Source organism: Synechococcus sp. LTW-G, assembly GCF_054459035.1.
The window spans coordinates 104,934-156,334 of record NZ_JBTKYW010000004.1; the positions used below are offsets into that span (position 1 = coordinate 104,934).

Sequence of the window (51,401 nt, forward strand, 5' to 3'; positions counted from 1 at the left end):
TCAGCCGTGGCTTCGCTGTAGCCCATCGATTCGAGGATCCCGGCCATGCGCTCGGAATCCGCCTTGTTCATTTGGCAGCCGAAGGTGGTGATCCAGTAGCTGCCGCGTCCCGTCGTGGACTGGGGAGCGCTCAGTTGTGTCGCCGTCATGCCACCAGTTTCCGGTATGGGCGGCGCGGGGGTGCGATCCGTGCCAGCTTGAAGGGGCAGCTGTCCTTCGATGCGCCTCCGTCTGAGCCGTTTTCGCCTCAGCAAAGCGGTGCCCTTGGCCATCAGCCGCGGCACGACCGCCGCTGTCGAGCACCTGCTGCTGGAACTGGACCATGACGGCATCACGGGCCGGGGCGAGACCGGTGGCTTTGATACGGGCCACCGGCACTACGAGACCGGCGCGGTTGCCGCGGAACTCGAGGCCCTGGCTCCCCAGTTGGACTCCCTGGAGCCCCAGCCCCTGCAGGCCCTGGAGCACCTTTTCAAGGACCTCAGCCCCCCGGCCCGCTGTGGCTTGGATTTGGCCCTACACGACTGGTGGGGGCAGCGTCTGGGGCAACCGTTGCATCGGCTTTGGGGCCTGGATCCGGCGGCCTGCGTCGCCACCAGCGTCACCCTGGGATTGGGCGCCTTGGAGTCGGTTTTGGCGCGGCTGGAGCGTTGGCGGCAGCAGCTGCCCGCCACGCGGGTGAAGTTGAAGTTGGGATCCCCCGATGGCCTGGACCACGACCGTCAGTTGGTGGCGGGGGTGCGCTCGGCCCTGCGTCCAGGCGATGAACTGCAGATCGATGCCAATGGCGGTTGGACGCTGGATGGCGCTCGCCAGATGATTCCCTGGTTGGCCGATCAAGGCGTGGTGCTGGTCGAGCAACCCTTGCCGCCTCTGCTCGATCTGGAAGCCGACCGGGCGGGTTTTGCCGCGCTGCATGGCCTGGCGCCCATTCCCCTGGTGGCCGACGAGAGCTGTTGGGATCTGGGTGATCTCCTGCGTCTGGCCCCCCATGTCGATGGCATCAATATCAAGTTGGTGAAGTGCGGCGGCCTCAGCGAGGGATGGCTGATGGCCCGCACGGCCCATCGCTTGGGGTTGAAGGTGATGCTCGGTTGCTACTCCGATGGCGGATTGCTCAACAGCGGTGCAGCCCAGCTGCTGCCCCTGGTGCATTGGCCGGATCTCGATAGCCACCTCAACTTGGTGGATGACCCCTTCTCGGGGCCCGAGCGCCATGGGGACCGGCTGCTTCCGGCGGCCCGGCCCGGCCTGGGTGTCCAGGAGGTGGGCTGATGCTTTCTGCTGAGCGTCCTGTGGTGCTGCTGCAGCACGGCGGGCTGGACAACCTCTCGGGCAAGACCGGCCTGGCGATGTTGCGCTACCGCTCTGGCCCAATCGTGGCAGTGGTGGACCCGGCCCACGCCGGTGAGTCTCTCGAAGCGGTGACCGGGATTCAGCGCCCCGTCCCGGTGTTGGCGAATCTGGAGGCGGCGCTGCCCTATGGACCCGAGGTGGCGGTGGTGGGCTTGGCGCCCTCCGGCGGCCGCCTACCGCTGGAGATGCGGGCTGATGTTGTGCAGGCCCTGCGGGCGGGATTGAGCCTCGCCAGTGGTTTGCACAGCCGCCTGGCGGATGACCCGGAGTTCGCGGCGATTCCCTTGGCGGCAGGCCAGTGGATCTGGGACCTACGCCATGAGCCGGCGGATTTGGAGGTGGCCACCGCCCGGTGCGCTGCCCTGCCGGGCCGGCGGGTGCTGGCGGTCGGCTCCGACATGGCCGTGGGCAAGATGAGCGCCTGCTTGGAGTTGCAGCGCTGCGGCCAGCAGCAGGGCCATGACGTGCGCTTTGTCGGCACTGGTCAGGCGGGGATTTTGATCAGTGGCCAGGGCGTGGCCTTGGATGCGGTGCGCGTCGACTACGCCGCCGGCGCGGTGGAAGCGGCGGTGCTGAAGGCGGCCGATGGAGCCACGGCTGAGACCTTGGTGCTGGTGGAGGGGCAGGGCTCCCTCTGTCATCCCGGCTCGACGGCGACTTTGCCCTTGATTCGGGGCAGTCAGCCGACGGCCCTCTTGCTGGTGCACCGGGCGGGGCAGACCCATGTGCGCACGCGGCCGGGGGCGGCTTTGGTGGCGATACCGCCTGTGCCTGAGGTGATTGCGGCCAACGAGGCCCTGGCCGCCCTGGCGCGCCCCGATGGCGCGCGTCCCAAGGTGCGGGCGATCTGCCTCAACACCGCCCTGCTGACGGAGGAGCAGGCCGAGCAGGAACGCTCGGCTTTGCAGGCGCAGACGGGTCTTCCCGTCTGGGATCCCGTTCGCCATGGAGCCTCTTCTTTGTTGGCAGCCTTGCTGGAGGCTGCGATTTGCTCCAAATAGGGCGAATCCCCTGATCCTCAGAGAGAATCAGGGGATTCTGGAAGGGGCGAGCGAGGGGACTTGAACCCCCGAATGCCGGGACCACAACCCGGTGCCTTAACCACTTGGCTACGCCCGCCAGGGCGCGCCGATCCTACCAATGCAACGGCTCTCGATCGATGACTGCCTCCACGGGTGATGGTCGCTGGACTTGGGTGGCGGCAGCCGGTGTCGGCCTCCTGGCGTTGGCCGTGACCAACCCCGGGACAGAGGACTTCGAGGCCTTTGCCGGCGATCAGTTGGTGCGGGCCGCCTCCAGGGAGCTCTGCGCCCCTGGATCCCTACCGCTCCTGGCACGATTGGTGATTCAGGACTGCCCCCAGCTGGTGGCCAGTCAGCGCAAGGTGCTGGGTCAGTTGGCGGCCGCCTCCAGCCGCCGCTACAACGCCGGTCTGTTCAGCGTCTACACCACTGAACTGGGTGGTCAGACCCTATTGCCCGGCTTCACGATCCCCCGCTACCGGGCCGTGACCCTGGCTGGCGCGGGTCAGCTGCTGGTGATTCAGAGTTCAGAACAAGCGGCGCAGGGTTTGGCGCAGCGTTGATCGCCTTGGAGATGGAGTCAGGCATCGAGCAGCGGCTGCAGTGTTTGGTGCCGCGGGCCCTGCTTGATCCCGAGCGCAGGGACTTGCCCTGCGGCGATGCCCAGGGATTGCTCCCGGTTGAGTTGGCGTGGCAGGGCACTCAGCTCCGCTCGATCCAACCCTGCCGGCAGAGCGGGTTGCCGTTGGCGCTGACCCCCTTGGTGGATCCCCATGTCCATCTCGACAAGGCCTTCAGCTGGCCAGGTTTTCCTAACTACAGCGGCCGGATGCAGGCGGCCCTGGAGCTGAACCTTGTAGAGGGACAAGAGCGCAGTGCCCAGCAGGTGCTGGAGCGGGGTGAGCGGGCCCTGGATCAAGCCTGGCGCTACGGCCTGCGGGGCCTGCGCAGCCATATCGACAGCGGTGGCCCCTGTTCGCGCCCCAGCTGGGATGCGCTGCTGCAGTTGCAGCAGCGCTGGCAGGAGCGGGTCCAGTTGCAGCTGGTGGCCTTGGCTCCCCTGGCCCACTGGGGCTCGAGTGAGGGCTTGGCGTTAGCCAAGCGGGTGGCGGCTGCGGGTGGTCTCCTGGGTGGGGTTTTGGGACCTCCCTTCCCCAGCAGTGGCTGCGATGGGGCGGAACTGGACCAGCTGCTGCGCTTGGCCGGCAGGTTGGGGTGTGGCATTGATCTGCACATCGATGAGTCCTCCGAGGCCCCCGCCGCCGGAGTGCAACTGCTGGTGCAGAGGCTCGAGCGCTTCCACCCTGGGGTGCCGATCACCTGCAGTCACGCCAGCAGCATGGGGCTCTTGAGTGCAGCCCAGGCCCGGCCCTTGGCCCGGCGGTTGCAGCGCTTGGGAGTGGCGGTTGTGGCCTTGCCCACCACCAATTTCTGGTTGTTGGGGCGCGAGCAGAGCGTGAGTTCCGGCTTCCGTCCCCTGGCCCCCCTGCGGCTATTGCAGCAGGAGGGGGTCGCGGTGGCCCTGGGGGCCGACAACGTCCAAGACCCCTGGTACCCCGGTGGGGACTTTGATCCGTTGGATTTGCTGCGGCTGAGCTTCCGCGCCACCCACACCCCCCCTTGGGAACGTCAGGGACTGATGCCGTTCACGACGACCCCCGCCCGCCTGCTCGGCCTGGATTGGGACGGGGTGCTGAGGGTGGGCGGACCCGCGGATCTGCTGTTGACCAGTTCCGGGAGTTGGTCGGAACTGCTGGCCCATTCCCCCCAGCGCCGTGTTCTTCGGCAGGGCCGTTGGCTGCCGCCGCCGGATCAGGCCCATCCCGATCCTCGGCTTGCCAATTTGGGCTGATGCAGAGCACCCCCGATCTCCCAGGCTCCCTGCCCCAGGGGCTCCCAGATCCCGCCAGCGCCGCTCAGCTGGAGGCCTTGGCGGCGGATCTGCGGGCGGCTGGATTGCCGCTGCTGCGCAGTGCCGGTGAGCTGGAGAGCCTGGCGGCCGATGGGTTCGTCTATTCGCCGGTGCTGCAACCGCTGCTCTGTGGTCTGCGCGCCCAAATCGGGGTGCGGGTGCAGGCCCCCGAGGAGGTGCAGCAGGTGGCCGCAGCCTGCTGCCGCCACGGCGTCAGCCTGACGGTGCGGGGTGCGGCGACGGGGAACTATGGCCAGTGCATCCCCTTGGCCGGTGGCCTGCTGCTGGAGACCAGCGGCCTGAACCGCCTGCGGCAGGTGGATCCCAGTTCCGGGGTGTTTACGGCGGAACCCGGGATTGTCTTGGCGGAGCTGGATCGCCAGTTGCTCGCCCATGGGCGGGAGCAACGGCTGTTGCCGAGCACCGTGCGCACCGCCAGTCTCGGCGGCTATGTGGCGGGGGGATCCGGCGGAATTGGTTCGCTGCGCTGGGGATTTTTGCGGGATCCCGGGCACCTGCTTGGGGTGGAGATGGTGACGCTTGAGGCGCAGCCACGGCTGCTGCAGCTCGATGCAAGCGCCGCCCGTCCCCTGAACCACGCCTATGGCACCAATGGAATCTTCACGGCCTTGACCATGGCGTCGGCGCCGGCGGTGGCCTGGCGACAGTGGGTGCTCGATTTTGAGGATTGGTCTGCTGCCCTGGCGGCGGCCCAGCAGCTCTCTGGCTCGGCCTTGGAACTCAAAGCCCTGTGTGTGCTGGAGGCCGCCGTGGCCGCACGCTTGCCCTGGCCCCAGGGCTGCCCGGACGGCAGCGGCGGCGCCCATCGTCTGTTGCTCCTGGCGGCACCGGATGCCACGGCCGTCCTGGAGTCGTGGATCAAGGAGTTGGGGGGACGGTTGAGTTGGAGCGCTCCCCAAGGGCAGAGCCGCGGCGTTCCCTTGCGAGAGCTCACCTGGAACCACACGACCCTGCATGTGCGCAGTCAGGATTCAGGTTGGACCTATCTGCAGTTGCTCTTGCCGCAGCCGGAGGCGCCCGCACTGGAGGCCCTGCGGGAGCGCTGGGGCGAGGATCTGCTGTGGCACCTGGAGGCGGTTCGCAGCCAAGGCCGTCAGCGTTTCGCCTGTCTTCCCCTGGTGCGTTGGCGGGGAGCGCAAGCCCTGCAGGAGTTGATCGACCAGGCCCGTGATCTGGGCTGCATGCTGTTCAACCCCCACGTCATCAGCGTGGAGGACGGAGGCCTCGGGGTGGTGGATGCGGATCAGGTGGATGCCAAGCGGGCCTATGACCCAGCTGGGTTGATGAACCCAGGCAAGTTGCGCGGCTGGACCTAGCAGCCCAGGCTGGCGCGGGTGTTGGCGCCCGTTGTCGGGTTGGTGCCTGAGGCGCTGATGCAGAAGTTGCGCTGATCGGCGCGATCGAGCAGGGCGTCGGTGAAGTCGGCGTTCTCCACCTGTGCACCCGTGAAGGTGCTGCCGGAGGCGATGACCCCAACCAGGACGGCATTGCGCAGGTCCGTGCCGCTCATGTCGGTGCGATCCAGCAGCACATCCGAGAGGTCGGCGCCGTTGAAGTTGGCGTCGGGGAAGGCCCCTTGGGTCAAGATCGCGCCATGGAGATCGGCGCCGCTGAAGTTGGCGGCCTTACCCACGGCGCCGGCGAAGGAGGTGTTGGCCAGTTGTTGGCCGGAGAAGTCCTTGCCGCTCTGGTTGGTGAGGGTGTAGTCGACGGTGTCCTGGAACAGGGCTCGATCCTGGAGGCCGACTCCGGCTGAGGTGTCGAGGGCCAGGGTCAGGCCTGGTGCACCCAGCAGGATCACCACGGCCCACAGCCAGCTGAAAAGACGGGTGACGGTCATGGCGGTGGTGGGGCCGGGACTTCAGTCTGTCGGGTCAAGCAGCGGCAGGAGGGCCGCCACCAGATACAGGGAGCCGCAGGCGACCGGCAGGCGCTCCGATTGCACCAGCCACTCCAGGTTCTCGCTCAGGTCGCTGGGCCCGTCCTCGATTCCCGGGACCTGCTGATGCAGTTCAGCGGCACTCCAGCTGCTGTGCTCCGGCAGGGGCACGACCCGGACCCGATCACCGGGTTCCAGCAAATGGCGCAGCAGATCGGGTGCGTCCTTGTGCCGTTGCATCCCGATCAACCAGCGCCGCTGACCGGGCTGGAGTTCCCGGCGTAGGGCGGCCGCGGCAGGCGGGTTGTGGGCTCCATCGATCAGCAGTGGCTGGCCGCGGAACTGGCGCTGCTCAAGCCGGCCGGGCCAGCGGGCCTGCAGCAGGCCGCGGCGGATGGCCTCATCTGTGACCTCGAACCCCTTCTCCCTGAGGGCCTCCGCGGCGGCGATCGCCACGGCGGCATTGCTGCGTTGCAGCGCGCCGCTGAGCCCCAAGCGGGGTCCCCCATCGGCTTCGCTGGCGACAGGTTCTCTCCAGCGCAGTTCGCAGGCGCGTGCCTCGGCCTGCGCCTGCAGTACGGCCTGGACCTCTGGGGCCTGGGGGCCGCTGACGGCGATGGCCGAAGGCGCCATGACCGCCGCCTTCTCCTGGGCGATCGCCTCGAGGGTGGGGCCGAGGTGTTCGACGTGATCCAGTCCGATGGCTGCGAAGGCCAAAACGTCCCGCTGGGGGTGGACTGTGGTCGCATCGAGTCGCCCCCCGAGCCCCACCTCGAGGACGGCCAGCTCCACCTCCGCGTCAGCAAAGGCCACAAAGGCCGCCACGGTGATCAGTTCAAAGGGGGTTAGGTCATGGCGCAGGGCCAGCGGTTGCAGCCGTTGCAGCAGTGTTTTGAGAGCCTCTTCGCCAATGGGGCCCTCGGGCAGGCGGATGCGCTCACACCAACTCAGCAGGTGGGGGGAGGTGTAGAGCCCGCAGCGCACCCCAGCGGCGCTGACGATCCGCTCGATCATCGTGGCGATGGACCCCTTGCCATTGGTCCCGGCCACCTGAACGGCTTTGAAGCGCCTTTCGGGATGGTCGAGTTCAGCGAGAGCCGCCTGAATGCGGTTCAGCCCGAGGTCCACACCCCGGCGGCTGAAGGGAGCAATTAGCTCGCTGAAGGGGTCGGGGATGGACACGCCAGCAGGGCTTTCTCGAGTCGTTTGACCGCCAAGCGCAGGTGCCGCGGTTGGATCGTCAGGGGGGGAACAAAACGCACCACATCGGTGCCGGCTGGAACCAGCAGCAGACCCTGGTCCATCGCGGCCTTGACGACGTCAATCGCCTTGGGACCGCCTGCCTGCAGGACCAGGCCCTGCAGCAGTCCCCAGCCGCGCACGCCCTTGACCAGTTGGGGATGCCGTTGGACCAGCTCCAACAGGAGGTTCTGCAGCAACGCACCCATCTGCTCGGCATGGGCCGGCAGGTTTCGGCGCTGCAGTTCGGAGGCCACCGTCAGGCCGGCGCGGCAGGCCATGGGGTTGCCGCCGAAGGTGCTGGCGTGCTCGCCCGGTTTGAGCTGATCTGCTGAGGCTTTGACGCAGAGGGCGCCGATGGGGAAGCCACCGCCGAGGCCCTTGGCCAGGGTGAAGGCATCCGGTTCAACCCCCAGTTTTTGGTAGCCCCAGAGGCGGCCCGTGCGCCCCACACCCACCTGGACCTCGTCAAAGATCAGCAGGATCTTGTACTGATCGCAGAGATCACGAACCCGCTGGAAGAAGGCCACATCTCCGGGGTTCACTCCCCCTTCACCCTGAAGCGGCTCCAGCAGGACCGCAGCGACGCGGGGGCCTGCGGCTTCGCAGCGATGCAACAACGCCTCAAAGGCGGAGATGTCGTTGTAGGGGAAGTAGCGGAAGCCCTGGACCATGGGCTCGAAGCCCTGGTGGTACTTCGGTTGACCGGTCGCGGTGACCGCCGCCAGGGTGCGGCCGTGGAAGCTGGCGTGGGCCGTGAGGATCAGCGGACCCCGCTCGTGGCTTGTGTCGATGCCCCGCACCTGATGGCCGTGCTTGCGGGCGAGCTTGATGGCCGCTTCGTTGGCTTCGGCGCCGGAATTGCAGAAAAAGACGCTCTCTGCGCAGCTGTTATCTCGAATCCAGCCCGCCAGTTGCTCCTGCTCGGGGATCCGATACAGGTTGGAGACGTGCTGCAGTTTGCGCAGCTGGCGCTCCAGGGCCTTGCGCATCACGCGGCTGCTGTGACCGAGGGTGCAGACGGCGATGCCGGCGACCGCATCGAGGTAGCGGCGGCCCTGCTTGTCCCAGACCCAGACACCGCGTCCCCGGACGAGCTCCAGGGGGAAACGGCCGTAGGTGTTCATCACCGCCGTCTCAGACGGCGATGTGGTCGGTGGGGGAGAAATAGGAGCGGTGGGACTTGAACCCACATGCCCGAAGGCGCTCGATTTTGAGTCGAGTCCGTCTACCAATTCCGGCACGCTCCCGCGTTGGTGACTTTAGGGGTCAGCCGAGTCGGCGGATCGAGGCGCCAACCGCGTTCAGCTTGCCCTCGAAATCGGCATAGCCGCGGTCGAGGTACTCCAGGCCCTGGACGGAGGTGATGCCCTCAGCGGCCAGGCCGGCGAGGACCATCGCGGCGGAAGCGCGCAGGTCGGAGCCCTGCACCGGTGCTCCGCTGAGCCGAGGGACCCCTTCGATGAAAGCGGTGTTGCCTTGGGTGCGAATCGCGGCTCCCATGCGCTGGAGCTCGGCGACGTGCTGCAGCCGGTTCTCGAAGATGTTTTCCGTGACGACGCTGTTGCCGTTGGCGGTGGCCAAGAGGCTCATGAACGGTGCCTGCAGGTCCGTGGGGAAACCCGGGAAGGGCTGGGTGCGCAGGTCTACCCCCTGAATGGCGTCAGCACTGATGGTCACGTTGGTGCCATCAATCTCCAATTTGCAGCCCACCTCTTCGAGCTTGGTCAGCACGGCGCCCAGGTGATCGGTGACCACCGGTGCCACGGTGAGGCAGGAGCGGGTGATGGCGGCGGCCAGCAGGAAGGTTCCTGCTTCGATGCGATCAGGGATCACGGCGTAGTCCGCGCCGTGCAGACGCTCGACACCAACAATGGTGATCGTGGGGGTGCCGGCGCCGCGCACCTTGGCGCCCATGGCCAGGAGGAGTCCTGCGAGGTCCACCACCTCGGGTTCAAGGGCCGCGTTTTCAATGACGGTCTCGCCCTCGGCCAGGGCTGCGGCCATCATCAAGGTCTCGGTGGCACCAACGCTGGGGCAGTCCAGGTGAATCCGTCCGCCGGTAAGGCGGTGGCTGCGGCCCGGGACGACGGCGGAGACCACGCCGTGCTCAATCGTGACCTGGGCGCCGAGGGCTTTGAGTCCTTTGACGTGCTCCACCACGGGGCGGGTGCCGATCTGGCAGCCGCCTGGCAGGGGCACCCGAGCGATGCCGGTGCGGGCGAGCAGGGGGCCGATGCAGAAGAAGCTGGCCCGGAGGCTGTTGACCAGCTCGTAGGGCGGAGCGGACTGGTTCAGTCCAGACCCATCCATTTCAAGGGTGTCGCCGTGGTGAGAGGTGGCGACACCCAGTGAGACCAAGATCTCGGCCATCCCACCGATGTCGGTGAGGGGAGGCACGTTGCGCAGGCGCAGCTGCTCGGTGGTGAGCAGGCTGGCGGCCATCAAGACCAGGGCCGAATTCTTGGCGCCACTGACACGGAGCTCGCCTGCAAGTCGGCGACCACCAGCGATTTCCAGTTGCGGCGTGAGAATCTGTTGAGACGGGACGAGAGTCGCGGTCATGGCTAAAGGCGTCCCGCCTGAGGGGCCCTATCCTGACAACAACGAATGAGACCGGCAAGACGGCCGGCATTCGAACTGGCTCGAAGCCATTGCTGGCCTGGTTTGTGGCCGATCTCGTCCCTCCCTAGGCCGGGTCCCTTGATGGGGTACATTTCGCTGGTCGCGCCGAGCGACGCCCCACACCTTGCGGATGTGGCGGAATTGGTAGACGCGCTAGTTTCAGGTACTAGTGGCAGCAATGTCGTGGGAGTTCAAGTCTCCCCATCCGCACTGAAGGCTCCTCCCCTCGGGGAGGAGCTTTTTTATTGCTGATCCAGGCGGCTGTTGCCAGCTTTGGGTCGGTGCCCACTCAGCGCTTCCTTCTGTTTTTGAGTCGATGCTCGTCCTGAAGATCTCCAATGCCCCGGAAGTGATGGCCTCGAAGATGGGGCGCTTCCTTGAGGCCCTCACGCCCGATGCCTTCGACCAGAAGACGATTGAAGACGTCCTGATCAAGGAGCTGATCAAAAATCTGCAGGCGGAGGGTCTCAAGGGCGAGGTGGCAGCGGTGCGGGGCCTGGACCTCGACGACAAAAGCCTCGTTGTGGGCGATGGCCTGCACGTGAGGCGCCACGAAACCTTCTGATGGAGCTGATCACCAGCCGCCGCAATCCCCTGGTTGGCCGGTTGCGTGCTCTGCACCAGTCCAAGGGACGCCGCGAACAGGGCCTGCTCCTGCTTGAGGGAACCCACCAGCTCCAGGAGCTGCTGCGGTTGGGGCTCTCGCCCGAGCAGCTCCTGGCGACCCCGGCTTGGCTGGAGCGCCATGGGTCCCTTTTGGGGGGCCTGAAGGAGCGTCTCCAGCCCGTCGGGGAAACCGTTCTGGCCGCTGTCGCCACGACTGAAACCCCTGATGGGGTGGTGGCGACGTTCAAGCGGGAGGCCTTGCCGAAGGCGCAAGGAATCGGAGCCTTTGTGCTGGCTTTGGATCAACTGCAGGATCCCGGCAACCTCGGCACCTTGATGCGCACGGCCCTGGCGGCAGGGGTCAACGATCTCTGGCTCGGGGGCGGCGCTGACCCCTGCCAGCCGAAGGTGCTGCGGGCTTCAGCGGGGGCGGCCCTGGCCTTGCCGCACTGGCGTGATCCCGGTCGAACGGGACTGGTCGCGCGCCTGGCTGAGGCGGCCGCCGCGGGACACCAGCTGGTGGCCACGTTGGTGGATCCAGATCGGGCCATCCCCTACTGGGAGCTGGATTGGACCCGCCCGACGGTGCTGCTTCTGGGCAATGAAGGGGCTGGCCTGCATCCTGAGCTCGCGGCCCTGGCCAGCCATCGCGTCACCATTCCCCACAGCCCGGCCGTGGAGTCCCTCAACGTCGGTGTGGCGGCGGCTCCCCTGCTGCTTGAGCGATGGCGGCAGCAACACAACTTGGGATTGGGGGGCTGACAGGGGAGAATGCCCCCCAATTGGGCAGGCCTCAGGTGAGCGACGGCAGTTTCGACTTTGACGTCATCGTGATTGGCGCGGGCTACGGCGGCTTCGATGCTGCGAAGCACGCCGCTGAACACGGGCTGCGCACCGCGATCATCGAGAGCCGCGACATGGGCGGCACCTGCGTCAACCGCGGTTGTGTTCCCTCCAAGGCACTGCTCGCCGCCAGTGGTCGGGTGCGCGAGCTGGCCGATGCCGAGCATCTCAAGGGCTTTGGCATCCATGCCGCTCCCGTGCGCTTTGAGCGTCAGAAGATCGCCGATCATGCCAACCAGCTGGTGGCAACGATCCGCACCAATCTCACCAAAACCCTTGAGCGTGCCGGGGTCACGATCATCCGTGGCACGGGCCGCTTGGAAGGCCCCCAGAAGGTCGGCGTGCGCGAGATCAACGGCGTTGATCGGGTGCTGAGCGGCCGTGACGTGATCATCGCCACCGGCTCAGATCCCTTTGTTCCACCGGGCATCGAAACCGATGGCCGCACGGTCTTCACCAGTGATGAGGCCGTGAACCTCGAGTGGCTGCCCCGCTGGCTGGCCATCGTCGGCAGCGGCTACATCGGCCTGGAGTTCGCTGACGTCTACACGGCCCTGGGCTGTGAGGTGACGATGATCGAAGCCCTGGATCGGGTGATGCCCACCTTCGATCCCGACATCGCCAAGATCGCCGCCCGCAACCTGATCGATCGCCGCGATATCGATGCGCGCTCCGGCGTGTTGGCCAAGTCGATCAAGCCCGGTGCTCCGGTGCAGATCGAGCTGGTGGACATGCAAACCCGCGAGCCCGTCGAGACCCTCGAGGTGGATGCGGTCCTGGTGGCCACCGGCCGCGTTCCCACCAGCAAGGAGCTGAACCTCGAGGCCTGTGGCATCGAGACCAACCGCGGCTTCATCCCCGTGGACGATCAGCTGCGGGTTCTGGTGAACGGTGCTCCCCTGCCCCATCTCTGGGCGGTGGGCGATGTGACCGGAAAGATGATGCTGGCCCACACCGCAGCGGCCCAAGGCACGGTGGCCGTCGACAACATCCTGGGTCACCCCCGCACGATCGATTACCGCTCGATCCCTGCGGCGACCTTCACCCACCCCGAGATCAGCTCGGTGGGTCTGAGCGAAGCCGACGCCAAGGAGTTGGCGGCCAAGGAGGGCTTTGAACTGGGCTCGGTTCGCAGTTACTTCAAGGCCAACTCCAAGGCCCTGGCCGAGCTGGAGAGCGATGGTTTGATGAAGCTCCTGTTCAACAAGGCCACCGGTGAGGTGCTGGGCGCCCACATCTATGGACTGCATGCGGCTGATCTGATTCAGGAGATCGCCAACGCCGTGGCCCGCCGCCAGAGCGTGAAGCAACTGGCCAATGAAGTGCACACCCACCCGACCTTGAGTGAGGTGGTGGAAGTGGCGTACAAGCAGGCCGCCATGGCCGTCGCCGCCTGAGGAGTCGAGCATGGAGATCCGTCGCAGGCCCCCGAACCCCAAGGTGAAGGTGGCCCACCTGGAGTACGCCGTTCCCCACGAGGAGGGCGAGCCCCGCAACATCCTCGAGAAGATCGTCTGGGAGAAGGACCGCGAAGTGGCGGCGGCCCGTGAGCGCGTCAGCCTGGAGCAACTCAAAAAACAGGTCGCTGATCTGCCAGCACCCCGCGATTTTCTGGCGGCCCTGAAGGCCTCATGCCGCAAGCCCGCGGTGATCGCTGAGGTCAAGAAAGCCAGCCCCAGCAAGGGTGTGATCCGCGAGAACTTCGATCCCGAGGCGATTGCCAAGGGCTATGCCGCTGGGGGCGCCAGCTGCCTGTCGGTGTTGACCGATAAGCCGTTCTTCCAGGGGGGCTTTGAGGTGCTGGTGCAGGTGCGTCAGGTGGTGGCCCTGCCGCTGCTCTGCAAGGACTTCATCCTCACGCCCTATCAGCTCTATCAAGCCCGGGCGGCCGGGGCCGATGCGGCGCTACTGATCGCGGCGATCCTCACCGATCAGGACTTCGGTTACCTGCTCAAGGTGGCCAAGAGCCTGGGGCTGACGACCTTGGTTGAGGTGCATGACCAGGCTGAACTCGAGCGGGTGCTGGCCCTCGATGGTGTTGAGCTGATCGGCATCAACAACCGCGACCTCGCCACGTTCCATACCGATCTGGCGACGACCGAGCAGTTGATGGAGCGCTACGGCGAGCAACTGCGTGCCAAGGGCTGCCTGTTGGTTAGCGAATCGGGTCTCTTTAGCCGCGAGGATCTCGACCGCGTCCAGAGCGCCGGAGCGGATGCCGTTTTGGTGGGTGAATCGCTGATGCGCCAGGACGACGTCACTCAAGCCCTGGAGACCTTGATCGGGGGCTGAGGCCTGCTCCTAACAGGTCGACACAAAAAAAGCCCCCGCCGAAGCGGGGGCTGACCTGTTGAAGGTGTCTGATCGGAATCAGACCTTGCGGGAGTAGTACTCCACCACCAGCAGTTCGTTGATTTCCAGAGCGACCCACTCGCGCTCGCACTTGCTGATCACCTTGGCGACCTGCTTGTTCTTGTCGAGTTCGAGGTGGGGCGGGATGTTGGCCAGGCCCGGGAATTCCAGGTTGGCTTCAGCCAGCTTCTTGCTCTGCTTGCGCTCGCGGATGGCGACCACATCACCGGCTTTGCACTGGTAGCTAGCGATGTCCACGACGCGGCCGTTCACGGTCACGTGGCCATGGTTCACCAGCTGACGGGCACCGGGGACGGTGGGGCCGAAGCCGAGGCGGAAGCAAACATTGTCGAGACGGTTCTCGAGCAGCTTCAGCAGGTTGGTTCCGGTGGAACCCTCCTGGGCGCGCGCTTTCTTCACGTAGCGCACGAGCTGACGCTCGGAGATGCCGTAGTTGAAGCGAAGCTTCTGCTTCTCTTCCAGACGGATGGCGTATTCGGAGCGCTTGCGACGGGCTTGGCCGTGCTGACCGGGGGGATAAGACCGCTTGGCGGACTTACGGGTGAGACCAGGAAGGTCTCCCAAGCGCCGCGTAATCCTCAGGCGAGGGCCGCGGTAGCGAGACATAGGTGCGGATGTTCAGGTTGATCCAGACATGGCTTGCCTGAGAGCATGGAGCTGTGGTCCAGGGACCCCACTCCGCTGCAAGGCTTTACGCCACGCCAGTTGTCGATCCTATCGCTCGGCCCGAAGCACCAATGAACAGCCTGCTTCAACGCCTGCTGCTGGCCCTGATCGGCTTCTATCGCCTGGCGATCTCGCCGCTGCTGGGCCCTCCCCGCTGCCGTTTCATCCCCAGTTGCAGCGCCTATGGCCTGGAGGCGATCGAGCGCCATGGCCCCTGGCGCGGCAGTTGGCTGACGATCAAGCGCCTGCTGCGCTGTCACCCCTGGACGCCCTGTGGGTGCGACCCGGTGCCCGATTGATGACAGCTCTGGTGCTGGTGACCCGTGTGGGCTGCTGCCTCTGCGAGGGGCTTGAGGAGAAGTTGCGTGCTGCTGGGGTGTCCTTCGAGGCGGTGGATGTCGATCTCGACCCCCAATTGCTGGCGCGCTTTGACCTGGAGGTGCCGGTGCTGCTGGATCGAAGTACTGGCGCAGAAAGGGTTTTGCCCCGCGTTTCACCGCGGCTGGGTGCGCCTCAGTTGGCCCTGTGGCTTGCCCAACAGGGGGTTCATTAGCCAGCCCGCTGGCGGTGTCTTGATTGAGGCTCACGGGACTGGTCTCAGGGGCGACGTTTTCAGCGCAGAACCGACTTAAAACAGCGGTATCGCGCGCCCATCCATGGCCCAACGGCTCCACTCACTGCTGCGAGAGGTCGGGCTGGCTGTCCCACCTGGGCTGGGCAATGTAGACGTGCAGGGGGTGAGCTGCGATTCGCGTCGTGTGGGCCCTGGGACTGTCTTTGTGGGGCTGCCCGGCGCCACGGTGGATGGGGGAACGTTTTGGCCTGAGGCACTTCAGTTTGGAGCGGCCCTGGCGGTGATTGGGCGCTCAGCAGCGGAGGCCAGGCCCCCGGCCGATGGTGACGCGGTGTTGGTGGTCTCCGATCCCGTCTCCCGTTGGGCCGGCCTGCTGGCGGCGGAGTTCTGGCAGCAGCCCAGTCAACGCACGGCTTTGATCGGGGTCACGGGGACCAACGGCAAGACCACCACGACCTATCTGCTGGAGCACCTGGCCAGCGCTTGTGGTTACCCAGCCGCCCTGTTTGGCACCTTGATCAACCGCTGGCCCGGCCACAGCATCACGGCGCAGCACACCACGGCTTTCGCTGATGAGCTGCAGGCGCAGTTGGCCCTGGCGGCCGACTCCGGAGCACGGATTGCGGCCATGGAGGTGAGCTCCCATGCCCTGGATCAACAGCGGATCAGTGGCTGCCGGTTTGCCGGGGCGATCTTCACGAACCTGACCCAGGACCACCTCGACTACCACCCCTCGATGGAGGCCTACTTCGAGGCCAAGGCCAAGTTGTTTGCAGCTCCCTTGCTGGCCCCTGAGGCCCGGGCCGTGGTCAATGTCGACGACCCCTGGGGCAAGCAATTGGCAGAGCGCCTGGGGGATCGCTGCTGGCGGGCCTCCTTGGAGCCGGACTCTGACGCCGATCTACGGATGGAGGCGCTGCAGATGGGTTCGCAGGGGGTCAGCGGAACGCTGATTACCCCGCTGGGTCGCGGAGCGTTCAGCTCGCCGTTGCTGGGCAAGTTCAACCTGATGAACCTGCTGGAGGCCGTTGGTGTCTTGCTGCAGCAGGGACTCCCCCTGGGGGCGATGTTGGAGGCCCTGGGCAGCTTCAAGGGCGTTCCCGGCCGGATGGAGCGTGTTCAGGTGGCCCGCGCGGACTGCGGCGACGCCGCTGCTCCGGCGGTGCTGGTGGATTACGCCCACACCCCCGACGGTTTGGAGAGTGCCCTGAAGGCCTGCCGCCCCTTTGTGGAAGGGCAGCTGATCTGTGTCTTTGGTTGCGGGGGGGATCGCGACCGAACCAAGCGTCCCCAGATGGCGGCGATCGCTGCCCGCTTGGCCGATCAGGTCTTGGTGACCTCCGATAACCCCCGCACCGAAGACCCCGAGCAAATCCTCAAGGATGTGCTGGCCGGGATCCCTGAGGGGACCCCAGTCCAAGTGGATGTGGATCGGGCCCAGTCCATCGCTGCGGCCATCGCCATGGCTGGTCCCAAGGACCTGGTCTTGATCGCCGGCAAGGGCCACGAGGACTATCAAATCCTGGGGACCAAGAAGGTCCATTTCGACGACCGCGAGGAGGCCGAGAAGGCGCTGCGCAGTCGACCCTGTTAGGGAAGCAGCTCACTCACGGCTGCGCTAAGGGCCTCGATTTCGGTGGGGATGGTGCAGAGATGGGTGCAGGCCCTGAGGCAATCCGGTGAATCCAGCCGCCGGATCCAGAGCCCCGCTTGACCCAAGGCCTCAACCGCCTGCGCGGTCTCAACCCCCTCCAGCCGAAAGCTGACCAGACCTGCTGGCGGGGGTTCGCTCAAGAGGGTGCGGCAGCCCGGGAGCGCCTGCAGGTTTTGCCAGAGCTGGTGACTGCCCTGGCGAATCCTCTCGAGGCGTTCCGTCTCGCTTCCCTCTGCACTGAGCAACTCCAGGGATTGCCGCAGTCCACTGAAGAGGGGCACACAGGAGGTGGCAACCTCAAAACGTCGACCATCGCGGTGCCAACTGCTGCCGGCACTGCTCTCCTGCTCGAGGCTGCGCCAGCCGATCAAGGTGGGCTGCCCTTGATCCAGGAGCCGCTCGGAGAGGGCGACTCCTCCCAGGCCCTCGGGGCCGCAGCACCACTTGTGACCGGTGAAGGCGTAGATGTCGGCTGCCTGCGCCGCTTCGGCGACGGGAAGGCTGCCCATGGACTGGGCTGCGTCCACCAGGAGCCAGGGGTGTTGGGGGTGCGCCTGCAGGTGTTGGGCCACCGCAGCGATGGGCATCACGGAGCCGGTGTTCCAGAGCAGGTGGGAGAGAACCAGGAGTCGGGTTCTGGGCTTCAGGCAGGTCTGGAGCTGCTCCAGAACGGCTCCCTCAAGGGCCCGCTGGGCGGTGGTCTGGCAGAGCTCCAGCACCGGCAGGGTGGCCAGGGTCAGGTTGTGGCGGCGGGCCAGTTCTTGGCAGGCCGCGACCACGCCTGGGTGCTCGCAGTCACTGATCAGCAGCTCATCGCCCTCCTCCCAGGGCAAGCCCCAGAGGGGTAAGACACATCCACTGGTGACGTTCTCGGTGAGGGCAATGCGATGGGGGCCGACCCCACACCAGCTCGCCAGGCTTCGGCGCAGGCGGCTGGTTTCCTGCTCGATGAAGGGCCAGACATCAGTTGTGAAGGGCCCAAGCTCCTGAATGGTGCGCCAACTGGCTGTGATGGCCTCCAGCGATGGGGTTGGCAGAGGCCCCTGACCGCCGTAGTTGAAGTAGGTCTTATTGGCGAGGGCCGGGCAGAGGTCGCGAAACATTCGGTGTTCTCTTCAGTAGCCCAAGCTGCGGAGTCCGGGCCGTGGAGAGCCCATCCCGGATGCCGGCAGCCCACCGCCGCCGCTGGGTGTCGGACGCGGTTTTTGACTGGTCATCCAGACCAAGAGGCCAATGCCCACGATCAAGAGGATGAAACGGAAGGCCCGTCCGCTGGCTGTCATTCCATCACCCTAGGCAGCCTGATCCCACTCCACGCCAGCGGTCTGTTGTCTGCGATGGAGGCGGAGGAGCCGGAAGCGTTCGCGGCTGCTGAACACCTGGTAGACGCGCTGCCCCTGCGTTCCCGGTGCGGGCTGGCAGTCCACCTCAGAGGGGAGAACCTTGGAGCGCAGCAGATCGCCGTTGTTGAACTGGTACCAGTAACTGCCCATGGCCCCGTTCCCGTTAGGGACGATCCAAGCCAAAGCCGCGGCAATGTCAAGGCCGATGGTTTCATCAGTATTTCTTCCCCTGGTCGAGTCCTGACTTCTGCTGGATAAGGGGGAGGAGCTGACCCCGTTCGATGAAACCCTCCGGTCTTCTGGGACTGACGCTTGGCGTTCTGGTGGCGTGTTTCTTTGTGCCGTCGTTCGCTCAAGTGTTGGTGTTGACCCTGCTCTGTTACCTGGCCTATGCCCGTTTCAGCCGGGTTTAAGCGGGCAGCTTCAACACCGCGATATTCATCCCCACTCCGGCGCTGATACCGATCAGGTTGGAGAGGCCCAGCACACCGCTGAGGACGGCCCAGGTAGCCCAGAAGGTCCAGGTGGCGGCCAGGCAGAAAAACAACAGCGAGATCAACAGCGCTGGGATCCGCAGGGGATGCCCCACCGTCAGAAAACGAGCCAGGAACTCCGAGACCTTCCGGTAGATCTTGAACATGCGGCGGTTGGCCTGGTCTTTTGGGTTTTAACGGTTGCTGTGGGGGCTTGCTAGCGCCTTAGCCACGGCAAGAGCAGGAAATCCATCAGTGCAAAGGTCAGCAGGCAGGGCAGGAAGCCGCGTTCGACGATGTGGCAGATGGGTCTGGTCGCATCAACCTGGCAAATCCACAACTTCCCGAGCCAAAAGAGCGCAATCTTGATGGCGAAGTTGCGCCAGGAGCGAGCCGTTGGAGGTTGCATGGCGACCTAGGTGGGAGGCGTGATGCCCTGGGTGACGAAGTACACCGAGACGTACAAGCCAGCGAATACCAGTAAGAGTCCAATGACCACCAATCTCCCGTCCATGGCCGACCGTCCCCTGAGGGTTTGAACACTACTGGTGACAATCCCTTGTGGGCCGCCAACGTGCGAGCTCTAATGGCACATCGGCATGCATTTGATGGACTTTGAGCCCACAACCGATGGTCTCGGTTACAAGGTTTGTCTGACCAAAGATGGCCATACGGCCTGCGCCTTTGTCAGCAGTGCGCATTTGATTGAAGACAAGCGCCGCCAGCTCGAGGCCTCGATCAAGGCCGATGCTGAGCGCAGCGCCCGCTAGGAGGATTTGCCTTCTTCGATCAGGTCCTTGAGCCAATGGGCCGCCACGGCCCTGGAGATCGAACGGCTGATCAGTAGGTCGCAGATCAATTCCCAGAGCGGTTCACGGCCGGTCTGGGCGTAGTCCTTGGCAAAGGCCAGGCGTTCCTGGGTGCTCCGGCAGGAACGCAGGGCATCGATCAGGCTTTCCCGCTGACTGGTTGAAAGCGTGTCTGCGGGCATGGCCTTGCTCTCGGGTCTAGAGGACCTGGCCCACCAGGACGGCTGCCAGGGCTGAGAACACCGTAATGCTGAGGGCGGTCAGGGGATTCTGTCCCTGGGCGACCGCGTAGCTGGTGATCACGCCGGCCCCAAGACCAGCAACCATCAGTTGTGTAGCCAGGGCGGGGCGTTGATCCATTGCCGCTTGGGTGCGTTCCGTGCAGCTTGGGCCTGTCTTCAAAAAGGGCGAGAGCGAACCGCGGACTTCTTTACCTGCAGTTGATCTTCTTTACCCGCCGCAATGTGTTGAAGCTGGGCGGGCCCTGCCGCTGCTGGCCCACTGTTGCAGTTGCTCCAATTGTTCACGGGCCGTGCGCGAGAGGGGTACGAGTTGTGCCGCGGCGCTGGTGAGGTCTGCCTCTGCGAATTCCCGGGATTCGCTGAAGGCCTGGTGCATCGCTTCAATCACCACCTGCTCGAGTTCAGCCCCAGAGAAACCCTGAGTGCGATCAACCACCACATCCAATGGAATGTGGTGTTGGGGACGTCGTCGGCGGAGTTGCAAATCGAGGATCGTTCGACGCTCTTGGGCATCGGGAAGATCCAAGAGGAAAATTTCATCGAACCGTCCCTTGCGCAGCAGCTCGGCGGGTAGCTTCTCCACCCCATTCGCCGTCGCCACCACGAAGACCGCCGTCGTTTTCTCCGCCATCCAGGTCAACAAACTCGCCAGTACCCGTTGGCTGGTGCCGCCATCGCTGCGGCCATCGGCACTGCCAAAGCCCTTGTCGATCTCATCAATCCAGAGCACGCACGGGGCCATGGCCTCGGCCCGTTGAATCATGTCCCTAGTGCGCGCTTCTGAGGCTCCCACCAGCCCGGCAAACAGCCGGCCGACATCCAAGCGGAGTAGCGGCATGCTCCAGCTGTGGGCAATGGCCTTGGCCGTCAGTGACTTGCCGGTGCCTTGGGGACCCACCAGTAGGACCCCGCGGGGAAGCGGCAGCCCGTAGCGGCGGGCCTCATCGCTGAAGGCCATGTGCCGTTGCTCGAGCCAGCGCTTCAGGGCATCCAACCCGCCGATATCAGCCGGTGTGGCTTCCGTTGGGCAGTACTCCAGCAGTTCGCTGCGGGCGATGGCCTGGCGCTTTTCTTCGAGCACCTCATCGAGGTCCGCGCTGCCGAGTTGTCCCCGACTGGCCAGGCCGCGGGCGGCCACCTGGCGGATCCGCTGCTCACTGAGCCCGCTGCAGCTGTGGGTGAGGAGCTCCAGAAGATCGGCGCCGATGGCCTGGCCGCTGGCCTGGGCAATGTTTCCCAGCAGGGCCTGGATCTCCTGTTGGTTGGGCAGAGGAAGGTCCAGCAGGGTGATGCATTCCTCGAGCTCCCGAGGCAGCTGCCATTCCGCCGCGGTGATCACCAGGGTTTGCGGCCGTTGGCGCAGGCTTGAGGCCAGGTTGCGCAGCTTGCGGCAGATGCTGCTGTCGTCGGCGTAGCGGTGAAAGTCGTGCAGCACCAGCAGGGCTGGCTGCTCAGCGGGGAGGGCGCTGAGGCTTTCCAGGGCTGCCAACGGATTGCGCGCGGCTTCACCGTCCCGGCCGGGCCAGCCCTTGAGGCCACTGATGAAATCCCAGCGGGCCAGCGCTCGCTGGTCGAGGCGCTTGGCGGCATCGCCCAAGAGGTTCGCGATCCTCTCCTCCTCCTGGCTCCGGATCCAGAGGATCGGCGTCCGGGCCCGGATCAAGAGATCAAGGTGATCCGCCCAGGCCTGGCTCATGGCTGCAGGTTCTTCAGGGCAGCCCAGCGGGGATCGATGGGTCCATCGTCCGGTTCCGTCTTCAGGTTGGGGCCAGGACACTCCGCGCCGCAGCGATTCACGACCGGCAGCTGGAGGTTGAGTTGCTCAAACACCCAGTGCTCTGGATCGAAATCCGCCTGGGGGTCCATGCTTTCGGTCAGTTCATCGGGATCGAGTTCCAGCACCTCGCTGCCGGCTTCCAGCACGGTCTCCAGATCCATCCCCTGCTCACGGGCCTGCTCCCCCAGCCAAAGCACTTCGCGGGTTTGGAAGCTCAGGGGGTGGTTGAACTGCTGCAGGCAGCGGTCACAGCAGAGGGTGACGATGGTGTTGGCCTCGCCGTCCAGTTCGAGGACATTGCCGCGATGCACGGCAAGCAGTTGGCCGCGCACCGGGGTCAGGCTGTCGAGTTCGCCGAGCCGCTGGTCGATGATCCAGTGTTTGCCCTGCTCCAGCAGCTTGAGCTCCTGGAGCGGAACGGGAGTGAGGGGGTCACCGGTCTGGAGACGGTCGCCCATGCCCTATTTCTTGCCCTTCGGTTCGAACGGCATGCGGCTGCTACCCGTGACCGTGGCGGTCACCGTTTTGGCTTCGGCAGCCAATTGCTGATCGAGGATCGACTGCAGGTTGTCAGGCAGCGCCTCGCGGGTCAGCAGGAAGGTCTGAACCGCCTGGAAGACGTTGGCGATCACCATGTAGAGCAGAACCCCGGCGGGCAGAGGGAAGAACAGGAACATCCCGGTGATCATTACGGGGGTGATCTTGTTGGCCGTGGCCTGTTGGGGATTGGCGGGCATGCCCATCCCCGAGAGGATCTGACTCAGGAAGAGGGTGACGCCGAAACCGCCCACCAGGATCGCGATGTCCCAGTTGATGGCGCCATCGGTGTAGAAGCCAACTTGTCCCAGGGCTTTGATGAAGAGGAAGCCGCTGCGGGCCGCCAATCCAGGGATCTTGGCTTCGACCGTGACATCACCTGGGGCGATGGCATGGATCGCGCCGTTTTGGTCCACGCTGACCAGGCCTTCGCCCTTGGTCACCGACCAGGTGGGGGCAAAGGCGGAACCGTTCTCGACGCCGCTGAGGACGGAGGCAAAGCTGGCGCCATCCTTGGTGTGCAGGCTGACGGTCTCGGTGTCACCCACTCCGAGTTTGGTTCCCTTCTCCAAGCTGGCGATCACGGGAACGTGATCGGTGCTGGTCACAAAAATGGAGTGGCTTGCACTGTTGAAGGGCTTGGGTTCAACAGCAGCGATCTGATCAGCCGGCAGGACCTTCAGATTGAGGGTGTAGGGAACATCGGCAAACGGTGATCCACGCAGGGTTGCGAACAGCGCAAACAGGATCGGCATCTGCACCAGCAGTGGCAGGCAGCCGGAGAGGGGGCTGCCGAACTCCTTCATCAAGGAGCCCAGTTCCTCCTGTTGCTTTTGCGGGTTGTTGGCGTATTTGGCCTTGATCTCAGCCTGGCGCTTTTGCATCACCGGCTGGGCGATGCGCATGCGGCGGGCATTGCGAATCGAGCCGGCGCTCAAGGGGAAGAGAGCAAGGCGAATCACCACCGTGAGGGCAATGATCGCGAGCCCGTAGCTCGGTACCAATCCGTAGAAGAAATCCAGGATTGGCAGCAGCAGGTTGTCGGAGATGTATCCGATCACGGCGTCGCTAACGGTGGGGTTGGGAGGTGTGAGTCAGTGTCTCAGGCGGCGGCGTCGCCACCGAATCCGGCGGTGCCAGAGCTCTTGGCGGCGGGACCGGATTTCAGCCGTGCCTCGATGAAGGCTTGGGCCTCGCGGTAGCGGGGTACCGCGCGCATCTCCAACTTCATGCCATCGCTCAGGACGAGCACCATGTCACCCCAGAAGCCGAAGCCGCGGGAGACCGAACGAACCTCGCGAATCTGGCTGTAGACCACCTGGGTGCGGTCCCGGCCGAGCCAACCGCCGGTGACTTCAACCCTGCGGCTGGTGATCCGGAAGCGCAGCCAGAGGGCGCGCACCAGGGCGCCCACGGCGAAGGGGATGCCGATCAGGGTGAGCCCGAACAGCAGGTTGGTGATCAGATCACCCTTGGCAGGCCCGCCTTCATAGAAGACCTCCTCATTGATGCTGGCCCCCGGGGCGACGGGAGCGGGTTGGGAGGCAGCGCTCATGGTCTCAGTCCTGCCTTGGCAAGGAGTTCGGAACATTCTCCCAGGAGGAGTTGCTCTTCCGTGTCCGCACTACCCGGTTTGAGCGAGATCAACAGCCAAATCCCCTCGCCCTGATTCGCGATCAGTCGGCTGAGATGGCCATGCAGCAGACGACGCAACCGGTTGCGTTCCACGGAGCGTTTGCTGACCTTGCTGCTGACCACAACGCCCAGGCGGCAGCTCAAGGGGGTGTGGTCCCGTGGATCGGTTTTCAGCAGTTCGGGCTTGGCGGCCATGGTTCTGAGGACCATCCACTGGCCGTGGATCCGCCGACCCTGTTGGTAGATCCGATCAAACACAAAACGCCCCCTCAGCCTGTGTTCCCGAGAGAGCGCCATGGCTTGGGGCTACGCGGGGTTGGCTGAGGGGGCGTTGCTGGCCTCGCTCGTCGAGAGCAAGGGCTTCAGGGGATCAGACCGACAGACGGGCCCGGCCGCGCTTACGGCGGGAGCGGATCACGCGACGGCCGGTGTGGCTCCGCATGCGAACACGGAAACCGGACACCCGTTTGCGCTTACGGCTGGTTCCTTCAAGGGTGCGCTTGGTCATGGCTCCGGCTCGGCTGCGCCTTCAACGTCGATCGCCCAATTTATCAGCTGGGGTGACTCAGAAATCCGAGGTGGCGTCCACCTGGATCAGCCAGCTGCCCAGGTAACCCGAGATCGGCACGGCGCCGGGGGCCTGCGCCAGGGCATTGAGTTGGAACATGCCTGCGCTGCGCGGATTGATCACCGGCATGTAGACGCCAATAGTCTTGCCAACGGGCACGGGGGTGTCCGGGAAGATCTCAATCGAGCGGCCATCGGTGGTGACCTCCACGGTCGCCGGAATGGTCTCTTCGCAGCGGGTGCGCTTGGTCATGCTGCCCGACTTCATGTAGCAGAGCTTGATCTTTTCCGGATCAATCGTTGTGTCAAAGCTCTCGGGAATCGAGATGGCCAGCTTCAAGATCGCGGTTTTGCGATCCTTCGGTTTGAGCAAAAAATAATATTCAGCGCGCTGTTGACGAACGGTGTTCGTTGTGAAGTAGTAGAGCTTGCGGTAGTCCTTGGTGTTATCCCAGCGGAACTCCATGATGCTGGGCGTTCCCTGGGCCAGGACTGCTTTGGGAGCCAGTCCAAGCTGGGCTCCGGCAAGTGCAACTCCGCAGCCAGCGACGGCGGCGAGCTTGAGCGCTGTCTGTTTGAGGGACATTCGTTTCAGAGAGATCCGCTTGCGATTGATCATTGCGCCTGAAACTTGACCCGTTTGGCCCATTCTCAGGGGGGTAGGGGTTCAGGTCGGGGTCGGTGGGCGGCCAGGCAGCTGGCAGTTGTGACCAGATGCGACTGCCTTAGGAGGCGGCGAGGTCGGGCCTGAGCCGTGCGGCCTCCCGCAGATAGGCATGGCGAGCGGGTCGCTCGAGCCAGACGTGGGCCAGGAGGCGAATGCAGCGCTCCAGATCACCGGCCACAGCCATTTGCTGGCAGTCGAGCAGGGCGACCCCATCCCAGCCGGGCCGGTGCCGTGCGATGGCCGCCGGGAAGCAGGCGTCCAGATCAGCGGTGACAGAAAAGGTCAGCGAAAGAATCTGAGCGCCTTCGAGGTTGTTGCGCTCCACCAGAGCGTCGAGCAGCTCGTTAACCGCCTCCTGAATGGCTTCACGGCTGTTGGCCGTCGCGGTGGTGGCGCCCCTCAGGGCGCGGAGCGATTGCTCAGGGCTCATGGGCGATGCAGCCAAAGGGGTTGGCCGCTGCTGCTCAGCTCCAGCTTGAGCCACTGCAGGGCCAGGGAGATCTGGGACCGTCCAGGGATGACCCCGGCGAAGCGCTTTTTCTCCTGCCCAAAGGTGATGGGCTTGGTTTTCTCCAGGTCCAACTCGGCCAGTTCACAGGCCAGGCGCCGGGCCTGCTCTTCATCGCCCAGGGCATCGACGAGACCCAGCTCTTGGGCTTGGGCACCGCTGAAGACGCGTCCATCGGCAAAGCGACGGACCTCGTCTTCGCTGAGTCCCCGGCCTTCGGCAACGGCGCTGACGAACTGCCCGTAACTGGAGTCGATCAACTCCTGCAGCACCTGCCGCTCGCCACTGCTAAGGGCCCGGTCCGGGGAGAGGATGTCTTTATAGATGCCGCTTTTGACGGTTTCAAATTGGATGCCGATCCGCTCGAGCAGGCGCGAGAGGTTGTTGCCCCGCAGGATCACACCGATTGAGCCGGTGATGGAGCCGGGATTGGCGACGATCTTGTCGGCGGCTACACCGATGTAGACGCCACCGGAGGCGGAGATGTTGCCGAAGCTGGCAATCACCTTGCACTGCTTCTCCCGCAGGCGCAGCAGGGCCGCATGAATCTCCTGGCTGTCTCCCACGGTTCCGCCGGGGCTGTCGATGCGCAGCAGTAGGGCAGGGAATTCGCGTTTTTCGACCTCGCGCAGGGCCTTCAGCACCCGTTTGCGCGTGCCGGAGGCAATGGGCCCTTCAATGGCAATCCGCGCGAGTTTGCGGCGTGACTTGCGTCGCCAGGGCCAGGGCATCGAGTCGATCTGCAGTGGCTGGATCTTAAAAAGGAGCCTGTGGGCGATTGGAGCCGGTGAATCTGCGCTGGCTGGCCATGGTCCTCCCCTTCGCTCTTTGGGGAACCGCGATGGCGGCAATGCGGCCCCTGCTGGATGGGGCGGGCCCCCTGACCTTGGCTTGGATGCGGCTTCTGCCTGCAGGGCTGGTGGTCTTGCTGGCGGCCCAGGTCCTGGGTCGCTCCATGGCGGTCGATCGCCGCGATTGGTTTTGGTTTGCCCTGTTCGCCGTGGTGGATGCCACGGCCTTTCAGGGGTTGCTGGCGCGGGGCTTGGGCGGCACCGGCGCGGGCTTGGGCTCAGTCCTGATCGACTCCCAGCCGCTGCTGGTGGCCTTGCTGGCCCGCAGCCTGTTTGGCGAGGCGATCAATCCTGTGGGTTGGGTGGGCCTGCTGGTGGGCTTGCTCGGCATCCTCTGCCTCGGGCTGCCGGAATCCCTGCTGCGGCAGTGGTGGCTGATGGGGCCCGAGGTCTTCGGTGAGACCGCCTGGAGCCACGGTGAGCTTTGGATGTTGGCCGCGGCGTTGGCCATGGCCCTGGGGACGGTCTTGAGTCGCTATGCCTGCCGCCACAGCGATCCAGTGGCGGTCACCGGCTGGCACCTGGCCTTGGGGGCGCTGCCTCTTTTGGCTGGGGCAGCCTTGGAGCCGCTCTGGAACCCCGCAGCCCTGGGACCCTGGCCGCAGTGGTCAGGCACCGGCTGGCTGCTGATGGCCTACGCCGCCCTCTTCGGCAGCGCCCTGGCCTATGGACTGTTCTTTTGGTTCGCCAACCATGGAGAGCTGACCAGTTTCACGGCGCTGACCTTTTTGACCCCCGTTTTCGCGCTGCTCTGCGGCGTGGCTCTGCTCGAGGAGACCCTGAGTTCCTTGCAGTGGTTCGGCGCGGCCTTGGCCCTGTTGAGCGTGGTTTTGATCAACCGCCGTACCCAGTTGTGGCAGCCGGACTCGATGGAGCAGGAGGTCACCCCATGAGCGCGCGCTCTCTTTCGATCCTGGTGGTTGCTCCTGCCCTGGGCCCGCTGGGCAGCGGCAAGGCGGGGGGCGTGGAGCTCACCTTGGCCAGCCTGGTGAGCGGGCTACTCGAGCGGGGCCATCAACTGACGGTCGTGGCGGCCGAGGGCTCCCGCTTGCCCCCGAGCTGCGATGGGGCCGCCCTACTGGCTGAAGCAGGAGCGCCCCAGGAGAGTTGCCAGCACGCCCCAAGGGCTTCGGATGTGCTGATGCCAGCTGAGGGACTGCTGCCGAGGCTTTGGCAACGGGCGCTGCGGGAGCCCTGCGATCTCGTGCTGAACCTGGGCTACGACTGGCTCCCCTTTTGGCTGACCCCTCTGGTTGAGGTGCCGATCTTTCACCTGGTGAGCATGGGCTCGGTGAACCAAGCCATGGATGCGGCCATCGCCGAGGTGGCCCGCTGGGATCAACGCCGGCTGGCCTTCCACACCGCCACCCAGGCCGCTGATTTCGCCCTGCCGCAGCCCCCCGTTGTGGTCGGCAATGGCTTTGATCTCTCCGCCTATGGCCTCTGCCTAGAACCCGAGTCCTTGTTGGGCTGGGTCGGCCGGGTGGCGCCTGAAAAAGGCTTGGAGGATGCGGCAGCCGCCGCGGCTCAGCTGGGGCAGCGCCTGGCCGTCTGGGGCCTGGTGGAGGACCCCGCTTACGCCCAGCGGGTTGAAGCCTCCGTTCCCTCGGGCACCCTGGATTGGCGGGGGTTTCTGCCCACGGCTGCCCTTCAGGCGCAATTGGGCCGCTGCCGGGCCTTGCTGAACACCCCGAAGTGGAATGAGGCCTACGGCAATGTTGTGGTCGAGGCCATGGCCTGCGGTGTGCCGGTGGTGGCCTACCGCAGGGGCGGACCTGGTGAATTGATTCAGCCCGGCCTCAATGGTTGGTTGGTGGAACCCGACCAGCCCCGCGCCTTGGCAGAGGCGCTGGAGAGGGTCGATCAGATCGATCGCCGTCAGTGCCGGCACTGGGTGGAGCGACAGGCCTCCAGGGCCGTTTTGGCAGAACGGCTGGAGCAGTGGTTGGAAGCCGGCCTGATGGGGAAAGGGCGATAGGGTCGGGCCTGCTTCGATCCAGCAACGTGCGCAACCGCAAGCCCTGGTTGGTGCTGTTGCTGGTGGCGGTTGCCGGACTGCTGCTGTTTGTTTGGCGGCTCGGCATGACGGGTCTGGTGGATGAGACCCCCCCGCTGTTTGCCGCGTCCGCCAAGGCCATGGCGGAGACCGGTGATTGGCTGACGCCGCGGGTCAACGGTTTGCCGCGCTACGACAAGCCGCCCCTGGTCTATTGGCTGATGGGGTTGGGCTATGCCCTGCCCGCTCAGGACCTCTGGAATCCCTTCGGCACCTGGGCCTCGCGGCTCCCATCAGCACTCAGTTCCATCGGTTTGATGCTGCTGATGGCCCTCACCCTGCTGCGCCGCCCCCAGGGCCAGCCTGATGGGGCCCAGAAGGCCGTCACGGCCATGGCGGCGGCCTTGGCCTTTGCCCTCTCGCCACTGGTCCTGCTCTGGAGCCGCATTTCGGTCAGTGATGCGCTCTTCAGTGGCTTGTTGTCGGCGGCCCTGCTGCTGTTTTGGTGGCGCTACGCCGGCCTCTGCCGTTGGTGGGTTCCCTGGTTGGTGCTGGGTCTGGCCGTGCTGGCCAAGGGGCCCGTGGCGGTGGTCCTGGCGGGGCTGACTGCGCTGCTGTTTGCCCTGCTGCAGCGTGATCTCCCGGGTTTATGGGCCCTTTGGAGACCCTGGCGTGGCCTGGCCCTGACGGCGGCGCTGGCCTTGCCCTGGTACGTCCTTGAGCTGTTGGTGGAAGGGCAGCCCTACTGGGACAGCTTTTTCGGTTACCACAACCTTCAGCGCTTCACCGGTGTGGTCAACAACCACCTCCAGCCCTGGTGGTTTTTCTTCCCTGTGCTGGTGGTGGCATCGCTGCCCTTCACCCCCTTGCTGCTTGCTGGTCTGGTGGGGGCCCTGCGTCCCCAACCGGCCCCCCCCGAGCAGTCCCTGCAGCGGTTTGCGGCCTGCTGGCTGCTGGCGGTCTTTGTCTTTTTCACCGCAGCGGCCACCAAGCTCCCCAGCTACTGGATCCCCGCGACACCAGCCGCAGGGCTTTTGATTGCCTTGGCTGCGCAAAACCTGCGGCCGGGATGGCGCTCCGCGGTCCTAAGGGGGAGCACCCTGGCCCTGGTGGGGGTGCTGACGGCCAGTCTGGCCGCCGGGAACCTCTGGGTTCCCTTGATTAATGAGCCGGAGATGCCGACCTTGTCCTCGGCCCTGCTGGCCAGTGGAGCGCTGACGCGCGCCTCGCTCTGCTTTGGCGTGGGTGGGGTGACGGCACTGCTGCTCTGGTGGGGCCCCTCCAGCGCCCGCAGGGGCTGGCTGCTGGTTCAGCAGTTGGGCATGGGGGCGTTTGTCGTGATCGCGCTTGTGCCCATGGTCGAGTTGGGGGACCGCCTACGTCAGCTCCCAATTCGCCGTATGGCTTCCCTGGCGCTGGAGCAGCAGCGGCCTCAGGAGCCCCTGGCGATGGTGGGCATCCTCAAACCGTCGCTGCACTACTACACCAAACAGGTGGTGGTCTACGAGGGGGTGCAGCCCAATGGCCCGCTGAACCTCAATGACCGTTTGGCCAAGGAACAGCGACGCGGCCAGCAACCGTCTCCGGCGTCTCCAGGGGCCAGCGTTCTGGTAGTGATCGACGGCAATACCGCGACCTTGCCCCACTGGCGTGGGGTGCCGCACCAGCGCCTGGGAACGATCGGTCTCTACGAGCTTTGGCGAGTTCCCCGTCCAGCCCTGAACCAGTGGTCTAAGGACCTGGCGGAACTGGCGGGTTTGGCTCCGGATTGGCAGGAGCCCCGCCCCGAGCGCTACTGATCGGTCTCGCTGGGGGTGCCCATGGTGACCCCTTGATCCATCGTGTCCCGTTGGCAGAAGCTGCAGTGCCCCCAGCGCTGGAGTTCCCCGACGGGTGAGGGGCGTTTGCAGGTGGGACAGGACCCCATGCCAAAGACGTCCACACGGCTGGGATGCTGCGCCCAAATCTCCTCCTCAAGGCCACTGCCCGCTGGGGGCAAGGGCGTGCTTTGGTGCTGCTGGAACTGCAGGTCCTTGACCGCAAATCCAGCGCCACGCAAGGCGCCGAGCAGTTGGTGCTTGTTAAAGCGAAGGGCCTGGAGCCATTGGGGGTGCTGGGCTCCCACCACAAGTCGTCCGCCCTGCAGGCGCAGCGGCCGGCAGTGGGGTGCGAGCTGGGGGCCGGCGATCCGCGGCCAAGCCTGCCAGAGCCCCGCCAAGCCCCCCTCGTCCTTCCACTCCTTCTGCAGGCTGCTCAGGGAGTCCCCCAGCCCTTGAATCGGTGGCCTGGGCGGCGGCACCAAGAGGTTCACGTCCCCTTGGCGTCGCGTTTGGTTGCGGGGGGCGATGCCCATGGGGAGACCCTAGGGGAATTGGCGCTGTGCAGGGCGGCCTGCGCTGGTTAGTCTCGGCCTCAGCTCTGCTTGCTCCATGGGCTTTTTTGATCGCCTCGGCCGGTTGGTTCGTGCCAACGCCAACGCAGCCCTGAGTGCGGCTGAAGATCCCGTCAAGATCCTCGACCAGTCGGTTGCGGACATGCAGGCCGATCTGGTGAAACTGCGCCAGGCCGTCGCCACGGCGATCGCCAGCCAGAAGCGGATTCAGAACCAGGCCGATCAGGCCGATGCCCAGGCCAAAACCTGGTACGAGCGTGCCGAGTTGGCCCTCAAAAAAGGCGAAGAGGATTTGGCCCGTGAGGCCCTGGGACGCCGTAAGACCTGTCAGGACACCGCCACCGCACTGCAGGGCCAGCTCCAGAGCCAGTGCGGCCAGGTGGATCAGCTGAAGAAGAGCTTGGTGCAGCTCGAAAGCAAGATCGCCGAAGCCAAGACCAAAAAAGACATGCTCAAGGCGCGGGCCCAGGCGGCCAAAGCCCAGGAGCAGCTGCAGAGCGCCGTCGGCAGCCTCGGGACAAATTCCGCCATGGCTGCCTTCGAGAAGATGGAGGAGAAGGTCCAAGCCCTGGAGGCCCGCAGTCAGGCCGCCGCTGAACTGGCCGGTGCAGATCTGGAAAGCCAGTTCGCCGCCCTAGAGGGGGCACCTGAGGTCGATTCCGAGCTGGAGGCCCTGAAGGGCAAGCTCTCGGGTTCTTCCGAGGCCCCGTCCCTGCCCGCCGGTGCTGAGGGGGTGCAGCCGGTCAAGGTGAGCGAGGTTGATACGGAGCTTGAAGAGCTCAGGCGTTCCATCGACAAGCTCTGAGCTCTCCATACAATCGCCAGACCCATGACAGCTGCCGTGTCCGTTCTTCAGCTCACCGATGCCAACTTCCAGGCCGAGGTGCTGGAGTGCTCGACCCCAGTGCTCGTCGACGTTTGGGCGACCTGGTGCGGTCCCTGCCGTCTGATGGCGCCGATGATGGATTGGGCGGCCCAGGAGTACGCCGGTCGCCTGACCGTGGGCAAGTTGGAGGCTGACCCCAACCCAGCGAGCCGCGATTTGATGCAGGTGCAGGGCCTGCCCGCTCTGGTGCTGTTTAAGGACGGCCAAGAGATCGCCCGCCACGAGGGCGCTATGGCGAAGCCCCAGCTCCAGGCTTTCTTGGATGCCCATCTCTGATCCGTTCTCGATTTCCGAACGGGTTCGTGGGCTAGGTAGCGGCGTTTTTGCCCGCAATGACCAACGCAAGGTGGCCTATCGGGCCCGGTCAGAGGCCGGGCTGGCCCCTCTGCTTGACCTGTCCTTGGGGTCAACCGATCTCCAACCACCGCCGGTGGCGATCGAGGCCATCCGCCAACGCCTAGGCCATCCCGACAGCGCTTCCTACTGCCTGCACGGCGCGACGGCCCCGCTCCGGGAAGCAGTCGCGGCCTGGGCCGAGCGGCGCTTTGGGGTGGCGGTGGACCCCGACAGCGAGGTCCTGTTCCTAGTGGGATCCCAGGAAGGCACCGCCCACCTGCCCTTGGCGGTGCTCAATCCCGGCGATTCCGCGCTCCTGCTGGATCCCTTCTATCCCTCCCACCTGGGCGGGCTTCGCTTGGCATCAGCGCAGCCGCGCTTCCTGCGTCTGGAGCGGGAGCGGGGCTTTGCCCCCAACTTTGATCAGCTGAGCGCTGCGGAGTGGGATGCGCTCAAGTTGATGGTCCTGGGCTTTCCCCACAACCCAACGGCCACTACGGGAGAGCAGGGCTGGGTGGATGAAGCGGCCGCGAGGGCCGTTCGTCATGGCCTGGTCTTCGCCCACGACAACCCCTATGTCGATTTGGCCCTCGAGGGGGAGGCTCCGTCTCTGCTGCGCTCCCCCCATTGGCGCCAGTGCGGCATTGAGTTTTTCTCCTTCTCCAAAGGTTGGTGTCTGGGTGGATTCCGGATGGCCTTTGCGATTGGTGCTGAACCCCTGATCCAGGCCCTGCGCCAGCTCAAGGGGGTGGTGGATTTCAACCAGTCCTTAGCGCTGCAGGCGGGGGGGATTGCGGCCCTCGAGCAGGCGCCCGATTGGCCCGAGCAGCTCAAACCGGTGTACCGGGAGCGTCGCGACCGCATGATCGCGGCGTTGACGGAGGCCGGTTGGCCCGTGCAGCGCCCGTCGATGGCGCTCTACCTCTGGCTGGCCTTGCCTGAGCAGGCCCGCCAGCGCGGTTGGACCTCCGAGCAGTTCTGCGGCCAGTTGCTTGAGGCGACAGGCGTCTGCCTGACCCCCGGGAACGGCTTCGGCGAGGGGGGCGAGGGGTTCGCGCGCTTGGCCTTGGTCCATGACACAGCGGCCCTGGAGGCCGGCGCCCAGCGCATGGGGGCATGGCTGAGCAGCCTTTAAGCGCCGCGGCTCTGGCGCGGCAGTTGCGCCAAACCCCAGGGGACTATCCGCTGCCTTGGCGGATTCAGGTGCGGCCGATCTGCGCGAGCACGGAACGGGAGCTGGATCAGTGGCTCCGGCGTGATCCCATGGCTTCGGCCGCCCGCGTGGTGCTGGCTCGTCGCCAGGGATTTGGCCAGGGCCAGCAGGGACGCTCTTGGTCTTCCCCCGCCGGTGGGATCTGGTTGAGTGCCGCCTTGCCCTGGCCTGGCGAGGGGGATCGAGCTGCCTCCCTGGCCCTGGCAGTGGCCGTCGGATTGGCCCTGCAGTTGGAGGGGCTGGGCTTGGCGCCGGCGATCAAATGGCCGAACGATCTGTTGGTCTCGGGCCGCAAGCTCTGTGGATTTTTGCCGCGCCTGGCCTGGCGTTCCGGCGCCGTTCGCCACGCCCGCATTGGTTTGGGCCTCAATGGCTCCAATTCCGTACCGATGGGGGCGATCAGCTTGGGACAACTGCTGGGCAGGCAGCAGCCGGCTGCCGTGGGGGCCCGTGTGCTGCGGGCCTTGGAATGGGCCGTGGCCGCGGCGGACCAGCCGGAGCTGGTGCGGCGGCAGGCCGAGCAACGCCTCTGGGACCCCGGTTGCGTTGAGCATGACGGCCAGCACTGGACGATCACGGGCCTCAGCCAGGACGGTGGCTTGCAGCTGCAGAACGGGTCCGGTTCGCTGGTGCTCAGGCGCCGTTTCTAGGGCTTCCTAGGATGTGGATGTGATGCGCCCTCCACGGCTCCGTTGGCTGCTGTTGACGCCGGTGCTTCTGGCTGGACCGGTGGCGTCTGAGCCCAGTGGACCATTGGAGCCGCCACCCCTGCCGGCGCAGCAGGCGCCCCTGCGTCCCTCCCTGCCGCAGCTTCAGGCGCTGCCGCCGCCGAAGCGGTTTGATCAGTCCCTGGATGCGCTGGTGCGCCAGGGCATCGTCACCCCCTCGGAGCGTCGGGCCCTGCGGGGGGGCGGAGGGGAGCTCCGGCCCCTGGATGTGGGGGCCTTTCAACAGGCCTGTCGCAGCGGTGCGCTCTCCGCCCGTGAATGCAGCGGTGGCATCGCCTTGCGCTGGGGTCTGCGTCGTGAGGGGTCCCGGCGTCCTCCCCTGTCGGTTCCGGTTTCGGCTTTGCTGGGCGGCCGCTTTGACCTCGCGAAGGTGTTTCGGGTGACGCCTCGGCCGGCACCGGTGGCGGGCAATGGCAACCGCCGGTTGCTGCTGCCGATCATTGGTTCGGCCTTCAAGTCCAGCGGTTTTGGCTGGCGTTTGCATCCCCTGCTTGGGGGGTGGCGTCTCCATGCCGGAGATGACCTGGCGGCCCCGGAGGGCACCCCGGTGGTGGCGGCCTTGGCCGGCCGGGTGGTCAGCAGCGGCTTGGCCGGTGGCTATGGCCTGGCGGTGGAGGTGGAGCACCAACGGCCGCGCCGCCGCAGCCTGTACGGCCACCTCTCTGAGCTCTATGTCCGCGCCGGTGATCGGGTGCTGCAGGGGGAGGTGCTCGGCCGGGTGGGCAGCACCGGCTTGAGCACAGGGCCCCACCTGCATTTTGAGCTGCGTCAACCGGTTTCCGGTGGCTGGGTGGCCGTTGATCCGGGGGAGTTTGATCCCGGTTCAGCCCTGCGCGGCAGCGATGCGGTGGCCCTGTTGATGGGGCAACTGATCAGCAGCCTGGAGCGACCTGGGCGCTAGGGCTGGGATCCAGCTCCTGCACTCACCAGACGTCCATCGTGGAAGTGCACGACCCGTTGGGCCCGGGCCGCCACTTCGTGTTCGTGGGTCACCAGCAGGATGGTCACCCCCTCCCGCTGGTGCAGTTCATCAAACAGATCCAGGACCTCGGAGGTGGTGCGGGAATCGAGGGCCCCGGTGGGTTCGTCCGCCAGCAGCAGGTTGGGTTGGTTGATGATCGCCCGGGCGAGGGCGACACGCTGCTGTTGTCCGCCGGAGAGCTGGTTCGGTTTGTTGTAGAGGCGCTCGCCAAGGCCGATCCGCTCAAGGGCACGGATGCCCCGCTGCTCACGCTCCTCAGCCGGAACGCCTGCATAGACCATGGGCAACATCACATTCTCGAGGGCCGTCAGCTCCTGGAGCAGGTGAAATTGCTGGAAGACAAAGCCCAGTTCGCGGTTCCTGAGGTCGGCGAGTTGATCGTCGGAGAGTTGCTCAACAGCGGTGCCGTTGAGGCGATAGCTGCCGCTGGTGGGCCGATCGAGGCAGCCCAGGATGTTCATTGCGGTGCTCTTGCCTGAGCCCGAGGTGCCCATGACGGCGACGTACTCACCGCGTCGCACGCTCATGCTCAGGTCATCGAGGGCAATGACTGTGGTGTCACCGCTGCCGTAGGTCTTGCGAATGTGCTCGAGTTCGGCAACGACGGGCCCGGTGCCGCTTGCCATCAACCCACAGGCAGGCCCGCGGCCGAAGCGAGGGCTTTCTGAAGCATCGGGGTGCCGGAGACCGCACCACTGGCCCAGGTGAACAGCGGGTTGGACAGGATGCCGCCCACGGCCGTGACCACGACACAGGAGACCAGGGCGGCCCGAAGGGGCTGCAGTCCAGCAAGGTTCCAGTTGAGGTCTGGGTAGGCCTTGACCACCTCAGAGGCCTCTTGGGGCTCCTTGACCACCATCATCTTGATCACCGAGATGTAGTAGTAGATCGAGACCACGGAGGTCAGTAGGCCGACCACCACCAGCAGGTACTGGTGGTCTGCCCAACCGGCGAAGAAGAGATAGATCTTGCCGAAGAAGCCCAGCATCGGAGGGATGCCACCGAGGGAGAGCAGGCAGAGGCTCAGGCCCAGCGTGATCAGTGGATCCTTCTGGTAGAGACCGGCGTAGTCGCTGATGCGATCACTACCCGTGCGCAGGGAGAACAGGATGATGCAAGCGAAGGCCCCCAGGTTCATGAACAGGTAGGCGGCCATGTAGAGAACCATTGCCGCGTAACCGTCTTCGGTTCCGCAGACCAGGCCGATCATCACGAAGCCGGCCTGACCGATGGAGCTGTAGGCCAGCATCCGCTTCATCGAGGTCTGGGCCAGGGCGACGACGTTGCCCAGGACCATGCTCAAGATGGCCAAGACGGTGAAGAGAAGCTTCCACTGGGCCTCGAAGGGCTCAAAGCAACCCACCAGGATCCTCAGGGCCAGAGCAAAGCCAGCGGCTTTGGAGCCGACCGAGAGGAAGGCCACCACTGGGGTTGGCGAGCCTTCATAGACGTCGGGGGTCCACTGGTGGAAGGGCACCGCTGCGATCTTGAACGCGACGGTGGCCAAAACGAACACCAAGGCCAGAGCTGCCACCGGCGAAGCGCTGGTTTGCAGTGCAATGCCGACGGCCTCCAGGCTGGTGCTGCCGCCGGTCAAGCCGTAGAGCAGGGAGGCGCCATAGAGGAACACTGCAGCAGCGGCTGACCCCACCAGCAGATATTTCAGTGCGGCTTCGGAGCTGCGGGCATCGCGCTTCATGTAGCCCGACAGCAGATAGCTCGCCACCGAGAGGGTCTCGAGGGACACAAAGATGCTGACCAGGTCGGTGGACCCGCAAAGCAGCATCGCGCCAAGGGTGGCCGCCAACAGGATCGAGGCGTATTCACCAACGGGGGTGCCCGCCCGCTCGACGTAGCGCCAGCTGATTAAGAGGGAGACCAGGGTTGAGGCGGCGACCACTGCGCGAAAGGCAATGGCCAGGTTGTCGGCCAGGAATGAGCCGAGGAAGGAGGGTTCAAGCGGTGCTGCGTCCCATTGCAGGGCGAGCAGGACCAGAGCGCTGCCCAGTCCGAGATAGGAAAAGAGGGGGACCCACCGTGCAGCTGCTTTTTCCCCCGCCAGGTCCACCAGCAGGCAGGCAAGCATCGCGAGCAGGACTGCACCCTCCGGTGCAATGGCTCCTGCATTGAGCTGCAGCGATGTGATGCCACTCACCAGGGGAGCAGCCGCAGTGGAAACGGTCTCGGCGGCAGCCAGGAGAGAGAGCACAGCTGTTGGATCACGCCCGTTGGGCTGGACTGTAGCCGCGCTGGCGTCGTCCTTCGGACTTTCTCGCCGGGGTTGACCGCCGGTGCGATAAAGAGGGAAGCGGTTCACCGCCTGCCTGTGGCGCACACCCTCGTCATCGTTGAAAGCCCCACCAAGGCCCGCACCATCCGCGGGTTCTTGCCGAAGGACTTCAAGGTTGAGGCCTCGATGGGGCACGTGCGCGACTTGCCCAACAACGCGAGCGAGATCCCCGCTGCCCACAAGGGCGAGAAGTGGGCCAATCTCGGCGTGAACACCACCAACGACTTCGAGCCGCTCTACGTGGTGCCGAAGGACAAAAAGAAGGTGGTCAAGGAACTCAAGGACGCCCTCAAGGGCGCCGATCAACTCCTACTGGCGACCGACGAAGACCGGGAAGGGGAATCGATCAGCTGGCACCTGCTGCAGCTGCTCAACCCGAAGGTGCCGGTGAAGCGGATGGTCTTCCACGAGATCACCAAGGAGGCCATCGGTCGCGCCCTGGAGCAGACCCGAGAGCTCGATATGGAGCTCGTCCATGCCCAGGAAACCCGGCGGATCCTCGATCGCCTGGTGGGTTACACCCTCTCCCCGCTGCTCTGGAAGAAGGTCGCCTGGGGCCTGAGCGCCGGAAGGGTCCAGTCCGTGGCCGTGCGGCTGCTGGTGCAACGGGAACGGGCCCGCCGTGCCTTCAAGAGCGGCAGCTATTGGGATCTCAAAGCCCAGCTGGCTCAAGGCAGTTCCCCCTTTGACGCCAAGCTCACCCACCTCAAGGGCGAGCGCATTGCCGGTGGTTCCGATTTCGACGAAAACACCGGTGGACTGAAGGCCGGCAGCAAGGTTCGTTTGCTCAGCGAGGCCGATGCCCGCAGCCTGCGCGAGGCCGTCTTGGCTGCGCCCTGGCGGGTGTCGTCCGTGGAGGAAAAGCCCTCCACCCGCAAGCCGGTGGCCCCCTTCACCACCAGCACCCTGCAGCAGGAAGCGAACCGCAAGCTGCGTCTCTCGGCCCGCGAGACCATGCGCACGGCCCAGGGGCTCTACGAGCGGGGCTTCATCACGTACATGCGCACCGACTCGGTGCATCTCAGTGACCAGGCCATCAATGCGGCCCGCAACTGTGTCGCCGATAAATACGGCAAGGACTACCTGAGCGGCTCACCCCGTCAGTTCTCCACCAAGGCCCGCAACGCCCAGGAGGCCCACGAGGCGATTCGCCCCGCCGGTGAGAGCTTCCGTGATCCCTCCACCACTGGCTTGGACGGCCGGGACCTGGCCCTCTACGAGCTGATCTGGAAACGCACCGTCGCCTCCCAGATGGCGGAAGCCCGCCTGACCATGCTCAGCGTTGAGTTGGAGGTGGATGGCGGCAGCCTCGGACCCGCCAGCTTCAAGGCCAACGGCAAGCGCATCGATTTCCCCGGTTTCTTCCGCGCCTACGTCGAGGGAAGCGATGACCCCGATGCGGCGCTGGAAGGCCAGGAAGTCCTGCTGCCAAGCCTGAAGAGCGGCGATAGCCCCAGCTGCAAAGGCGTGGAGGCGCTGGGCCACCAAACCCAGCCCCCCGCTCGCTACAGCGAAGCGGCCCTGGTGAAGATGCTCGAGAAGGAGGGCATCGGTCGCCCCTCCACCTACGCCTCGATCATCGGCACGATCGTCGACCGCGGCTACGCGACCCTGCAGAGCAATGCCCTGACCCCGAGCTTCACGGCCTTCGCTGTGACGGCCCTGCTGGAGGAGCATTTCCCCGATTTGGTGGACACCAGCTTCACGGCTCGGATGGAGGGCACCCTCGATGACATCTCCACCGGGAAGGTGCAGTGGCTCCCTTACCTGGAGAGCTTCTACAAGGGTGATCAGGGGCTCGAGACCCAGGTTCAGCAGCGGGAAGGGGATATCGACCCCACCGCCTCCCGCACCATTGCCCTGGAGGGGCTGCCCTGTGTGGTTCGGATTGGTCGCTTTGGGGCCTATCTGGAAACCAAGCGCGTGGCCGACGACGGCAGCGAAGAGCTCCTGAAGGCCACCCTCCCCAACGAGATCACTCCAGCGGATCTCGACGCGGACAAAGCGGAATTGATCCTCAAGCAGAAGGCCGATGGGCCCGAAGCGTTGGGTGAAGATCCCGAGACCGGAGATTTGGTCTATCTGCTGTTTGGCCAGTACGGGCCCTATGTGCAGCGCGGTCAGGTCAGTGACGAGAATCCCAAGCCCAAGCGGGCCTCCCTGCCCAAGGGCACCAAGCCAGAGGACCTGACCCTGGAGGACGCCCTGGGGCTGTTGCGTCTCCCCAGGCACCTGGGCGAACACCCCGATGGCGGCAAGGTCGAGGCCGGTCTGGGTCGGTTTGGCCCCTATGTCGTTCACCACAAGGGCAAGGGCGAGAAGGACTACCGCTCCCTCAAGGCTGAGGACGATGTCCTGATGGTGGGCCTCTCCCGTGCTCTCGAGTTGCTGGCGATGCCCAAGCGGGGTCGCGGCGGCCGCACGGCCCTGAAGGATCTCGGCACCCCTGAGGGCGGCGATGAAGCCATCCAGCTCTTTGATGGTCCCTATGGCCTGTACGTCAAGCAGGGCAAGGTGAACGCCTCGCTGCCGGAAGGAACAACAGCAGACACCATCACCCTTGAGCAGGCGGTGGAGTTGCTGGCCGCGAAGGCGGCCTCGGGCAAAGGCAAGGGCCGTAAGACGGCAGCGAAATCCACCACCGCCAAAAAACCAGCCGCCAAAAAGCCCGCGGCGAAAAAAGCTCCGGCCACCACCAAAACGGGTCGGCTTCGGGCTAGCGCAGTGAGGATCATCAAGGCGGCCGACAGCTGATGGCGCCACTGCGCTGGGGTTCGCTTGTGTTGCTCGCAGCGGCCTTGGCCGGCTGCCAGGGCACCCCCCTTGGCGACCAGCTGTCGCGGAGTTTTTCCAGTCCGCTCCCCGCCGCAGCGCCGGCGGACAAAACCGCTGCGCCCTACCCGACTCAGCCCGCCGAGCCCAAGAAGGAGGAGAAGAAACCGGTGGCCCAAAAGCCGGCGCCGAAACCCCCTGAAGCGCCAGCGGCTCCTCGCCCCAGCGCACCACCGGCCCCCTATCGGGTGACGATCAAGTTGCCCGCCGCTGACCCTTCCGCCCCTGCGGAGGTGCTGACCCAGGCCTTGCGCGCCGCTGGCTTGGCCTTTGAAGTGGAGACCATCGAGCGCGTCTCCAACGGGACGACGCCCACACGCACCGCTGCGCCTGATCCGCGCTAGGCAGGCCCGATCCCATGTCCTTGAGTCGCCGTCAGGCCCGACAGCTCACCGATACGGCCTACCTGGCGGCGGCCACAGCCTTGCTCTGGGTGGGCCTCTACTACCTCCCGGTGGGTGGTGCTCTGTTTCGCCTGGCGCTGCCGTTGCCCCTGGCGTTGCTGCAGCTTCGCCATAACGGCCGTTGCGCCGTGGAGGGTGTGGCCGTGGCGGCCCTGCTCTTGGTGGCCTTGATGGGGCCGATTCGCGGTCCGTTGGTGCTCTTCCCCTATGGCTTCCTGGCCCTTTGGCTGGGCTGGTGTTGGAGGCGGGGGCTGAGCTGGTATCTGAGCTGGGGTGTGGGTGTGTTGATCGGCGCCGGTGGCTTCCTGGTGCGGGTGGCGGTGCTCTCGATCCTCCTCGGCGAAAACCTTTGGGTCCTGATCACCTCCGCCGCCTCCCAGGTGCTGGAGCGTCTTCTTGGCTTGGTCCAGATCGGCGGTGGACCGGATTTGTTTCAGGTGCAGCTGATGGCCCTCGCCCTGGTGCTGGTGCAAAACCTGATCTATGTGCTGGCCCTGCATGCGGTGGCCCTCTGGATCTTTCCCCGCCTGAAGAGTCCGATCAGCGAGCCTCCGGCCTTGTTGCGCCCCCTATTGGCCCTGGATCCGCTTTGACACTGGAGCGAATCAGCGGCGAGGCGGCCTGGGCGGAGCAGTGGTGCCAGCGCCTCAGGGCCGCTGCCAGCGAGACCCGAGTGTTGTTGCTGCTGGCTGGCACGGACACGGCGGCGGTGCCGGGGATCTCGGCTGCCGGGGCTACCCCAGAGTCCCGCCGCTTCACGGCCGCCGCCGATGCCGAGTTGCTCTGGCAGGGTCCGGCCGCTCGGCGACCCCATGCCTTGCCGCCCCTGCCGGCGGGGGTCTCTCCCGCCTTGATTGCCTGGGCGGTTCTGGAGGGCTTGGCCCTGGAGCCCTTGGTGCTGAATCTGGGGGCGCCCGTCGCACCGGCCATCCCCCATCTCCAGCTCAACCCAACGCCCGCGCGCTGCCTCAGCGGCGGGCAGGCGATGGATCCCGAGCGGGTCCAAGCCCTCTGGGGCTGGGGGGAGCGCTGGGGCCGCGGCTTGGCCCGCTCCGGCCAACCGGTGTTGCTCAGCGAGTGTGTGCCTGGGGGGACGACCACCGCCCTGGCGGTCCTGGAGGCCCTGGGGATTCCCTCCATGGGCTTAGTCAGTGGCAGCGTTCGCCAGCCGGATCACCAGCTCAAGGCGCGCTTGGTTCAACGGGGATTGGCGGCTGCTCAATTGGCTGCGGATGCCAGCCCCCAGGCTGTGTTGGCTGCGGTGGGTGACCCGATGCAGGTGGTTGCGGCGGCCCTGCTGAAGCAGGCGGCCTTGGCGGGAACGCCGTTGCTCTTGGCGGGCGGCAGTCAGATGGCGGCTGTCCTGGCCCTGGCCTTGGCGGCGTGTACACCACCTGAGCGCCAGCAGCTCTGCCAGCAGGCGGCGGTGGTGACCACCGCCTGGGTGGCCCATGAGGTGGCCAGCGATTTCCCGGGGCTGATGCTGCAACTCGCCCAGCGCTTTGCGGTGCAGCCGCTGGCCTTTGCCACGGGCCTGCGCTTCACGGAGAGCCGCTGCCCGGAGTTGCTCGATTACGAGCGCGGCTACGTCAAAGAGGGAGTGGGCGCTGGGGGCTTGGCCGCCCTCTGGCAGCTCAGCGGGCGTTCGCTGCAGGCGCTCCAGGAGGCCTGTGAGCAGGCCTGCGACCAGCTGCAGCACCCGGCCTAGCGTGCGCTTGTGACTTCCCGCCGCCACGCTCTGCAACTGATGGCTTCAGTGGCGGCCCTGGGCGCGGCCGCCGGCTGTGCACCGGCGCGCTCTGGCCAGCCGCAGCTGTTGAGCGTGAAAGGGGACTTGCCCAAGGCCTGGCTGCAGGAGCTGCCGTCGCCCTGGCAGCCCCGTGCCCTGGAGAGCCCGGAGCAGCTGCTGAGCCTGGTGGATCGCTCCGCCTTGCAGGAGCAGCCCCTGGCGGGGGCTGCCTTGTTGGCCCTCGGAGACGGCTGGGCCCAGCAGCTCGATCGCGCCCGGCTCCAGCCCCTCGAGGCTCCGGCCCTGCTCGAGCAGCTGGCGCCCATGGCCCAGGCCCCCAGTCGGTTATTTGCGGCTGAGGGCGCTGTTCCCCTGGCTTTCCCATGGGCCTTTGGCACCTGGTTGTTGGTGCTCCGCAGTCGCCCGGACCTCTGGCGGCAGCGCGAGTTGGGTTGGTCGCTGCTGCTGGATTCCAGCCTTCGCGGCAAGGTCGTGCTGCCCTCCAGTCCGCGGGTGGTGATTGAGCTGGCCCTGCGTCAGTTGGGTCTCTCCAGCGGCGATCCCAAGGCCCTGAGCAACCCAGCGCTGCCGCAGCAGCTGTCCCAGTTGGTGGGGCAGGCGTTGGCGCTGGATGAGCGCGATGGACTGAATCTGCTGTTGGCCGGTGAGGCGGATGCGGCGGTGGTTCCCAGCCATCGGGCGATTCCCCTGCTGAAGAAAGATCCGCGGCTTTCGGCCTTCCTGCCGGAGTCCGGCTCTCCGCTCTGGTGGCAGCTGCTGCTCCGTCTTCCCCCCCAGGACACTGCGGGGGTGGATCCGCCGCTTCCCCTGGAGTGGGTGCGCGATGGCCTCAGCCTGCCCCTGATTGATCGCCTGTTGGCGGCGGGTTGGGTGCCCCCGCTTCCCCGTCAGCGCTTGGAGCCTGTGCTGCAGCGCTGGCCTGAGCGACTGCGGCCTCTGTTGCTCCCCAGTGAGGTGGTGCTGCAACGCTGCAACAACCTGCCGGTGTTCACGCCCGCGGAGCGCAGCCGCTGGCAGACCCTTTGGGATCAGGCCCTCAGCCGCTAACCCCAAAGCCTGCGCCGGGGTGCGGCCGCCAGGCGTTGATGGGTTTCAGCCAAGAGCTCAGGAATGGGGAGCTGATGGGGACAGCGGGGTAGGCACTCGCCACAGCCTTCGCAGGCGAAGGCATTCACGCTCTCCCACCAGTGCCCGGCTCTTCCGATCAGGTTGTAGCGCTCCTGGGCGAAGGCGCTGAGGCCATGGCCGAGGTCCAGGTTGCGCAGGCGCAGCAGCTCGGGGATTGGTACCTCGTTGGGGCAGGGCAGGCAGGCTCGGCACTGCTGGCAGGCGGTCTCAGCCAGACGGGCCTGGCCGGCCTGCCAGGCCCGCTCCAGGGCTTGGCGATGGCTCGGTTCCAGACCAATTTCCTTGTCGACCATGAGGCGTTGGGCCAGGGCTAGGTCGCTGGATTGGGCTGCCCCCAGGGTCAAGCAGGAGATGCCCGCATCGAGCAGGAAGCGATAGGCCAACTCCAGGGGCTCAAAGGGATCGCAGTCGGCGCGCAGTTGCTCAGGTGGGGCGTAGAGCCGGCCCCCCTTATCGGCTGGCGAGATGGCCAGAACCCCGATTCCCTCCCGCAGGGCCGCCTGGGCCAGGGGCAGTCGGGTTTGATCGAACCAATGGAGGTGCAGGCTGCAAAAGCTGAAGCGGGCAGAGGCGAGGGCGGCCTCAATCAGCGAGAGCTCGCCATGGCTCGAGAACCCCACCTGGGTGACCAGTCCCTCCCCCATGGCCCACTGGAGCAGATCCGCTCCCTCCCCCTTTAGGGCCCAATCCAGGTGCTCCCTGCGGTTGAGGCCATGGACCGCAAGGTTGTCCAGCTGTTGCACTCCCAGGCGTTGCAGGATCCCGCGGAGCTGCGTCTGTCCCTCCTCCAGGCTGATCCCCGGCAGCAGCTTGCTGGTGAGCACTAGCTCCCCAGGGGGGCGTGCACGCAGGGCCTGGCCCAGAAAGGCTTCTGCGGGGCCGTAGGCCGGGGCGGTCTCAATGTGATTGATGCCCGCGGCCAGGGCGGCATCGAGCACCTCCGCCATCTGCTGCGGGCTGCTGGTGGCCCGCATCGTTCCCAGGCAGAACGGGGAGACCCGTGCTCCTTGGCCAAAGGGGCGGCGCTCAGCCAGGGTCTTCCTCCGCCTCCGTCTGGGCTTGGTTGATATGCCTCACAAGCTCGGCGGGACTGATGCCATCGATGAAGCGGCGGAAATCGGCGGCATCTTCCGCATCGGCCTCAGCATCCACGGGGATGGAGGCATCAGCGACGACCTCCTCCAGCATCCAGATCCCACTGCCGGTGCGGACGGCCAAGGCAATGGCGTCGCTGGGTCTGGCATCGAGCTCAAGCTCCTCGTCGCCCTCGGTGCGCAGTTTGAGCACGGCACGAAAGGTGCTGTCTTCGATGGCGTGGACGATCACCTTGGTCAGCTCCAACCCCCCGGCCTGCAGCAGTTCCACCATCAGGTCATGGCTCAGGGGCCTGGGCGGGGTCTTGTCGCTGAGCCCGGCCATGATGTTTTGGGCTTGGGCCTGGTCGATCCAGATGGGCACCTGACGCCGCCCGGATGGATCGCGGAGCAGCACGATCGGACTTCGACTGGCGGCGTCGAGGGCAATGCCGGCCACTCGCATTTCGACCATGGCTTGCCCGCTTTCCCTTCTGCCCGATTATGGCCAGTGTTGATCGGGCCACCGCATGTTCACTGGGCTGGTTCAGGCCACCGGAGAGCTGCAGCGCAGCAGCGGCGGTTTGCGGCTGCGCATCCCTCGGGGCTCTGAGCTCGATCCGGCCCAGCTGGCCCTCGGGGACAGCGTGGCGGTTGATGGGGTCTGCCTGACGGTGACCGAGCGCTCCGCCAGTGGGTTCTCAGCCGATGTCAGTGAGGAGACCCTCAGCCGCACCACCCTCTCGGCCAAGGCCGACCGTGGCGGCTGGGTCAACCTGGAGCCGGCCCTACGTCTTCAGGATCGACTGGGCGGCCATTTGGTCAGCGGCCACGTCGACGGCTTGGGCGAGGTGGTGGGGGTGGAGCAGCAAAGCGCCTCTTGGAAGCTCATGCTGCGTTGGCAGGATCCCTCCTTTGGTCGCTACATCTGCGAGAAGGCCAGCGTTGCTGTCGATGGCATCAGCCTGACGGTGGCGGGCTGCAGTCAGGACGGGGCTGAGTTTTGGATCGCCGTGATCCCCCACACCTGGGGCACGACGACCCTGCAGCATCTGCAGCGCGGCACGGCGGTGAATCTGGAGGCAGACCTGCTGGCGAAGTACACCGAACGCTTGTTGCAACACCGGACGGCATCGACGGCCCCTATCAGTGACGCCTGGTTGAAGGAGCACGGCTGGAGCTGACAACACCAGATGCCATGCCTACGTTCCGGTGGTTCGTGTTCCTGCTGAACACTTCATGGCTTCTGACGACAATTCCGGTCTGATGGTGGGCGCCCTGCGCAGCTTCACCGTGGCCGAGGGCATCCTGCTGCTGGTGCTGGGTGTCCTTGCCCTGATCTTCCCGATGATTGCCTCCGCCTGGGTGACGGTGGTGGTAGCCCTGGCTTTTTTGGTCGGCGGCATCATCGGCTGGGTGAACAGCCTCAACCGCTCGAGGCAACTGAGCCAATGGCACTGCTTCTGGCGCCTCGTGGTCTCGACCCTGTTTGTGGTCACAGGGGCTTGGATCATCCAGCAGTTCAGTGCTGGGGTTGAACCGGCTGCCGCTCAAGTGGCGGCGTTGGCCTTCGCCATCGGCATCGTCTTTTTGGTGGAGGGTGCTGTGGCCAGCATCGTTTCCCTGTCCCATCGGGAGATGGCCGGGTGGGGCTGGGGTTTGGCCAATGGCATCGTCACCTTGATCCTCGGCCTGATCATCGTTTCGATGAAGGGCCTGGGTCTGCTGAGCGTGATCGGCATCCTGGTGGGGATCAGCTTCCTCTTCAGCGGCATTGACCTTCTGGTCTTCAGTGCCGCGTTCCACGGTCCAGACGAGCGCTGAATCGCGCAGGGGATCTCCCTTAGAGGGCTTCGTTTGCGCTGCCGTCCTGTTCTACGGGCAGTAGCCAGATGGAGCCCGTTTCTTTGTGGACTTCGATCTTGAACTCCTGGCCGGGCTCTAGCCCCATGCGCCTGGTGTAGGCGTTGCCGATCAGGAGGTTGCCGTTGCCATGGACCTTGGTGCGGAATTCCGCTTGCCGCCCCTTGGTGCCGCTGCCACCGCTGCTTTGGCTGGGGAGCTTGTAGCCCTTGGCTTCCACAAGGGCGCGATAGAAGCTTTTTTTGAGAAGACGGCCACTGGGACCGACATAGCCGCAGGCCCGAGCGATCTGATCTTCAGGCCGATTGCTGAGCGAACGGGCTTTGTCCAGTAGCGCCTTGCCTTCCAGCATCTGGGTCGGCTTGGTTGTCTTCTCTTCGACGAACACCGCTGCAGTGGGTCGCTGGCGGCCCGATTGTGCCGATCACTTGCAATGCTTCGCAAGGGCAACTTGCAAGAACTGTGATCAAACAGCTGCCCTAAAGCAGATAAAGGATTCCGTAGAGCACCACCCAGATCCCATCGACGAAGTGCCAATAAAGCTCGGCGGCCTCCAGGGGAAAGAGGTTGTCAGAGCTGACGCGACCCCCTTCACGGCACTGCCACCAGACGATCAGGATCATCAAGCCGCCCAAGGTGACGTGCAGGCCGTGGAACCCCGTGATGGCATAGAAAGTGCTGGCAAAGAGGTTGTCGGTCAGACCAAAGGGCAGCTCGAAGTACTCCTTCATCTGACCGGCCAGAAAGGCAAAGCCCAGGGCGGCACTGATCAAAAGCCAGCGTTGGCAGAGGGCCTTTTGATTGCGCTTCAGTGCTGCCCCAGCCCGGTGGAAGGTGAAGCTGCTGATCAGCAGCAACAGGGTGTTGATGGTGGGTAGCACCATCTCCAACTCGTAGGTCGACCCGGACGGAAGGGGGTTAACGGCTCGGAAGGTCAGATAGGCAGCAAAGAAACCGGCGAAGGTCATGCCATCGGCCACCAGGAAGGTGGCGAGGCCGAACATCCTGAAGTCGCCGTGGTGCTCCTGGTGCTCGGTGTCCTGTTCTTGGTTCAGGGATTCGCTTGTGCTCAGGCTTGTCATGGCATTCAGGAGCGCTGGTCAGAGTTGCCGAGCTTCCACAGCTCAGAGCCCGAGGTGGCGGCCAATGGCAGTTCGCCGGCGGGGGTGCCATAGCCGTAGGGCTCTTTCACCAAGGGGGCCTCTCCCTTCCAGTTCTCCACCGGTGGAGGGGAGCTGGTGAGCCATTCGGGGGTTAGGGCATTCCAGGGGTTGTCTCCGGCTGGTGCGCCGTTGAAGGCACTCATGACGACGTTCAGCAGGAAGGGCAGGGTGCTGATGGCCATCAGCAGCGCCCCAACACTGCTGAGCTGGTTGATCAACTCAAATTGCGGGTCGTATTCGGCAACGCGGCGCGGCATGCCATTGAGGCCAAGCCAGTGTTGCGGAGCGAAGCAGAGGTTGAAGCCGACAAATGTCAAGAGAAAGTGCAGCCGTCCCAGGTCCTCGTTGAGCAATCGGCCGGTCACCTTGGGATACCAGTGGTAGATCGAGGCAAAGATCACAAACACCGTGCCGCCGTAGACGATGTAGTGGAAGTGGGCGACGACGAAGTAGGTGTCGTGCACGTGAATGTCGAAGGGGACCTGAGCGAGGGCGACCCCCGTGATTCCCCCGAAGACAAAGTTGATGATGAAGCCGCAGGAGAAGAGCATCGCGCTGTTGAGGGCAATGCGGCCTCCCCACATGGTGGCGAGCCAGTTGAAGAACTTGATCCCTGTCGGGACGGCGATAAAGGAGGTGGCGATGGTGAAGAACAGCCGCATCCAGGGAGGCGTGCCGCTGGTGAACATGTGGTGGGCCCAGACGATCAGGCCCAAGACGACGATGCCCATGATCGAATACACCATCGTTGTGTATCCGAAGAGCGGCTTGCGGCAGTGGATCGGCAGGATTTCGCTCACCAGGCCAAAGGCCGGCAGCACCATGATGTAAACCGCGGGGTGGGAATAGAACCAAAACAGGTGCTGATAAACCACCGCATTGCCGCCCAGGCTTGGGTTGAAAAAGCCGGTGTGGGCAATGATGTCGAAGCTCAGTAGCACCAGAGTGCCGGCCAGGACTGGGGTGGAGAGCACCACCAAGATGCTGGTGCCGAGCATCGCCCAGCAGTACATCGGGAGCTGCATCAGCTTGAGCCCCGGTCGCCGCAGTTTGAGGATGGTGGCGATGAAGTTGATCCCGCCAAAGATGGAGCTGCCGCCCAGCAACAGCACGCTCAAGATCCAGATGATCTGACCGGTGGCCGGGGTCGTGATGCTCAGGGGTGGATAAGCGGTCCATCCCGACTGGGCAGCGCTGGCAATGAAGTAACTGCTGATCAGGAGCAACCCGGCTGGAGGGATCAGCCAAAACGCCACTGCGTTCAGTCTTGGGAACGCCATGTCGCGCGCTCCCACATAGAAGGGAATCAGGTAGTTGCCAAAGGCCCCATTCACCACCGGGACGATCCAGAGAAAGATCATCACCGTCCCGTGCAGGGTCAGAACTTCGTTGTAGGTCTCCCTGGGAAGGAAGTCAGAAATCGGGGTCAGCAGCTCGGTTCGAATCGCTCCAGCGAGGGCGCCACCGATCAGATAAAAAATGAAGCCACAAACCAGATACTGCAGCCCGATCACCTTGTGGTCGGTGCTGAAACTCAGGTAGCGCAGCCAGCCTTGGGGTTGCAGCGGCGTGCGGTGCTCAGGGGTCAGGCTGATGGTCATGACTGCACCGGGGTTTGTGGGGCTGCGCTGGCAATCGGACTGTTCTGGTTGACCCAGGCCTCGAAGGTCTCGGGTTCATCGACGATCACGGTCGAGCGCATTCCGCCGTGGTACGGGCCGCAGAGCTCTGCGCAGACGATCGGATAACGGCCAGGTCGGGTGGCGGTGAAACTCAAGAGTGTGGGCTGACCGGGGATGACGTCTTGCTTCAGGCGGAATTCGGGGACCCAGAAGGCATGGATGACGTCATTGGCCTTCATGCGCAATGCCACCGGCTGCCCCATGGGCACATGCAGCTCGCCGCTCGTGATCTCAGCCCCCGGGTAGTGAAAGATGAACGCGAACTGCATGGCCGTCACGTCGATCGGCAGTGGGGCTAGGGCGTCGTCGCTCTCCAGGCTCACGGGGCTGATGCCGCCCCAGGTGCGGGACTCCTCCATCTCCCCGCCCATGGCATGCATGCTGTGGTCATTGAGCGGAGCCATGCCGCCCATCCGGTCGTAGATGTCGTAGCTATAGATGCCGACAAACAAGACCACCACGGCGGGAACGGCTGTCCAGAGGATCTCTAGAGGGAGGTTCCCCTCGACGGCTTCGCCATCACCGCTCTCGCCTGGCTTGCGCCGGAACTTCACCAGGCTGTAGAGGATCAGCCCGACAATCCCGACAAACAGGATGGTCCCAATGCTGAAGAGCACCTTGAAGAGCTCGTCATAAACAGGCGCGTTGGCGCTGGCGTCAACCGGCAGGAGGTTGACGTTCTGCCCGATCCAGAGGCCCATCAACACCAGGGCCATTCCGGTGATCAGGGTGAGGATTGCGGCTGGTATCCGCATCGTCCTGAAATCAATCGAGGTCAGCCTATGGAGGCTGAATCGTCGACGCGTTGTTCGTGGTTCTTTGCAGCAATCCGCCGCTTCTTGGTGAGGGAACGCTCACCCATTAATCACTGTTGGTGTCGCTTTTGGGTGGCGCGTGACGGACGTCTGCGAAGCCGGTGTGACGTCATTAGGTTGACGCCAACCGCCCTTCTCCAGCAGAGATGTTCGGCGCCATGCAGCCCAACAAACGAGACGGCCTCGCCGCACTCTGCGCCCACCTGTTGGTCGCACTGATTGCGCTGGTGGTCATCGGCGGGGCCACGCGTGTGATGGAGGCAGGTCTGGCTTGCCCAGACTGGCCCCTTTGCTACGGCTCCCTCTTGCCGGGGCGCCAGATGAACCTGCAGGTCTTCCTGGAGTGGTTCCATCGCCTGGATGCCTTTGTCGTCGGTGTCGGCCTCCTGGTTCTCACCGCGGTCAGTTGGTGGTGGAGGCGGGAGTTGCCCAAGGGCTTCCCCCTCCTGGCCAGCCTGAGCCTGGTGCTGGTGGCTGTTCAGGCGGGCTTGGGTGCCCTAACGGTGACCCTGCTGTTGCCATTCCCTGTGGTGACGGCTCACCTGCTCACCGCTCTGGTCTTGGTTGCTCTGCTGAGTGGTTTGAGTGAGTTGCTGAGGGCCGGCTCCCTGACTTCTTCCTCAGGGCGTTCTCTGCTCTGGGCTGGCCTCACCGCAGTCCTGGCGACTGCGGTGTTGGTGCAGTGCCTCTTGGGCGGACTCATGGCCAGTCAGTGGGCGGCAGGCCGGTGCCTGAGCGCTGGGGAGGGCTGCTCCTGGCTGTTGATGCACCGCCTGGGTGCTCGGCCGGTGGGTCTGCTGGTGCTCCTGGGTTCGGGACTGCTGCTTTGGAAGCGTCCGGCGGAGCGCCCCTTTGCCTTGGCTGCGGCACTGCTGGTTCTGCTGCAGATCGCCCTGGGTGTGCTGAGTTTGCGTCTCAGCCTGTCCGTTCCAGCGGTGACCGTTGCACACCAGCTGGGCGCTGCTCTCTTGGTGGCCGTTCTGGCGGCCTTGACCGTTCGTAGTTGGCCGGAGGTGCTTCGTGGTTAATGCCTTGCCCCTGACCCGTGAGGAGATCGTTCCCTCCAGGAAGCGGCTGAAGTTGCCCCCCTGGCTGGAGATCGCCAAGCCCCGTTTGATCCCCCTGTTGCTGGCGACCACCCTTGGCGGGATGGCGATGTCGGAAGGCTGGCCCCTGCCTCCTCTCCGCCTGGCCTGCACCTTGGGTGGTGGCGCCTTGGCCGCCGCAGCGGCTGGGGTCCTGAATTGCCTTTGGGAGCAGGAGCTCGATGGCCGCATGCAGCGAACCAGCGGCCGGGCCCTCCCCTCCGGTCGCCTCTCGATCACGACGGCTTTCGCCATTGCCGTCACCCTCACGCTGACGGCGGCGACCCTGCTAGTCGGCGGGGTGAATTGTCTGGCCGCCAGCTTGTCGCTGCTGGGTCTGTGCAGTTACGTGCTGCTCTACACGGTGCTGCTGAAGCCCCGCACAACCCAGAACATCGTGATCGGTGGTGTGGCTGGAGCCATTCCCCCCCTGGTCGGTGCCGCCGCGGCAACGGGCCATCTGGGCCTGGGGAGTTGGTGGTTGTTTGCCCTGGTGATGCTGTGGACGCCAGCCCATTTCTGGGCCCTCGCTCTTCTGCTGAAGGAGGACTACCGCGCCGTCGGGATCCCCATGCTCCCGGTGGTGAAGGGCAGTGGTGCCACC

The 51,401-nt window shown here is 65.2% G+C and carries 61 protein-coding genes and 3 tRNA genes (2 of these 64 cut by a window edge); 32 read left to right on the forward strand and 32 right to left on the reverse strand.

Annotated elements, in window-relative coordinates; translation table 11 throughout:
* Positions 1 to 149 carry the beginning of a tRNA (N6-isopentenyl adenosine(37)-C2)-methylthiotransferase MiaB gene (gene miaB, locus ACXIQ9_RS08405; RefSeq protein WP_296416328.1) on the reverse strand. The gene continues 1,237 nt to the left of window position 1, outside the view, so 149 of the gene's 1,386 nt are visible here — the first part of the coding sequence; it begins with the start codon at positions 147 to 149; the stop codon falls past the left edge of the window.
* Positions 150 to 219: 70 nt separating this feature from the next.
* On the opposite strand from miaB, the gene ACXIQ9_RS08410 reads away from it, so the two are divergent.
* Together ACXIQ9_RS08410 and ACXIQ9_RS08415 are read left to right on the forward strand one after the other, a co-directional pair.
* Positions 220 to 1,275, forward strand: a complete 1,056-nt coding sequence (locus ACXIQ9_RS08410; RefSeq protein WP_459016363.1) for a dipeptide epimerase — start codon at positions 220 to 222, stop codon at positions 1,273 to 1,275.
* Positions 1,275 to 2,357 carry a DUF1611 domain-containing protein gene (locus ACXIQ9_RS08415; RefSeq protein ID WP_459016364.1) on the forward strand — a complete coding sequence of 361 codons (1,083 nt, stop codon included), beginning with the start codon at positions 1,275 to 1,277 and terminating at the stop codon, positions 2,355 to 2,357. The genes ACXIQ9_RS08410 and ACXIQ9_RS08415 overlap by 1 nt, the downstream gene beginning before the upstream one ends.
* A gap of 45 nt (positions 2,358 to 2,402) precedes the next feature.
* Here the strand turns inward: ACXIQ9_RS08415 and ACXIQ9_RS08420 are convergent.
* A tRNA-His gene (locus ACXIQ9_RS08420) sits at positions 2,403 to 2,475 on the reverse strand.
* A 40-nt stretch (positions 2,476 to 2,515) separates the two neighbouring features.
* Between ACXIQ9_RS08420 and ACXIQ9_RS08425 the strand changes: the two genes are divergently transcribed.
* Genes ACXIQ9_RS08425 through ACXIQ9_RS08435 form a run of 3 tightly spaced genes read left to right on the forward strand, consistent with a single transcriptional unit; the run spans position 2,516 to position 5,627 of the window.
* On the forward strand, positions 2,516 to 2,941 hold the full coding sequence (locus ACXIQ9_RS08425; RefSeq protein ID WP_459016365.1) for a DUF4359 domain-containing protein: 426 nt from the start codon (positions 2,516 to 2,518) through the stop codon (positions 2,939 to 2,941).
* A gap of 11 nt (positions 2,942 to 2,952) precedes the next feature.
* Positions 2,953 to 4,230, forward strand: a complete 1,278-nt coding sequence (locus ACXIQ9_RS08430) for an amidohydrolase family protein (protein ID WP_459016366.1) — start codon at positions 2,953 to 2,955, stop codon at positions 4,228 to 4,230.
* A complete protein-coding gene (locus ACXIQ9_RS08435; RefSeq protein WP_459016367.1) occupies positions 4,230 to 5,627 on the forward strand; it encodes an FAD-binding oxidoreductase in 1,398 nt (465 codons plus the stop codon). Before ACXIQ9_RS08430 ends, ACXIQ9_RS08435 begins: the two co-directional genes overlap by 1 nt.
* On the opposite strand, the gene ACXIQ9_RS08440 is transcribed toward ACXIQ9_RS08435, so the two are convergent.
* From ACXIQ9_RS08440 to murA, 5 genes are all read right to left on the reverse strand, one after another.
* The gene (locus tag ACXIQ9_RS08440; RefSeq protein WP_459016368.1) at positions 5,624 to 6,151 is read right to left on the reverse strand and encodes a pentapeptide repeat-containing protein; all 528 of its coding nucleotides are present in this window, start codon (positions 6,149 to 6,151) and stop codon (positions 5,624 to 5,626) included. The genes ACXIQ9_RS08435 and ACXIQ9_RS08440 overlap by 4 nt on opposite strands.
* A 21-nt stretch (positions 6,152 to 6,172) precedes the next feature.
* Positions 6,173 to 7,372 (reverse strand): bifunctional folylpolyglutamate synthase/dihydrofolate synthase, encoded by a 1,200-nt coding sequence (locus ACXIQ9_RS08445; RefSeq protein ID WP_459016369.1) that lies wholly within the window; start codon positions 7,370 to 7,372, stop codon positions 6,173 to 6,175.
* Entirely contained in the window at positions 7,342 to 8,556 is a 1,215-nt protein-coding gene (locus ACXIQ9_RS08450) for an aspartate aminotransferase family protein (protein WP_010318107.1), read from the reverse strand. The genes ACXIQ9_RS08445 and ACXIQ9_RS08450 overlap by 31 nt, the downstream gene beginning before the upstream one ends.
* A gap of 41 nt (positions 8,557 to 8,597) precedes the next feature.
* Positions 8,598 to 8,679 (reverse strand) — tRNA-Leu (locus ACXIQ9_RS08455).
* A gap of 19 nt (positions 8,680 to 8,698) precedes the next feature.
* On the reverse strand, positions 8,699 to 9,994 hold the full coding sequence (gene murA, locus ACXIQ9_RS08460; protein ID WP_010318106.1) for a UDP-N-acetylglucosamine 1-carboxyvinyltransferase: 1,296 nt from the start codon (positions 9,992 to 9,994) through the stop codon (positions 8,699 to 8,701).
* A 186-nt stretch (positions 9,995 to 10,180) separates the two neighbouring features.
* Here murA and ACXIQ9_RS08465 point away from each other — a divergent pair.
* From ACXIQ9_RS08465 to trpC, 5 genes are all read left to right on the forward strand, one after another.
* Positions 10,181 to 10,264 (forward strand) — tRNA-Leu (locus ACXIQ9_RS08465).
* Positions 10,265 to 10,370: 106 nt separating this feature from the next.
* The gene (locus tag ACXIQ9_RS08470) at positions 10,371 to 10,619 is read left to right on the forward strand and encodes a hypothetical protein (protein WP_010318105.1); all 249 of its coding nucleotides are present in this window, start codon (positions 10,371 to 10,373) and stop codon (positions 10,617 to 10,619) included.
* Positions 10,619 to 11,422 (forward strand): TrmH family RNA methyltransferase, encoded by an 804-nt coding sequence (locus tag ACXIQ9_RS08475; RefSeq protein WP_459016370.1) that lies wholly within the window; start codon positions 10,619 to 10,621, stop codon positions 11,420 to 11,422. Before ACXIQ9_RS08470 ends, ACXIQ9_RS08475 begins: the two co-directional genes overlap by 1 nt.
* A 35-nt stretch (positions 11,423 to 11,457) precedes the next feature.
* On the forward strand, positions 11,458 to 12,900 hold the full coding sequence (gene lpdA / locus ACXIQ9_RS08480; protein WP_459016371.1) for a dihydrolipoyl dehydrogenase: 1,443 nt from the start codon (positions 11,458 to 11,460) through the stop codon (positions 12,898 to 12,900).
* A 10-nt stretch (positions 12,901 to 12,910) separates the two neighbouring features.
* Entirely contained in the window at positions 12,911 to 13,795 is an 885-nt protein-coding gene (trpC, locus tag ACXIQ9_RS08485) for an indole-3-glycerol phosphate synthase TrpC (RefSeq protein ID WP_459016372.1), read from the forward strand.
* A 78-nt stretch (positions 13,796 to 13,873) separates the two neighbouring features.
* Here the strand turns inward: trpC and rpsD are convergent, their stop codons facing one another.
* Positions 13,874 to 14,482, reverse strand: a complete 609-nt coding sequence (rpsD, locus tag ACXIQ9_RS08490) for a 30S ribosomal protein S4 (RefSeq protein ID WP_010318097.1) — start codon at positions 14,480 to 14,482, stop codon at positions 13,874 to 13,876.
* 131 nt (positions 14,483 to 14,613) lie between these two features.
* Between rpsD and yidD the strand changes: the two genes are divergently transcribed.
* From yidD to ACXIQ9_RS08505, 3 genes are all read left to right on the forward strand, one after another.
* Positions 14,614 to 14,841 (forward strand): membrane protein insertion efficiency factor YidD, encoded by a 228-nt coding sequence (yidD, locus tag ACXIQ9_RS08495; RefSeq protein ID WP_010318096.1) that lies wholly within the window; start codon positions 14,614 to 14,616, stop codon positions 14,839 to 14,841.
* Positions 14,841 to 15,095 (forward strand): glutaredoxin family protein, encoded by a 255-nt coding sequence (locus ACXIQ9_RS08500; protein WP_459016373.1) that lies wholly within the window; start codon positions 14,841 to 14,843, stop codon positions 15,093 to 15,095. The genes yidD and ACXIQ9_RS08500 overlap by 1 nt, the downstream gene beginning before the upstream one ends.
* 103 nt (positions 15,096 to 15,198) lie before the next feature.
* Positions 15,199 to 16,710: a UDP-N-acetylmuramoyl-L-alanyl-D-glutamate--2,6-diaminopimelate ligase gene (locus ACXIQ9_RS08505; RefSeq protein ID WP_459016374.1), complete on the forward strand. Its 1,512-nt coding sequence runs from the start codon at positions 15,199 to 15,201 to the stop codon at positions 16,708 to 16,710.
* On the opposite strand, the gene ACXIQ9_RS08510 is transcribed toward ACXIQ9_RS08505, so the two are convergent.
* The 3 genes from ACXIQ9_RS08510 to ACXIQ9_RS08520 are packed head-to-tail and all read right to left on the reverse strand — an operon-like array spanning position 16,707 to position 18,263.
* Positions 16,707 to 17,873, reverse strand: coding sequence for an aminotransferase class V-fold PLP-dependent enzyme (locus tag ACXIQ9_RS08510; protein WP_459016375.1), 1,167 nt, complete (start codon positions 17,871 to 17,873; stop codon positions 16,707 to 16,709). The genes ACXIQ9_RS08505 and ACXIQ9_RS08510 overlap by 4 nt on opposite strands.
* Before the next feature lie 12 nt (positions 17,874 to 17,885).
* Positions 17,886 to 18,053 carry a hypothetical protein gene (locus ACXIQ9_RS08515; protein ID WP_459016376.1) on the reverse strand — a complete coding sequence of 56 codons (168 nt, stop codon included), beginning with the start codon at positions 18,051 to 18,053 and terminating at the stop codon, positions 17,886 to 17,888.
* Positions 18,054 to 18,062: 9 nt separating this feature from the next.
* On the reverse strand, positions 18,063 to 18,263 hold the full coding sequence (locus ACXIQ9_RS08520; RefSeq protein WP_459016377.1) for a hypothetical protein: 201 nt from the start codon (positions 18,261 to 18,263) through the stop codon (positions 18,063 to 18,065).
* A 131-nt stretch (positions 18,264 to 18,394) separates the two neighbouring features.
* Here ACXIQ9_RS08520 and ACXIQ9_RS08525 point away from each other — a divergent pair, with 131 nt between their 5' ends.
* Positions 18,395 to 18,526 (forward strand): hypothetical protein, encoded by a 132-nt coding sequence (locus ACXIQ9_RS08525; RefSeq protein WP_459016378.1) that lies wholly within the window; start codon positions 18,395 to 18,397, stop codon positions 18,524 to 18,526.
* Here ACXIQ9_RS08525 and ACXIQ9_RS08530 read toward each other — a convergent pair.
* Positions 18,523 to 18,753 carry a hypothetical protein gene (locus ACXIQ9_RS08530; protein WP_010318088.1) on the reverse strand — a complete coding sequence of 77 codons (231 nt, stop codon included), beginning with the start codon at positions 18,751 to 18,753 and terminating at the stop codon, positions 18,523 to 18,525. The two genes, ACXIQ9_RS08525 and ACXIQ9_RS08530, sit on opposite strands and share 4 nt — an antisense overlap.
* A gap of 432 nt (positions 18,754 to 19,185) precedes the next feature.
* Here ACXIQ9_RS08530 and ACXIQ9_RS08535 point away from each other — a divergent pair, with 432 nt between their 5' ends.
* A complete protein-coding gene (locus tag ACXIQ9_RS08535) occupies positions 19,186 to 19,356 on the forward strand; it encodes a hypothetical protein (protein WP_010318085.1) in 171 nt (56 codons plus the stop codon).
* Here the strand turns inward: ACXIQ9_RS08535 and ACXIQ9_RS08540 are convergent.
* From ACXIQ9_RS08540 to sppA, 11 genes are all read right to left on the reverse strand, one after another.
* Entirely contained in the window at positions 19,353 to 19,577 is a 225-nt protein-coding gene (locus ACXIQ9_RS08540) for an RNA recognition motif-containing protein (protein WP_247479301.1), read from the reverse strand. The genes ACXIQ9_RS08535 and ACXIQ9_RS08540 overlap by 4 nt on opposite strands.
* 16 nt (positions 19,578 to 19,593) lie before the next feature.
* Complete coding sequence (locus ACXIQ9_RS08545; RefSeq protein WP_010318083.1) at positions 19,594 to 19,755, reverse strand: hypothetical protein; 162 nt, start codon at positions 19,753 to 19,755, stop codon at positions 19,594 to 19,596.
* Positions 19,756 to 19,845: 90 nt separating this feature from the next.
* On the reverse strand, positions 19,846 to 21,333 hold the full coding sequence (locus ACXIQ9_RS08550) for an AAA family ATPase (protein ID WP_010318082.1): 1,488 nt from the start codon (positions 21,331 to 21,333) through the stop codon (positions 19,846 to 19,848).
* Positions 21,330 to 21,872 carry a YceD family protein gene (locus tag ACXIQ9_RS08555; protein WP_459016379.1) on the reverse strand — a complete coding sequence of 181 codons (543 nt, stop codon included), beginning with the start codon at positions 21,870 to 21,872 and terminating at the stop codon, positions 21,330 to 21,332. Before ACXIQ9_RS08555 ends, ACXIQ9_RS08550 begins: the two co-directional genes overlap by 4 nt.
* Before the next feature lie 3 nt (positions 21,873 to 21,875).
* The gene (gene yidC, locus ACXIQ9_RS08560; protein ID WP_010318079.1) at positions 21,876 to 23,012 is read right to left on the reverse strand and encodes a membrane protein insertase YidC; all 1,137 of its coding nucleotides are present in this window, start codon (positions 23,010 to 23,012) and stop codon (positions 21,876 to 21,878) included.
* Between the two features lie 41 nt (positions 23,013 to 23,053).
* Positions 23,054 to 23,506, reverse strand: coding sequence for a PH domain-containing protein (locus ACXIQ9_RS08565; protein WP_247479299.1), 453 nt, complete (start codon positions 23,504 to 23,506; stop codon positions 23,054 to 23,056).
* Positions 23,503 to 23,883: a ribonuclease P protein component gene (gene rnpA, locus ACXIQ9_RS08570; RefSeq protein ID WP_459016380.1), complete on the reverse strand. Its 381-nt coding sequence runs from the start codon at positions 23,881 to 23,883 to the stop codon at positions 23,503 to 23,505. Before rnpA ends, ACXIQ9_RS08565 begins: the two co-directional genes overlap by 4 nt.
* Before the next feature lie 73 nt (positions 23,884 to 23,956).
* A complete protein-coding gene (rpmH, locus tag ACXIQ9_RS08575; RefSeq protein WP_071778002.1) occupies positions 23,957 to 24,094 on the reverse strand; it encodes a 50S ribosomal protein L34 in 138 nt (45 codons plus the stop codon).
* Positions 24,095 to 24,151: 57 nt separating this feature from the next.
* Positions 24,152 to 24,739 carry a DUF2808 domain-containing protein gene (locus tag ACXIQ9_RS08580; RefSeq protein ID WP_459016381.1) on the reverse strand — a complete coding sequence of 196 codons (588 nt, stop codon included), beginning with the start codon at positions 24,737 to 24,739 and terminating at the stop codon, positions 24,152 to 24,154.
* A gap of 139 nt (positions 24,740 to 24,878) precedes the next feature.
* Positions 24,879 to 25,250, reverse strand: a complete 372-nt coding sequence (gene aroH / locus ACXIQ9_RS08585; protein WP_010318074.1) for a chorismate mutase — start codon at positions 25,248 to 25,250, stop codon at positions 24,879 to 24,881.
* Positions 25,247 to 26,059, reverse strand: coding sequence for a signal peptide peptidase SppA (gene sppA, locus ACXIQ9_RS08590; protein ID WP_010318073.1), 813 nt, complete (start codon positions 26,057 to 26,059; stop codon positions 25,247 to 25,249). The genes aroH and sppA overlap by 4 nt, the downstream gene beginning before the upstream one ends.
* Before the next feature lie 77 nt (positions 26,060 to 26,136).
* On the opposite strand from sppA, the gene ACXIQ9_RS08595 reads away from it, so the two are divergent.
* The 3 genes from ACXIQ9_RS08595 to ACXIQ9_RS08605 are packed head-to-tail and all read left to right on the forward strand — an operon-like array spanning position 26,137 to position 29,974.
* Positions 26,137 to 27,072: a DMT family transporter gene (locus ACXIQ9_RS08595; RefSeq protein WP_459016409.1), complete on the forward strand. Its 936-nt coding sequence runs from the start codon at positions 26,137 to 26,139 to the stop codon at positions 27,070 to 27,072.
* Entirely contained in the window at positions 27,069 to 28,157 is a 1,089-nt protein-coding gene (locus ACXIQ9_RS08600; RefSeq protein WP_459016382.1) for a glycosyltransferase family 4 protein, read from the forward strand. Before ACXIQ9_RS08595 ends, ACXIQ9_RS08600 begins: the two co-directional genes overlap by 4 nt.
* A gap of 26 nt (positions 28,158 to 28,183) precedes the next feature.
* Positions 28,184 to 29,974, forward strand: a complete 1,791-nt coding sequence (locus ACXIQ9_RS08605) for an ArnT family glycosyltransferase (protein ID WP_459016383.1) — start codon at positions 28,184 to 28,186, stop codon at positions 29,972 to 29,974.
* On the opposite strand, the gene ACXIQ9_RS08610 is transcribed toward ACXIQ9_RS08605, so the two are convergent.
* Positions 29,968 to 30,528, reverse strand: coding sequence for a DUF721 domain-containing protein (locus ACXIQ9_RS08610; protein WP_459016384.1), 561 nt, complete (start codon positions 30,526 to 30,528; stop codon positions 29,968 to 29,970). The genes ACXIQ9_RS08605 and ACXIQ9_RS08610 overlap by 7 nt on opposite strands.
* Before the next feature lie 76 nt (positions 30,529 to 30,604).
* Between ACXIQ9_RS08610 and ACXIQ9_RS08615 the strand changes: the two genes are divergently transcribed.
* Genes ACXIQ9_RS08615 through ACXIQ9_RS08635 form a run of 5 tightly spaced genes read left to right on the forward strand, consistent with a single transcriptional unit; the run spans position 30,605 to position 34,631 of the window.
* A complete protein-coding gene (locus ACXIQ9_RS08615; protein WP_247479288.1) occupies positions 30,605 to 31,372 on the forward strand; it encodes a PspA/IM30 family protein in 768 nt (255 codons plus the stop codon).
* 24 nt (positions 31,373 to 31,396) lie between these two features.
* Entirely contained in the window at positions 31,397 to 31,729 is a 333-nt protein-coding gene (locus ACXIQ9_RS08620; protein WP_459016385.1) for a thioredoxin family protein, read from the forward strand.
* Complete coding sequence (locus ACXIQ9_RS08625) at positions 31,716 to 32,924, forward strand: aminotransferase class I/II-fold pyridoxal phosphate-dependent enzyme (RefSeq protein ID WP_459016386.1); 1,209 nt, start codon at positions 31,716 to 31,718, stop codon at positions 32,922 to 32,924. Before ACXIQ9_RS08620 ends, ACXIQ9_RS08625 begins: the two co-directional genes overlap by 14 nt.
* Positions 32,906 to 33,652, forward strand: a complete 747-nt coding sequence (locus ACXIQ9_RS08630) for a biotin--[acetyl-CoA-carboxylase] ligase (RefSeq protein ID WP_459016387.1) — start codon at positions 32,906 to 32,908, stop codon at positions 33,650 to 33,652. The genes ACXIQ9_RS08625 and ACXIQ9_RS08630 overlap by 19 nt, the downstream gene beginning before the upstream one ends.
* A 22-nt stretch (positions 33,653 to 33,674) precedes the next feature.
* Complete coding sequence (locus ACXIQ9_RS08635) at positions 33,675 to 34,631, forward strand: M23 family metallopeptidase (RefSeq protein ID WP_459016388.1); 957 nt, start codon at positions 33,675 to 33,677, stop codon at positions 34,629 to 34,631.
* Here ACXIQ9_RS08635 and ACXIQ9_RS08640 read toward each other — a convergent pair.
* Together ACXIQ9_RS08640 and ACXIQ9_RS08645 are read right to left on the reverse strand one after the other, a co-directional pair.
* Positions 34,628 to 35,338 carry an ABC transporter ATP-binding protein gene (locus ACXIQ9_RS08640; protein ID WP_010318062.1) on the reverse strand — a complete coding sequence of 237 codons (711 nt, stop codon included), beginning with the start codon at positions 35,336 to 35,338 and terminating at the stop codon, positions 34,628 to 34,630. The two genes, ACXIQ9_RS08635 and ACXIQ9_RS08640, sit on opposite strands and share 4 nt — an antisense overlap.
* Positions 35,338 to 36,909: an NAD(P)H-quinone oxidoreductase subunit N gene (locus tag ACXIQ9_RS08645; protein ID WP_232197342.1), complete on the reverse strand. Its 1,572-nt coding sequence runs from the start codon at positions 36,907 to 36,909 to the stop codon at positions 35,338 to 35,340. Before ACXIQ9_RS08645 ends, ACXIQ9_RS08640 begins: the two co-directional genes overlap by 1 nt.
* Positions 36,910 to 37,038: 129 nt before the next feature.
* Here ACXIQ9_RS08645 and topA point away from each other — a divergent pair, with 129 nt between their 5' ends.
* Genes topA through ACXIQ9_RS08670 form a run of 5 tightly spaced genes read left to right on the forward strand, consistent with a single transcriptional unit; the run spans position 37,039 to position 43,035 of the window.
* Complete coding sequence (gene topA / locus ACXIQ9_RS08650) at positions 37,039 to 39,756, forward strand: type I DNA topoisomerase (RefSeq protein ID WP_296416167.1); 2,718 nt, start codon at positions 37,039 to 37,041, stop codon at positions 39,754 to 39,756.
* Entirely contained in the window at positions 39,756 to 40,178 is a 423-nt protein-coding gene (locus ACXIQ9_RS08655) for a hypothetical protein (RefSeq protein ID WP_459016389.1), read from the forward strand. Before topA ends, ACXIQ9_RS08655 begins: the two co-directional genes overlap by 1 nt.
* 14 nt (positions 40,179 to 40,192) lie before the next feature.
* Positions 40,193 to 40,831 carry a DUF2232 domain-containing protein gene (locus ACXIQ9_RS08660; protein ID WP_247479273.1) on the forward strand — a complete coding sequence of 213 codons (639 nt, stop codon included), beginning with the start codon at positions 40,193 to 40,195 and terminating at the stop codon, positions 40,829 to 40,831.
* Positions 40,828 to 41,946 (forward strand): nicotinate mononucleotide-dependent phosphoribosyltransferase CobT, encoded by a 1,119-nt coding sequence (cobT, locus tag ACXIQ9_RS08665; RefSeq protein WP_459016390.1) that lies wholly within the window; start codon positions 40,828 to 40,830, stop codon positions 41,944 to 41,946. The genes ACXIQ9_RS08660 and cobT overlap by 4 nt, the downstream gene beginning before the upstream one ends.
* 9 nt (positions 41,947 to 41,955) lie before the next feature.
* Entirely contained in the window at positions 41,956 to 43,035 is a 1,080-nt protein-coding gene (locus ACXIQ9_RS08670; RefSeq protein ID WP_459016391.1) for a type 2 periplasmic-binding domain-containing protein, read from the forward strand.
* Here the strand turns inward: ACXIQ9_RS08670 and ACXIQ9_RS08675 are convergent.
* Entirely contained in the window at positions 43,032 to 44,090 is a 1,059-nt protein-coding gene (locus ACXIQ9_RS08675) for an aldo/keto reductase (protein WP_459016392.1), read from the reverse strand. The two genes, ACXIQ9_RS08670 and ACXIQ9_RS08675, sit on opposite strands and share 4 nt — an antisense overlap.
* A 52-nt stretch (positions 44,091 to 44,142) precedes the next feature.
* Entirely contained in the window at positions 44,143 to 44,664 is a 522-nt protein-coding gene (locus ACXIQ9_RS08680; protein ID WP_459016393.1) for a bifunctional nuclease family protein, read from the reverse strand.
* Positions 44,665 to 44,719: 55 nt separating this feature from the next.
* On the opposite strand from ACXIQ9_RS08680, the gene ACXIQ9_RS08685 reads away from it, so the two are divergent.
* Both ACXIQ9_RS08685 and ACXIQ9_RS08690 read left to right on the forward strand, forming a co-directional pair.
* Entirely contained in the window at positions 44,720 to 45,373 is a 654-nt protein-coding gene (locus tag ACXIQ9_RS08685; RefSeq protein ID WP_459016394.1) for a riboflavin synthase, read from the forward strand.
* Positions 45,374 to 45,428: 55 nt separating this feature from the next.
* Positions 45,429 to 46,013 (forward strand): DUF308 domain-containing protein, encoded by a 585-nt coding sequence (locus ACXIQ9_RS08690; protein WP_010318034.1) that lies wholly within the window; start codon positions 45,429 to 45,431, stop codon positions 46,011 to 46,013.
* A 19-nt stretch (positions 46,014 to 46,032) separates the two neighbouring features.
* On the opposite strand, the gene ACXIQ9_RS08695 is transcribed toward ACXIQ9_RS08690, so the two are convergent.
* From ACXIQ9_RS08695 to ACXIQ9_RS08710, 4 genes are all read right to left on the reverse strand, one after another.
* On the reverse strand, positions 46,033 to 46,404 hold the full coding sequence (locus tag ACXIQ9_RS08695; protein WP_459016411.1) for an AbrB family transcriptional regulator: 372 nt from the start codon (positions 46,402 to 46,404) through the stop codon (positions 46,033 to 46,035).
* A gap of 127 nt (positions 46,405 to 46,531) precedes the next feature.
* Positions 46,532 to 47,134 carry a cytochrome c oxidase subunit 3 gene (locus ACXIQ9_RS08700; protein WP_459016395.1) on the reverse strand — a complete coding sequence of 201 codons (603 nt, stop codon included), beginning with the start codon at positions 47,132 to 47,134 and terminating at the stop codon, positions 46,532 to 46,534.
* Positions 47,135 to 47,139: 5 nt separating this feature from the next.
* Positions 47,140 to 48,816: a cytochrome c oxidase subunit I gene (gene ctaD / locus ACXIQ9_RS08705; protein ID WP_010318028.1), complete on the reverse strand. Its 1,677-nt coding sequence runs from the start codon at positions 48,814 to 48,816 to the stop codon at positions 47,140 to 47,142.
* Entirely contained in the window at positions 48,813 to 49,652 is an 840-nt protein-coding gene (locus ACXIQ9_RS08710; protein WP_459016396.1) for a cytochrome c oxidase subunit II, read from the reverse strand. Before ACXIQ9_RS08710 ends, ctaD begins: the two co-directional genes overlap by 4 nt.
* 206 nt (positions 49,653 to 49,858) lie before the next feature.
* On the opposite strand from ACXIQ9_RS08710, the gene ACXIQ9_RS08715 reads away from it, so the two are divergent.
* Positions 49,859 to 50,740 (forward strand): COX15/CtaA family protein, encoded by an 882-nt coding sequence (locus tag ACXIQ9_RS08715; RefSeq protein ID WP_296421324.1) that lies wholly within the window; start codon positions 49,859 to 49,861, stop codon positions 50,738 to 50,740.
* A 4-nt stretch (positions 50,741 to 50,744) separates the two neighbouring features.
* Positions 50,745 to 51,401 carry the 5' portion of a heme o synthase gene (locus ACXIQ9_RS08720; RefSeq protein ID WP_296416157.1) on the forward strand. Its footprint extends 348 nt past the window's final position, so 657 of the gene's 1,005 nt are visible here — the first part of the coding sequence; its start codon is at positions 50,745 to 50,747; its stop codon lies off the right edge, out of view.

Excerpts from the sequence above, each read along its gene's own strand:
- ACXIQ9_RS08410 (WP_459016363.1), top strand. The coding sequence starts at position 220 with ATGCGCCTCCGTCTGAGCCGTTTTCGCCTCAGCAAAGCGGTGCCCTTG.
- ACXIQ9_RS08415 (WP_459016364.1), top strand. The coding sequence starts at position 1,275 with ATGCTTTCTGCTGAGCGTCCTGTGGTGCTGCTGCAGCACGGCGGGCTG.
- ACXIQ9_RS08425 (WP_459016365.1), top strand. The coding sequence starts at position 2,516 with ATGACTGCCTCCACGGGTGATGGTCGCTGGACTTGGGTGGCGGCAGCC.
- ACXIQ9_RS08430 (WP_459016366.1), top strand. The coding sequence starts at position 2,953 with ATGGAGTCAGGCATCGAGCAGCGGCTGCAGTGTTTGGTGCCGCGGGCC.
- ACXIQ9_RS08435 (WP_459016367.1), top strand. The coding sequence starts at position 4,230 with ATGCAGAGCACCCCCGATCTCCCAGGCTCCCTGCCCCAGGGGCTCCCA.
- ACXIQ9_RS08440 (WP_459016368.1), bottom strand. The coding sequence starts at position 6,151 with ATGACCGTCACCCGTCTTTTCAGCTGGCTGTGGGCCGTGGTGATCCTG.
- ACXIQ9_RS08450 (WP_010318107.1), bottom strand. The coding sequence starts at position 8,556 with ATGAACACCTACGGCCGTTTCCCCCTGGAGCTCGTCCGGGGACGCGGT.
- murA (WP_010318106.1), bottom strand. The coding sequence starts at position 9,994 with ATGACCGCGACTCTCGTCCCGTCTCAACAGATTCTCACGCCGCAACTG.
- ACXIQ9_RS08470 (WP_010318105.1), top strand. The coding sequence starts at position 10,371 with ATGCTCGTCCTGAAGATCTCCAATGCCCCGGAAGTGATGGCCTCGAAG.
- ACXIQ9_RS08475 (WP_459016370.1), top strand. The coding sequence starts at position 10,619 with ATGGAGCTGATCACCAGCCGCCGCAATCCCCTGGTTGGCCGGTTGCGT.
- trpC (WP_459016372.1), top strand. The coding sequence starts at position 12,911 with ATGGAGATCCGTCGCAGGCCCCCGAACCCCAAGGTGAAGGTGGCCCAC.
- rpsD (WP_010318097.1), bottom strand. The coding sequence starts at position 14,482 with ATGTCTCGCTACCGCGGCCCTCGCCTGAGGATTACGCGGCGCTTGGGA.
- yidD (WP_010318096.1), top strand. The coding sequence starts at position 14,614 with ATGAACAGCCTGCTTCAACGCCTGCTGCTGGCCCTGATCGGCTTCTAT.
- ACXIQ9_RS08500 (WP_459016373.1), top strand. The coding sequence starts at position 14,841 with ATGACAGCTCTGGTGCTGGTGACCCGTGTGGGCTGCTGCCTCTGCGAG.
- ACXIQ9_RS08505 (WP_459016374.1), top strand. The coding sequence starts at position 15,199 with ATGGCCCAACGGCTCCACTCACTGCTGCGAGAGGTCGGGCTGGCTGTC.
- ACXIQ9_RS08510 (WP_459016375.1), bottom strand. The coding sequence starts at position 17,873 with ATGTTTCGCGACCTCTGCCCGGCCCTCGCCAATAAGACCTACTTCAAC.
- ACXIQ9_RS08515 (WP_459016376.1), bottom strand. The coding sequence starts at position 18,053 with ATGACAGCCAGCGGACGGGCCTTCCGTTTCATCCTCTTGATCGTGGGC.
- ACXIQ9_RS08520 (WP_459016377.1), bottom strand. The coding sequence starts at position 18,263 with ATGGGCAGTTACTGGTACCAGTTCAACAACGGCGATCTGCTGCGCTCC.
- ACXIQ9_RS08525 (WP_459016378.1), top strand. The coding sequence starts at position 18,395 with ATGAAACCCTCCGGTCTTCTGGGACTGACGCTTGGCGTTCTGGTGGCG.
- ACXIQ9_RS08530 (WP_010318088.1), bottom strand. The coding sequence starts at position 18,753 with ATGTTCAAGATCTACCGGAAGGTCTCGGAGTTCCTGGCTCGTTTTCTG.
- ACXIQ9_RS08535 (WP_010318085.1), top strand. The coding sequence starts at position 19,186 with ATGCATTTGATGGACTTTGAGCCCACAACCGATGGTCTCGGTTACAAG.
- ACXIQ9_RS08540 (WP_247479301.1), bottom strand. The coding sequence starts at position 19,577 with ATGCCCGCAGACACGCTTTCAACCAGTCAGCGGGAAAGCCTGATCGAT.
- ACXIQ9_RS08545 (WP_010318083.1), bottom strand. The coding sequence starts at position 19,755 with ATGGATCAACGCCCCGCCCTGGCTACACAACTGATGGTTGCTGGTCTT.
- ACXIQ9_RS08550 (WP_010318082.1), bottom strand. The coding sequence starts at position 21,333 with ATGAGCCAGGCCTGGGCGGATCACCTTGATCTCTTGATCCGGGCCCGG.
- ACXIQ9_RS08555 (WP_459016379.1), bottom strand. The coding sequence starts at position 21,872 with ATGGGCGACCGTCTCCAGACCGGTGACCCCCTCACTCCCGTTCCGCTC.
- ACXIQ9_RS08565 (WP_247479299.1), bottom strand. The coding sequence starts at position 23,506 with ATGAGCGCTGCCTCCCAACCCGCTCCCGTCGCCCCGGGGGCCAGCATC.
- rnpA (WP_459016380.1), bottom strand. The coding sequence starts at position 23,883 with ATGGCGCTCTCTCGGGAACACAGGCTGAGGGGGCGTTTTGTGTTTGAT.
- rpmH (WP_071778002.1), bottom strand. The coding sequence starts at position 24,094 with ATGACCAAGCGCACCCTTGAAGGAACCAGCCGTAAGCGCAAACGGGTG.
- ACXIQ9_RS08580 (WP_459016381.1), bottom strand. The coding sequence starts at position 24,739 with ATGTCCCTCAAACAGACAGCGCTCAAGCTCGCCGCCGTCGCTGGCTGC.
- aroH (WP_010318074.1), bottom strand. The coding sequence starts at position 25,250 with ATGAGCCCTGAGCAATCGCTCCGCGCCCTGAGGGGCGCCACCACCGCG.
- sppA (WP_010318073.1), bottom strand. The coding sequence starts at position 26,059 with ATGCCCTGGCCCTGGCGACGCAAGTCACGCCGCAAACTCGCGCGGATT.
- ACXIQ9_RS08595 (WP_459016409.1), top strand. The coding sequence starts at position 26,137 with ATGGTCCTCCCCTTCGCTCTTTGGGGAACCGCGATGGCGGCAATGCGG.
- ACXIQ9_RS08600 (WP_459016382.1), top strand. The coding sequence starts at position 27,069 with ATGAGCGCGCGCTCTCTTTCGATCCTGGTGGTTGCTCCTGCCCTGGGC.
- ACXIQ9_RS08610 (WP_459016384.1), bottom strand. The coding sequence starts at position 30,528 with ATGGGCATCGCCCCCCGCAACCAAACGCGACGCCAAGGGGACGTGAAC.
- ACXIQ9_RS08615 (WP_247479288.1), top strand. The coding sequence starts at position 30,605 with ATGGGCTTTTTTGATCGCCTCGGCCGGTTGGTTCGTGCCAACGCCAAC.
- ACXIQ9_RS08620 (WP_459016385.1), top strand. The coding sequence starts at position 31,397 with ATGACAGCTGCCGTGTCCGTTCTTCAGCTCACCGATGCCAACTTCCAG.
- ACXIQ9_RS08625 (WP_459016386.1), top strand. The coding sequence starts at position 31,716 with ATGCCCATCTCTGATCCGTTCTCGATTTCCGAACGGGTTCGTGGGCTA.
- ACXIQ9_RS08630 (WP_459016387.1), top strand. The coding sequence starts at position 32,906 with ATGGCTGAGCAGCCTTTAAGCGCCGCGGCTCTGGCGCGGCAGTTGCGC.
- ACXIQ9_RS08635 (WP_459016388.1), top strand. The coding sequence starts at position 33,675 with ATGCGCCCTCCACGGCTCCGTTGGCTGCTGTTGACGCCGGTGCTTCTG.
- ACXIQ9_RS08640 (WP_010318062.1), bottom strand. The coding sequence starts at position 35,338 with ATGGCAAGCGGCACCGGGCCCGTCGTTGCCGAACTCGAGCACATTCGC.
- ACXIQ9_RS08655 (WP_459016389.1), top strand. The coding sequence starts at position 39,756 with ATGGCGCCACTGCGCTGGGGTTCGCTTGTGTTGCTCGCAGCGGCCTTG.
- ACXIQ9_RS08660 (WP_247479273.1), top strand. The coding sequence starts at position 40,193 with ATGTCCTTGAGTCGCCGTCAGGCCCGACAGCTCACCGATACGGCCTAC.
- ACXIQ9_RS08675 (WP_459016392.1), bottom strand. The coding sequence starts at position 44,090 with ATGCGGGCCACCAGCAGCCCGCAGCAGATGGCGGAGGTGCTCGATGCC.
- ACXIQ9_RS08680 (WP_459016393.1), bottom strand. The coding sequence starts at position 44,664 with ATGGTCGAAATGCGAGTGGCCGGCATTGCCCTCGACGCCGCCAGTCGA.
- ACXIQ9_RS08685 (WP_459016394.1), top strand. The coding sequence starts at position 44,720 with ATGTTCACTGGGCTGGTTCAGGCCACCGGAGAGCTGCAGCGCAGCAGC.
- ACXIQ9_RS08690 (WP_010318034.1), top strand. The coding sequence starts at position 45,429 with ATGGCTTCTGACGACAATTCCGGTCTGATGGTGGGCGCCCTGCGCAGC.
- ACXIQ9_RS08695 (WP_459016411.1), bottom strand. The coding sequence starts at position 46,404 with ATGCTGGAAGGCAAGGCGCTACTGGACAAAGCCCGTTCGCTCAGCAAT.
- ACXIQ9_RS08700 (WP_459016395.1), bottom strand. The coding sequence starts at position 47,134 with ATGACAAGCCTGAGCACAAGCGAATCCCTGAACCAAGAACAGGACACC.
- ctaD (WP_010318028.1), bottom strand. The coding sequence starts at position 48,816 with ATGACCATCAGCCTGACCCCTGAGCACCGCACGCCGCTGCAACCCCAA.
- ACXIQ9_RS08710 (WP_459016396.1), bottom strand. The coding sequence starts at position 49,652 with ATGCGGATACCAGCCGCAATCCTCACCCTGATCACCGGAATGGCCCTG.
- ACXIQ9_RS08715 (WP_296421324.1), top strand. The coding sequence starts at position 49,859 with ATGTTCGGCGCCATGCAGCCCAACAAACGAGACGGCCTCGCCGCACTC.